This is a genomic window from Streptomyces flaveolus (genome assembly GCF_044765825.1).
Lineage (GTDB): Bacteria > Actinomycetota > Actinomycetes > Streptomycetales > Streptomycetaceae > Streptomyces > Streptomyces flaveolus.
Genome location: NZ_JBIWKU010000009.1, coordinates 109208 through 164245, shown reverse-complemented (window position 1 = coordinate 164245; position 55038 = coordinate 109208). Strand labels below are relative to the sequence as shown.

The window sequence follows — 55038 nt, the reverse complement described above, 5'->3', positions numbered from 1 at the left end:
TCTGCTGGAGGAGCTTGAAATCAGCGCGATAGGCGTCCCTAGAACTTCAACAAAGTGACAGGCTGATCAGTCGGCTGACCCGAACGAGGCCAGGAATCAGGTTCCAGCGATCGTTCGGCCTGGCATCGGTTCTGCGAGCGCGGCTCGCCAGGGCGGCGCTCCGAAGGGGTCGGCGAAGTACTGTGTTTCGTGCACCACGTGCTGGTCAGCGAATTCCATGATGCTTACCGAGTACGAAGGCACACCGTCGTAGGTGATCACGCATTCGCTCACCCACAGATTGGCGTGGCCGGTGATCCGCTGGACGGTGAAGTGTCGGTCGGCCGGGTGTCCGCCGCGTTGCGCCGAAATGGTCGCGCGGCCCCGGAACCGCTCACCTGACTGCGGGTAGTCCAGGATGGCGTCCGTGGCGTAGATGGCGTGCTCGACATCGGTGTTCGCGCGTTCCGAGGCCCGCCAATGCTCCTCGATCGCGGCCCTGGTCCGGGAGTCCTCATCCATAGCACCGCCCTTCCGTAGCGGTGACAGCCTAGGCGCCCCGGGCCACAGCCGGCCTCCGGTCGGGCAGACATGGGGTGCGAAGTCCTCCCTTTGGGCGGATCCCAGGCGACAGCCGTCCACCGTGGCAACGGCTTCGAGAGATCGTCACCCGGCTCACCCCACCTTCGATCCATTCTGTTAGGAGCTTTAAGAAGGCGCGGGTCGAGCACCTCTACGCGATCGCCGACGGCGAGGTCATACCCGAGGGCGACGAGCCCGAAGTCATCCTCTGCATTGACGAGTTCGGGCCGCTCAATCTGATGCCTCACCCTGGCCGGCAGTGGGCCGGACGCGGCGGCAAGCAGAAGGACCCTGACCGTGAGCCACGTCGCAGACGGCGGGCGGCTTACAACCGCTACGACGGAGTGCGGCACCTGTTCGCCGCCTACGACCTGGGCAAGGACAAGCTCTACGGCCACATCAAGCCGGTCAAGAAGCGCACCCAGTTCTTGGAGTTCTGCCGCTACTTGCGCACCCTCTACCCGCCATCAGTGCGGATCGCGATCGTCTGCGACAACTCCTCCCCGCACCTGACCACGAAGAGGTGTCAGCGAGTCGGCGACTGGGCCGCCGAGAACAACGTCGAGGTCGCCTACACCCCGACCAACAGCTCCTGGCTCAACCGCATCGAGGCCCAGTTCAGCGCCGTGCGCTACTTCGCCCTCGACGGAACCGACCACGCCACCCACAAAGAATAGGGCAGCATGATCCGCGGCTACATCATCTGGCGGAACAAGAACGCCGCCGACAAGTGCCTCACTGCCCTCGTCCACAGGGTGAACGCCGCCTGACCCGCGCCGCCAGCGTCTGTCTCGGGTCGTCAGGTCCGGGTCGGTGGCGCACTCATCGCTGCCGTCAGGAACGTGATCGCCCATCGCCGGGCTGCCTCGCCCGCTACCGGGGACGTGCAGCCTGGGGAGGGAGGTACCAGTGGGCGTCAACGGCGATCTCCTGAAGGGCGAAGACGGCGGAGACCGGGAGCAGCGTGCTCTCGGTCTCCGCGGCGGCGCCGTCAAGGGCGGACTGCAGCTCCTCACCGGCCATGCGCAGCCCGTGTGCGCGGGTGAGCGCCAGCAGGTCGCCGACGACGGCATTCCACAGGGCGAACCTGCCGGTCCCCTTCTCGAAGCAGGCCGTGACATGCCGCCCCAGGTGCACGTGCAGTCGCCGCTCGCGTTGACGCAGGCACCATGTCAGGAACCTGGTGTCTCGAAGGTCACTGCTGGCCGCGGGGGTTTCGGTCACCGGCCGGTAGCCCGATCTCATGTCGTTGTCGCCCTCGGAGGTGACGACGAGATGGCTGAAGGCGATGTAGTCGGCGATGCGGTTGCGGCTGAACATCCCCTGCGCGCCACACCGCTCCCGGCAGACCAGCACCACCTGCTCGGCGGCCCGGCTGGCGTTGACCTTCGTCGCGGCGACGAGCCGCTCGACCGCCGAGGTGGCCTGACCGGAGCAGGCGTCCAGCTCCCGACGGGCCCTGGCGACCAGCAAGGACATGGCGTATGTCCGCGCCAGGGCGCCGACCAGCGCGTGGCGGTGGGCCTGGTGCTCGATGAGCGGCACCGACATCTTCCCGAGCGCGAAGGTCATCCGCTGTGTGCTGTACCTGCCGGCGATCGTCACCGCGGCCCTGGCACACGCCATGTGGGCGCCGGTGAGGCCGAGTTTCCCCGGCACCACTCGCTTCATGGCATCCAGGAAGCGAGCGGTGCGGCCCGAGACTGCTGTGGAAGGTCCCGTCCGCCGCCAGACGGGAGTGGCTACCCAGCATGATGGCTTCGCGGGGGAGACGCACCCGGTACCGGCGCGCCACGATGCTCACGGCCTGTCAGGAACTGACATGTACACCCCTTTCATCCCGTTGAGGCGTCGCCCTGGTCGGTGATGGCCAGTCTGATGACGCGGAGGATCTCCTCCTGTCGTGCGGTGAGGTACTCGACGCGGTGGTTGGCCATACCCGTCGCGAGGGCCGCAGTGGGCACCCGACCTCGCGGCGAGGTGCCCACTGCCCGTATCACGGGGAGATCAGACGGGCGTGACTGCGAGGGTGGCGATGCCGGGAATCTGCGTGACGCCGCTGCCGAGGAGGCAGTCGGTGATGTTCAGTGCGGGGTAGACGACGGTCACGTTGAGCACCTTGCCCTCGAAGAGGCCCGAGGTGATGGTGCCGGTGTCGGTGGCGATGGTGGTGCCAGTGGTCCGGCTGACGACGGCGAGGGTCTGGGCGGTGCTGGTGCGGCCGCCGTTCCAGTGGATCGTGACCTCGACCGGCAGCGCGGGAGGGGACACGAGGCAGCTGAGGGGTGCGTTGAAGGTGACGGAGCTGGTGGCGGAGGTGATCGGCCCGCCGTGCGGTCCGACGGTGGCGTCCACGCAGGTGGTGTAGCTCTGGTTGGAAGTGACCTGCGTGGGGCGGGTGGTCAGCGTCAGGCCGGGGGAGTACTGCTGCAATGCGCTTCCGGCGCAGGTGACCACGGGAGCGGGGTCCGCGGACGCCGGGGTGGCGGCAGTGCCTGCGAGTCCCAGTGCCAGGGCGGCGCCGAGGACGGCGACCCTTCTGTGAGCGGTCGCGAAATTGCGGAGTCTGCGCATCGTGAAGACCCTTTCTCGATCTTGAGTGTGTGAGAGTGGAACGGACTGCACCGCTTTCAGGACCGTTGCCTCCGTGATTCGTCGTCCCGGAGGCGTTAAGCATCAGACCGGGGCGATGACCAGTGTGTTCACCAGACTGTTGGTGGCGCTGAGGCCGGTCGTATCGCAAGCACGGACGTCGAGGTTGGGCCCGATAGTCTTCTGGGGGCAGACTTGCCCCTTCTCCAGACCGTCGGTCACCGCGTCGACGGAGGTGATGTCACGATGCCGTCCGCGGCCCTGACGGCGACGGTAACCGGGTCGCTGACGGTGCTGTACTGGCCGCCGTTCCAGCGGTAGGTCACGGTGTAGGACGGCAGGGACAGCGCGGGTCTGCGCCGAGAAACTGGTCGACGTATCGACGCTGAACTGCTGGAGCCGCTGCTGGCACCGCTGGACAGGGAGACGTGGCTGAAGTTCTCGCTTGGTCAGGTGCTCAGGCTTGACGGTGCTGGTCAGCGGAGGCGTGAACCGAGCGTTCGGTTGCCGGTGTGGCACGTGATGTCCACCAGGCGGCGCAGGCGGCGGCCGGGACGGCTACGGCGCCGGCGAGTCCGAGCGTCAGGCTCGCGCCCATGACAGGCTTTTCTGCGGATAGCCGGGGGACGTGAGGTCTGGGCATGGTGTCGGCCCCTCCTGAATCAGGCGCCTTATGACCCGGGCTACACACGCTCCCACCGCACTTCTAGTTCGTACATGGCACATCCGTGTCAGCGCGCAGGGAGCTTCTACGGGCGTGAAAGCTGTTCGCGCGCCCCATTGCGCGCCCAGGGTTCCCGACGGGGCGCGACGTCGATAGCGCCAGGTGAAGCCTCTACGGATCCAGATGAGGGCTGCCCGAGGGGACGGACGGGCTGTCCTGGCCCGCCCTGGGCCTGTGGTGGGGAACTCTGCCTCCTGTTCAACGGCCCGGCGCGCTCCCGGTCACTGGCCCCGCATCGGCGGTTCACGCTGACGTCCGCAGTGGGGCGCGGGCGTCACCGCGGCCGCCGTCCCGGTCTCCCTCGCCGCGCGCTCCGCACGGGCTAGGTGCAGGGCCGCGGCGTGGGAGACGTCGGCCCGATGGTGGCGCTGGGTGCGGGCCTGCTTGGGGCCTGCTGGTCGTCGGCCACGTGCTCCGGCTCGGGGAACGCCCGGTGGCTGAGCGTCTGCATCGCGGCGGTCTGCCGTCCACCGCCTCCACGATCGACGGGTGTCCTGCAGGTGGCGGCGCCCCCGGTCACAGCTGAGAAGCGTCGGCACCGGTGGCATCGCGCAGACGCAGCGAGCCGCCACATGACGAGCGTCGGCCTTCCCCGCCGTCCGTAGCCGCTCGCCGTCCGAAGCGTTGGGTTCGGCGCTGAGCCGGACGTTCCTGGTGCTGTACTAACGGTGCCCGGGGGGCGTGCCGCACGCGGCCCCTCGAGTGTGCAGCTACCACGCCTTGCTGACATGACGTCCTTGTCGTGCGACGTTCACACCCCGTGTGCTGCCCGTGCTCCTCCGCAGATGACACGCTCCCTACCCAAGACCTGCTACTTCCAGCAGCGTTGGGCTTGTCCTCACCACCTTGGATGAAGGGAGCGAGCATGCTTGCGTTACGCCGCACCGCACTCGCCCTGGCCGTCGGCGCCGCTGCCAGTCTCCTGGCCGCCGGTCAGGCTCTGGCCACCGCCGGCAAGGCCAACTACACCGACCTCCTCGGTGGCAGCCAGCAGGTCACTGACCCGGAACGAGGCATCTAGCCCGCACCACGACCACGCACTCCCGAACGGCCGGGTACCGAATCAACGATCCGAGCTGTCCGCATCAGCAGCGTGTACCGACGGGAGTGAAGGGTGAGGCCCTCCGGGTCGCCCGCTGCCGTCACTCAGATCCTGCTCCGCTGGAACGAGCGCGCACTGTGCATGGCGCAACCTCGGGGAAGTCTGCGAGGGGTCCCCGGCTGTCTGGCGAAGCGGCCTTTCAACGTCGGCTGGTCAGGTGTCTGGCCACGGCGTGGGAGCCCTCGAGTCGCGGTCGTCTCTGACTCGTCCGTACATCGGCGCACGCCTATCGGAAAGGCAAAGACATGCTCCGCTTCATGCGAGTGCCCACTCGCTCCAGATCACGAATCTCCGCTGTCGCAGCCGTAGTTGCTTTCCTGGCCGCGCTGCTCTCAGCCACGGCGCCGGCCAGCGCCGCCACCAGCGGGTTACTGGACGTCACGTGCACGCCGCCCAGCAGCATCACCACCAGTTACAACCCACCGCTGACCAACACACCCACCAGCACCGTCAGGACGGTCTCCGCTCAGTACGGGCCGTGCGTCTCCCTGTCCCAGCCCGGTCTGACGTCCGGGACATCCTTCAATGTTTCGGCCCCCAGGGATCGCACCTGCAGCGAACTACTGGGATCCGGTCCCCTCACGTTCACCATCACCTGGAACACCGGACAGACCAGCACTGTGTCAGCCAACTCCACGACCACAGTCGTCGGTGCACTGCTGATCACCACCCAGACCGGCACGGTGACCAGCGGGCTGTTCAGCGGTGACACCGTCGTCCAGACCTCCCAATCCCCCGCGCTGGCCATCACCACCTGCGAACTCGGCCTCGGCAACGTCCCCAGTACCTACGGCCTGCTCACCCTGGAGATGACCTCCGTGTGACCGTAAGCCACAGTGGCCCTGTCTGTGGCATCCAGAGACAGGGCCACGACTCCCTTGGCCCCCGCTGCCGACTGCTCGACGACGCGTACGCCAGTAACGGCGCCGCCGCAGCAACTCGGTCCGCAACCTCGGCCTCGGCGGCCGAACGGCGGTCGCCGGCACCAGCTGCCTTTCATTCTCGCTCGTCGACGAGCTTCAACAGGCACGGAGATAAAGGAGGCAGGGTCCCTTCTTCGTCGCACTTTCTACGGCGAAGATTCGCCTGCAAGCAGTCAAGCTTTCGAAGTCCCGTCGCAACGGATCGCTCCCAAGTCTGTATACGCGACTGCTTCTGTGGGACAACGCGCAAAAGGCCAGAAGGCTCACCAAGGGCCGAATCTGCACAGCCCGGAGTGCTCCACTCTGATCATTCCTGCCAGGGCACCGCTCGATGCGGCTCACTCTCTGGCCGCGCTGACCGCAGCGGTCGCCCTTCCCGCCGGTTCGGCCCAGGCCGCACCATCCGCCGCTCATAGCGGTCCAGGAGGTCCACGTAGGCCCGCGGCAGACGCCAGCTCTCCCCGGACCACACCAGCAGCTGAAGGGGCCGGGTGAGGGCGATGTTCTGCCTGTTCCGGCGGGCGCTGCTGGAGGCGACGAACAGTGAGGTCGGCGGAGTATCAAAGGCTGAGTCAAGGGCCTCTGCTGGGCCGGGGGCGCGGCCAGGTGTCGGTGTCGGCGGCCTCTTCGAGGAGGTTCATGGCGTGGTTGTGGAAGCGGCGTTCCACGTCGCGGCAGGGGGCGTTGAAAAAGGCCCGTTGCGCTTCGGTGAGATCGCAGTTCAGCAGGCCCATAGTCACGAACACGGCTTCGACTCCGTGACAGCCGTTGTCCTTGAGGAACTGCTGGAGCGCGTCCTTGTCGCCGGTTGCCTCCCAAAGAGGTCGGGCGGTTTCCCGCATGGCAGCGATGCGCGCTGAGTGTTCTGCGTTGAAGGCCACTGGACCCGCCTTTCTGGTGTGGCCCGCAGGCTATCGCCGGGTCGGCGGGCGCGCTGGCCTGCGCAAGGACGCCGCAACTGCCGGGTCGCTATGCCCGTCACCATCTCCGTCCCAGTCGACAGTGGTGGTGATGCTGCGGTTGCCCCCTGCCGAGTAGCAGCGTCGGTGTGTTGAGCGGTGCTCCAGCGGCTGCTCGGGGTCCGCGTCCAGCAGTCTCGTGCGGTGCCGCGCCAGACCTGCCGGCAGCGCGACACGTACTGCGCCAGCTCGGCGCCCTACCGTGCCAACGCGGGACAGGACCAGTCCGCCGTGGCGCCGAGTTCAGCTCAGCGCGGGAGTCGGAGCACGGTGCCGGAGCCGGCGGCACGACCGTGGTGACGGAACGCGAAAGCCTGCGCTTCCTCCATGGCGACGGACTGTTCTAGGGTGACGGTCACTTCAGCACGATGGAGGGGCCGCACCACATCGACTCCGTGCAGTGCGACGGTTCCCCACACTGTGGCGCTGCGGGTGTGGAAACGAAGACGATCACCGGACGTCACGTCCGTACCGCCCTGTTCCTCCGGCAGGAGGGCGATGTCGGCAGTGAAGCAGGCGTGGGCGCTGATGGACCCCGGCGCCGCGAGCACCTGGCCCCTCTCCACCGCATCCGCTGGGAGGCCCTGCAGCAGTATCCCCACATGCATATCCGCGCGCGCCTCGTCGATACGGATGCGACTGGCGTCGATGCCCGCCACGCTAGCGGTCACGCCGCCCTTCAGGCCGACGATCTCCACCTCGTCCCCCGTGCGCACCCGCCCACGTTCGATCCGACCCGTCAGCATGACAATCCGGCCCTGCTGCAGGCTGAAAACGTCCTCGACGGACATCAGGAATGACTTTCCCACCGCACTGATCAATGCCTGACCCACAGATCCACCCTCAGGCCCAACGTCACACCACCAAGGCTTGAGGCTAACAACGCTCGATGCTCAGACAGAGCCCGACGTCAGGCCCCCGCCCGGCTGTCGCGCCGCGCTCCTCGTCTCCCCCCCACTCCGAGCCACACCAGGTCCGCCGCGCTCGGCCGCCGCGCTCAGCCGGCCCGGGAGGTGCTCGACCTGCGCACCGCTCTGACGTGGACACGGCCGCCCCCTCCTCGCAGTGAGCGCTCGGTCGGAACGTGCGCAGCTTGGTGCTGCGCGGTGGAGTGTCGGCATCGGCTGAAGGGGCTGCTCCGCGCCCCCATGTGCGGTCGAGCCCACGGCCGCCCGGCCACCCTCGGGCGACCCGGCATTCTCCGGGACCCCGGTGCCTGGACGCGCCCGCCACTGAGCAGAGGGCCCCCGGTGCCTGCCTTCCCACACCTTCAGATGTAAGCGCACGACCCGTCTTGTGGCCGTGTCTGTCCACCACATCGGCCGGTCGCGTCCCGGCATGAGCACCGACTTCGAGGCGGACTGCCCGTGCCGAAGGCCCCGTGCGGTTCGTCGTGTACGAGCAGGCCAGTGAAGCCTGCGATCAGCACCCCTGGTCAGCTGCGAAGACCATGCCCGAGGGGCAGGCTGCGCAGACCGGCGCGAATCACAGCCGACGGGTGTCGAGCCGTCCTCGCTGGGGCCGATCGGATGCCGGCCTGGTCATGACCGGACGTGGAGGAGGGTCTTTCGGCGTATCCCGTGTTGATCTTGCTGCGCCGTGGAGGTCGGCGCGTCGCTCGTAGCGGACGCGGAGTCGTTTGAACTGGACCGGGGCTACGACTTCGACAAGTACCGTCGCCTGCTGTGGAAGCGTGGCATCAAACCACTGATCGCACGACGTGGCATCGCCCACGGCTCCGGTCTCGGCAAGGTCTGCTGGGCGGTCGAACGCACCTTCGCACAGCGGCGCCCAGGCGGCTCCGCTTCCCGGGTGCCGGAACGGCGGGGCGGCCAGCGACACCTGTGAGCGAAAGCGGTCTCCCCATGACAAGTTCACCAGTCGGCGGTGAAGAGTCATGCCGGTAACGCTGAGGCCGCTGCCGCATTCCCGGACACCGAGCCTTCGATGAAGTCACAGGACTCGGGAGCTGTGAAGCGGCGTGTATGCCATCCACGAGGACCGTGCGCCCAGCCGCCCACGCGGAGTTGAGGGAGAGCGCCTTCCGAAGCGACTCGACTCAGGCCCGCCTTGAGGGCGTTGTCTCATGAATTAAGCAACTGCTGTTGCTAACAGCCGGAGGAGGTGCTTAGTGTGGCGCGCGCAACTTGAATCCTTTCAATCGAGGTGAGCAATGATCCGACCCTCACTCCGGACTTACCGGATGCCGCCTGGACGTAGAGCGCTGGCAGCGGCTGCCGTGCTCGCGCTGTCAGCGCTCCTCGTTCCGGCCGCCGCCTCGGGCGGTCCGGTCAGTGCAGCGTCCCGCGCCGTGCTTGACGCCACTGCGGCATCGACAGCCGCCTCGACCGAGACCCCGGCCCTGACTGAGTCCACCTTCGCCGACCCGCCGACTAGCGTGAAGCCGATGTATCGCTGGTGGATGCCTTTGGCTCACACCGATGACGACGAACTCCGTGCAGAGGTTCGTGACATGTACGAGCACGGTGCCGGGGGGTTCGAGATCTCGCCCTTCGTCATCGCCGGCCCGGGCAACCAGGACAACGCATCGCTGGCCACCTATGGCTGGGGTACACCACGGTGGGCTCACAAGATGGAGGTCATCACCGGCGAGGCCGCCAAGTATGGGATGAAAGTCGATCAGAACCTCGGTTTCCAGTACCCGCCCACGGTCCCCACACTGAACAGCTTCAACCAGCCGGAGGCTGAGCAGCAGGTCATCTACGGCCGCGAGTTCAACGACCCGGGCACAACTCGCTCCGGGCCCCTTCCCGCCCCGACCGTGGCACCGCCGCAGGTGTCGCTGCAGCTGTGCCGGCCGGCCCATGCAGGCGACAAGACGCTGCACGTCAGCAGCGTCCGGCTCGCCACGGGCCAGGCGCCCACCGGCCAGCAGACCGGCGTCGGCGGCGTCGCCGTCGGCGACCAGGTGACCGTGGGCAGCGGAGCCGCCGCCGAAGTCGTCACTGTCACTGCTCTGGGCAGTCGTCTTGACGCGTGCGGCACCGCGTCGGTATCGGCGCTGGCCGGCCCGCACGCCTTGGGCGACTCGGTGACCGACACGGCGCGAACCACACGCATCCGCACCGTCGTGGCCCAGTGTGCTGACGCGTGCACCGCCTCGACCCCCGCACCTGTGGGTCTGGACCCGGCCTCGGTCGTGGATGTGACTGCGAAGGTCGTCGACGGCAGGCTCGACTACCGCTTCCCGGCCGGCAACGGACACCCCTGGGTCGTCATCGACTTCCTGCAGTCTCCGTCCGGCTTCCTCGCGCAACGAGGCGGGCAGTCCTACACCCAGCCGGACTATGTGGTGGACCACCTGAGCGCCGGGGGCGCGCGGATCCAGGGCGACTACTGGGACGAGAACGTTCTCACCGATCCCGTGCTTCGTAACCTGAAGCGGACCGGGCGTGACAACGCCGTTTTCGAGGACTCTCTCGAGCTGGGTACCTCGCAGAAGTGGACCTGGAACTTCCTGGAGAAGTTCAAGTCGCTTCGCGGTTACGACCTCACGGCCATGCTGCCCGCGATAGCCGGCACCGGCACCAATGGCACCAACACGCCCGCATTCGAGCTGACCGGGGTCGGCGCCAAGGCCCGGGAGGACTACCGCAAGACGCTCAGCGACCTCTATGTCAACGGCTACGTCGCGACGATGCAGCGTTGGGCGAAGGGCCACGGCCTGGAGTTCCGTGCACAGATGTATGGACAGCCGATCTCCATGGCCCAGGCTGCTTCAGTGGCGGGCGTGCCTGAGACCGAGCTGCACGAGGGCGAGGCGGCGCAGGATCACCGCACGATCAACGCCGGCGTCCGCTACGCGGGCAGGAACCTGATGTCCGCCGAATGCTGCTTCGTGTTCCTGGGCAACTACCGCTCCAGCCTGGCCGGCCCCACCGTCGGAGGCAACCTCGGAGCCCCTGTTCCCAACCCGCTCCCGGTGGGCGGTGCGCAGTCGCAGGGTCTGCTCGACAGCGTCTACCAGACGTACGCCGGCGGTGTGAACCAGCTGATCTGGCACGGCTACCCCTACCGTGACGCCCCGCAGGACACGACGGCCGACAATGCGATCGGACGCGACGGCGGGACCTGGCCGGGCTACGAGCCCTGGGACCTGCGGGGCAACGGACCCAACACCAGCGAGGCCTTCGGCGTGCGCCAGCCGAGCTGGAGCGACTACACCGCCGTCAACGAGCAGCTCGCCCGCACTCAGCTGGTCCTGCGACAGGGTGTCTCGTCCGTCGACCTCGGCGTCTACTACGAAGACCTGGGGCAACGCACCTCCGGGACGCATCAGTTCTCGAAGGTCTCGGCGACGCCCGCCGCCGGCTACACCAACGACTACGTGGCACCCGAGTTCCTCGACAACCTGCCCGCCTACAGAGCCTTGGTGCTCCTCAACCAGAGCACGATAACGGTCGACGGCGCGAAGGATCTACTGAAGGTGGCACGCGGCGGCATGCCCGTCTTCATCGTGGGACCCGCTCCCGCCACCACCACAGGCAACGACGCGACGGCAGCGCAACTCCACACCATCGTCACCGACCTCCTGGCGCAGCCCAGCGTCCACCAGGTCGCCGACGAATCGCAGCTCCCCACGGCACTGCGCGAGGCCGGCATCCGTCCGGCGGTCGCGCCCTCCACACCCACGCACGGCATCAACTACGTCCGACGGGTCACCGACGGAATCAGCTATGACTTCGTCCACAACAGCACCGGCCAGGACGTCGACCTGAAGCTGAGCCTGTCCGGGCGAGGCACGCCGTACCTGATGGACACCTGGTCCGGCAGGATCAGGCCCATCGGCCAGTACACCACCGACGGGTCGGGCGTGACCGTCTCCGTTCGGATCGCCGCCTACGACAAGGTGATCACCGCACTCGCCGAGCCGGGCCACGAGCCCGTCGCGCCCGGCCCTCGGCACGTCATTGCTAGCAGCTCCGGCGAGGTCATCACGAACGGCACGAAGCTGAACCTGCGTGCCACCCGGGACGGGGACTACACGACGTCGCTGTCGGACGGCCGCCGCGACACCGTCTCCGTGCGGGGTCTGACTGCTCCGACGGGTCTTGACACCTGGTCCTTGCAGGCCGAGGTGTGGAGTCCCGGCGCCAAGGAGTACGACACGGTCAAGACAACGCTCGATCCGGTCACCGTGAAGGCCAGGAGCGACGGGACGCTGCCCTCCTGGCTGGACATCACCGACCCTGACCTCACCAGGGAGTCCGGAATCGGCACCTACACCACGACGTTCGACCTTCCCTCGTCGTGGAAGCGCGGTCAGGACGGCGCCTATCTGGATCTGGGCGACGTACTCAACAGCGCTCGAGTGACCATCAACGGTCATAACGTGGTCGTCGATCAGTCCGATCGTGGGTGGATCGACCTCGGCAAGCACCCCACACCCGGCAAGAACACCCTCGTGGTGCGGGTGGCGACCACGCTCATCAACGCCAAGCGCAGCAAGTCGGGTGACAAGAACTACCAGTCCTCCGCCTACCAGAGCACGGGGCTGATGGGGCCGATCGTGCTCACGCCGTACCGCGACACCGCACTGCGATAGACCGCCACTCCAGCGCCCAATACGTAGGCAACGACCAGCACCACGCGCAAGGCTCCGAAGAAGGTCCGCGCCGGGACACGGCCAAGATCGTCGTTACGATCGTGACGGCACCTGGCGGGGGCCGTCTCCCGGCGCATCCAGGTCAAGAGGTCAAGGGAGGAGTCGTCCGAACCAGCTTCGTCCCGCGGCCGTGCCACGGTGAAACCGTCCAAGCTCCGGCCCGGTGAGCACCGCATCCGGCGTTCTGCCTCGGCTCCTCCACGCTGAAACCATCAACGTCGAAGGCGGCCAAGCTCAAGGTCGTGAAGCACCTCTCAGAAGCTCTCCTGAGAGGCGGGGGCGTCGGAACCGTCGCGTTCCGGCGCCTCTTTGGCACTCACATCGACGACTGCCGAATCGCGGGCAGCCATACCGTGTCAACGAGTTCGACCAGGTCATCTTCGGTCGGAAGGGTACGGGTGACGGTGAACTCCCACATCAAGACGGCATGGCCGATGTTGAGTGCCAAGGCAGAAGGCTCTCCTTGGAGCTCCCCGCGGGCGCGCGCCTGCTGGACGAGCTCGCCGACGATCGCAACCAAGACCTCCCCGCCAAACAGGCTTGCCTGTGTAGCGGCATCGCCCTCGACCACGATGCCGCGCGACGCGCCGCCGAACGGACCGTGCAGAAACAGTGCCATTCCTCGCAGGAATGCCACCAAATCGCTTCGAAGATCGCCGTGGGACTCAAGGTTCTCCGACGCCGTCACCCGCCCGCGTTCCATCAAGGCCCGAGCCAACTCGACGCGGCCGCTCCACCGTCGGTAGATCACCGACTTCGCGGCGCCAGACCGCACGGCAACACCGTCGATGGTGAAGTTGTCCCAGCCGCACTCGGACAGCTCCGCCCAGGCGGCATCAAGAATCGCCTGCTCGAGTACGCGACCACGACGGCGAGACTGCTTTTTGACCTCCGCCTCTTCACCCACGTCGCCCATTGTGACACCCCGTGCCAGACGAAGGATTCCCCAGGTCTGCGGTCACGTAATTCCCCAGGTCGTCGCCCAGTGCGGGTTTAGGTGGGCGAGCATGACCATGCGCGGTTGGAGCTATCGCTATGTCGGGCCGGCCGAGTTGAGGAGTCTGGTCCGACCGGACGGCGAGGGTCAGAGCATGCGTTCGCCGGCGGACTTCGACGAGTGGATCTCGGCTCGGACGGTGGAGGAGTTGGCCGAGCCCTTCACCTTCGTTGTCGATCACGCTGGGGTCCTGCGTTTCGCGCCGCGTCGCAAAGAGCACGTGGTGTGTGCTGGTGGAGGAGCCGTACTGGGGGCTGGCGAGATCAGCTTCCGCGAGGAGTCCGGGCGGTGGGCGGTCGACGAAGTCAGCAATCAGTCGACCGGCTACTGCCCGGACGTCAGCTCGTGGTTGGCCGTCGTCGAGGCCCTGGACCAGGCCGGGATCGTTCGCCCGTCCGGCTTCACGCACGAGGTAGTGTTCCGACGCTGCCCCTCCTGCCGGCAGCTCGACATCGTGCGAGAGGAGGACTTCGTCTGCGTCTTTTGTGACGAGGCGCTGCCGCGCGAGTGGAACGTTGACCAGCCCGGACGCTAGGCGGTCGGCGGCCTGCCGGTCAGGCTCTTGGGCGTTTGCTCGGCCGGTAGCTGGGGTCGTTCATGATGACCTGGTGACTGGTGTTGATCAGCCGGTCCAGGAGAGACTCGGCGACGACGGGGTTGGGGAACAGCGGATACCAGTCGCTGGGAGCCCGGTTGCTGGTGAGGATCAAGGACCGGCCCTGCCTTTCACTGACCAGCTCGTAGAGGTCATCAGCCTGGGCTGCGGTGAGCTGCCGCATCGCGAAGTCGTCGAGGATGAGCACGTCGGGGCGGACCAGTTCGCGGGTGCGCTTGTCCCAGGTGCGGTCCGCGTGGCCGCCGGCGAGCTCGGCCAGGATGCGGCTGGTCTTGGCGAAGCGGACGTTGGCACCCTGGCGGACGGCCTGATGGCCCAGTGCCTGGGCGACGTGTGTCTTCCCGACGCCGACGGGTCCGAACAGAATGACGGACTGGCCGGAGTGGAGCCAGCGCAGGGCCGCGAGGTCACGGATCTGGGCGGCGGGCAGCTTCGGGGAGGCGTTGAAGTCGAAGCCGTCCAGGGTGGCCTGTTGTTCGAACTTCGCTCTGCGCAGGCGCCGTTCGCGGCCGAGCACGGCGACAAACTGCAGATCGTCAAGCTGAACATCGCCGAGAACCCGCTGACGACGCAACGGTTCCAGATCCAGGCCATCCCCACCCTGCACGTCTTCGCGCACGGTGAGACGGTCAAACAGATCAAAGGGGTCAAGCCCAAGGCTGCGCTCCTGCGCGACCTGGCCGAGTTCATCTGATCCCCAGGGGTGGGCGCCTGCCGCAGTTGCTCATCACTACCGAGCAGACTTCGATGGCACACGCTCAAGGCTCGCTGTCACGGGACAGTGGGCTGCCCTCTGACAGGTGATCTTGATCGGTTGCCAGGCGATATTGACCGTCGCGGTCGAACGCCTGTCGGTACGGTCAGCCCATGGAAGACCTGCCCGAGAGCGTGGACCGCCACATCCTGGACCATCGGATCGTTCTGGCGCTCAAGGCAATCATGGACGCGTCCGGCTGCACGCTCCACGAAGCGATCGACATCTTCGGGGTCCGGTACGAGGAGCTCCGCTGCGACCGGCCGGACGACTTTCAGGTGAGCCGCGAGGAGTACGGACGCAACGTCTACACCTGACCTGAGGTCTTCCCCGCCGGTCAGACTCATCTGGCAACCGGTCAAGATCACTTGTCAGAGGACATGGGCGAACGGAGAGACGCCACGGAGCCCGCCGACCTGGTCACCCGGCACGGCATCGACCCCGTGTACCTGGGCCCGGCCCCCGCCCCTCCTGCACACGCGCAGGCCCTCGCCCGCATCCAGGCGGTGCCGCCCCGCATCTGCACGGTGTGCAGCGAGCAGGCAGCAACCGCCCGTATCGCCCCCTTCCCGGATGCCGGGCCGCGCTGGGTGGAACTGTGCTGGGACCACGGCATGGCAGTACGACGGCGCACGCGCCTGCCGGAGACGCTGGACGGCATCACTGCGTACCTGCGGGCCGCGGCCCGTGAGTCCGGCCTCCCGGGAGCGGCGCGTCTGGCGTTCTGTTCTTCGTTCGAGGCAGCCGGGGCCGGCCGCCGAGACGAGGAACCGCGATGACCGCCCCTGTACCGCCGCCCACCGAGCCCGACGCCTCTGCACGCATTTGCCCCGGCGACCAGATCGGTCCGTGCGCCGCATGCCGCCGCCCCACCCACACATACGGGCGCGACGCCCGCTCGCCCTTGTGCGAGTACTGCGACGCGAAGGCCGTCGAGCGGTGGGGCAGGAAGCTGCACGTCAGCTGATCCGGCCGTCCAGCGCGCCGGTCGCCAGGGCCTCGCGGTAGACCTGGCCGCTCGGCCCGTCGGACTCCCGGTCGTCGAGCCAGTCGAAGAGCCGTCCGCCGTCTCGCCCCAGCTCCTGACCTGGCCGGTCGTCCGGCCCGGCGATGAACCCGTCGAGCGACGTCGACGTGTACAGCCGAATCGGGTGGGGCATCGTGGACTCCCTCGCTCCGCCACGCCTCCGGCCCGCGGCCCCTGCTCGGCCGACGGAGGTGCGTGTGCAGGGGAGGCTGCCGACGACCGGCGAACTCATCGCACCGGCACGCCGAGGAGGGTGTCACCGAAGGGCGCGAGGACTCGCTCAGCGCTCGAAGGCCGCCGTCGCCACGGGCACCGCGAGCAGCAGACTGAGCCCGACCAGCGGGAGCCGGTCCAGCCACAGGACGGCGGCGAACTCGCGCAGGGTCGCGGAGAGCCAGTACGCGGGGGAGGTCGGCGCGCCGATGACGTCGACGGGGACGCCGGCGCGGCGGGCCAGCAGGGTGGTGCGGTAGACGTGGAAGCCGCTGGTGACCACCGTGGCCCGGTGGCCGGGACCGGCGTGTTCCATGAGGGCCCCGCTGAAGCGGAGGTTCTGTCCGGTGTTGACGGAGTGGTCCTCCCGCACGATTCGGTCGGAGGACACTCCGCGGGCGCGCAGGTAGTCGGCCATGGCGTCCGCCTCGGAGACGACCTCGTCGTCGCCCTGCCCGCCCGAGACGACGAACGTCACAGGATTCGTGTCCGGTACGTCGGGCGCGTCGACCGCGAGGGCGCGCTCCAGCCTGCGCCGCAGCAACGGGCCGGGCTGGTCGCCGTCGAGCCCGGCGCCCAGGACGACGACATGGGTGGTCCCCGGAGGCGGGGTGCTGCGCCCCCGGACGATCACGTACCCGGTGAAGACGAGGAAGAGCAGCGAGAGGTACCCCGCGGCCGCGTTCACCGCGACCATGAGCCCACCCGCCACCTCGCCGCCGACCGTGTACAGGACGGCGTCGAGGCCGAGCACCGCCAGCATCGCGCAGCCGGCGGCGCCGGTGGCGAGCAAGGGCGTCTGCGGCCCGTAGCGCCGGACCAGGAGGACGGCGTCGACCAGCAGGAGCAGGCCCAGCGCGAGCGCCCCGAGCACGGCGAGGACGGCGAGCACGGTGGCGACGGTGTGGTGGCTCTGCGCGCTGCGGGCGGACACACCGAGTCCGGCAGACGTCACCGCGAGGCAGAACAGGACCGCGGTGGAGAACCGGTGCGGCGCCAGCACGGCATGCACGAGGCCACCCGCGGCGAACACCGCCGCGGCAAGGTACTCCGGGTACTCCGGCACGTCCCGCACCACTCCGCTCTCCCACCCGCGGGGCCCCGGGGCCCGTCCCCGCCCGCCTGTCGCCGCCTTCGCGTTCCCGGGCTCGCGCAGCGCGGCGGACCTGGTGCGGACGGTCGCCCGTCATCCTCGCAGACCGGCCGCGACGCGCCGCAGGCGGGCGTACGTTGCCGCCATCGACGGAGACCGGCATACGCGGGATACGCCGTCGCCCGGGACCGGCATACGCAGCGCCTCAGCGACGGCGTAGATGCCCAGCCGGCTGTCGCGGACCTTCCTGACCAGATCCGACAGGGCGCCGTACGGCGGGTCGATGCCTTCGCCGGACTGGGCCATGTACTGGGCGGCCACGAAGGCGGCGGAGAGACTGTTGCGATGGGGAGGGGCTGCAGCCGGACGACCGTGTGCAGGAGCGCGGCCGCGCGCCAGGCGGTGTCCGGGTCGGGCGCCTCCAGCGTCGGCATCCGGGTCTTGTCCCGGAACCGCGTAGCTGCCCGGCGCTCCGCCTGGTCCCGCTCCTGACATCTCCGGGGCGGGAGGGTGTCAGTTGCTGAGGTCGAACAGGCCCCACGCGGTGAATGGCTCAGCCTGGACGTAGTTCCTGCTTCCTCGGCTGACGACCCGTCGGCGGCGGGGAGCAGGGTCATTGGGCAGGGTGAGCACGCTGACCTCCGTTGGTTCGACAGAGGTTTCGGTGAGCTCTCCGTGGGCGAGTCGGTCTCGCTCCTCACCGTTGCCGCCGTAGAAGGTGACTCGCTCGCCGTGGACGGCCACCGCTTTGGCGCCCCGTACGCGGTTCGACCTCACCCTCACGGGCTGGCTGGTGCGGTCGGGGCGTATCTCTACGAGCGGGAGGTCCATGTAGGGGCACGCCCAGGCGGCGGAGCCCGACACGTTCAGGGCGTAGCAGTCGAAGAGACCGGGGATGCGGGCACCGTCCGACGTCCAGGCAAGCCGACCCGTGGCGCTCCAGCGGCGGATGCCGGCCGGGTTCTCGTCGAAGTGCCCGACGCATCAGTGACCGACAACGGCGGAATCTTCGGACCCGGACGACTCATACCCAACCAACGACTCGATGGACAGCAACGGTCAGCCGACCGCCTACCTCTTCCGGCGCCGGACCTGTGCAACGCACCTTGCCTACGCGGACTTCACCTAGCCGGCCATCGCACGCCGTACCCCCTCGGCCGCCCTCGCCCTGGGAAATCGCCTGTCACACTCATCTGCCTGCGGCGCCTCGCTCGCTGATGTGCCGCTGCAACAGCTTGACTGCCAGGTCATGGTCGTACTGAAGGGCGAGGTCCATGGGCATGTGCCCGTCCGCGTCCGGGAGTTGCGGGTCGGCACCGAAGGCCAGGAGCACCGCGGTAGTAAGCACGGTCAAGCCGCCGGTCGGCGGAGACCTCGTCGTACGCGACGGCCGAGGCGCGCGGGGTGCCGTCAGCATCAATCCACGTGAAGCCGTAGCTGCGCATGGTGATCGTCATACCGGCATCATCGCTGGTGGCACTGACCCCTGGGCCCGGGTGCGCCCGGCGGCGCCGCGGCACACACCTGGGAATGTGCTGTCTCCACCGGGCCAGCCGATGCTCGCCGAGGCCCGCTCCGAGCTGCCGCCCGAGCGGGCACTCCCTGGCGGGCTGGCCTTCGAACGGAAACCCGACGGCTACCGGGCGCTGCTCTTCGTCGGCTGCGGCTACGGCGGCGAATGCCGTGTCGTGCACTGAGTCTGCGATCAGGTTGTAGTCCCAGACGAGGTGCCATCCACTGTCGGTCTGGGTGATGCGGGCGATGTGTTCACCGTGGTCGTGGTGTCGGATGGTCATGGACTGGCCCTCCCACGGCGTAAAGACGGGGATGGTGACTCCGGCGGCGCTGTGGCTGGCCGCCGAGCCGTCTGATCTGAGTGGCTGGCCCGGCTTTTGCGGGCGCTCGTGCTGGTGGCGCCGAGGGGCCGGGGCCGGGCAGGCGACGGGGGATTACGCCTGCCCGGCTCCGGAGGCAACGGCGGCACAAACAGGGCGACTGCGGGCCTTGCCGTTCTGCGCCCCCATGCGGGGTGACGATCTCGGGGACCGCCAGGTGCGGGTGTCACCCGGATGCCCGGCGTGGCGTGCGGGAGGCTGCTTCGGGCCCGGACGCTGGCGTCGGCAACGATTCGCCCAACCGAGGAGGAAGACTCTTATGGGCATGCTGTCTGCCCGGCGCCGAATACCATGGGCCGCCGCCGTGGTCCTGGCCACCGCCACCGCCGGCCTGGCCACGACCGGGGCGTCCGCGCCCGCCGCCGCGTCCAGGGCCGGAGGAGAGGTGAAGCCGACCGTGGTCCTCGTACACGGGGCGTTTGCCGATGCCTCGGGCTGGAACGCCGTCGGCGAACGCCTCCTGGACCAGGGCTACAAGGTGGTGGCCCCGCCGAACCCGCTGCGCGGTCTGTCCAATGACGCCACCTACACCGCCTCCGTTCTCAGGAAGATCGACGGGCCGATCGTGCTCGCCGGCCACTCCTACGGCGGCGCGGTCATCACCCAGGCTGCGGCCGGGAACCCCAATGTCAAGGCCCTCGTCTACGTCTCCGCCTTCATGCCCGACGTCGGCGAGTCCCCCGCCGAGCTGTCCATGAAGTTCCCCGGCAGCGAACTCGGCCCGGCGCTCAACCCCGTCCCGTACACGGCCGGCACCGGCAGCGGCACCGACCTGTACATCAAGCCGGACATGTTCCACTCCGTCTTCGCTGCCGACCTGCCTGCTTCGCAGACCCGGCTGATGGCCGTCGAGCAGCGCCCGGTCTCCCAGGCTGGGTTCGGAGAGAAGGCCACCGCCGCCGCCTGGAAGACGATTCCCTCCTGGGCCATCGTCTCGAAGCAGGACAAGGCCATCGCCCCCGATCTCGAACGCTTCGAGGCCCGCCGGGCCAAGTCCCGCACCGTGGAGATCGACTCCTCTCATGTGTCGATGATGTCCCATCCGGACGTCGTCACCCGCCAGATCCGTGACGCCGCCACCAGCACCGCCACCGGCGGCAAGCCCGCGGCGCTCGCCGACACCGGCTCCCGCACCCAGCAGCTTGCCGGGGCCGGAGCCGTAGCGGCCTTGCTTGTCGCCACGGGCACCACCGTCACCCTCACTTCCCGCCGCCACACCCGGCCATAACGGCGGCGCCCCCGCACGAGCCACGTGGGCAAAGACGCGGGGGAGGGTGCCACAAGCCGGGCCGGCCGTGCGGCCCGCCCGGTAAGCCACTCCGTCCCCGGACATGCCGGACCCGGCGAGCCGCTCCCGTCGCCGTCGACGATGATCCGTTCGACGTGCTTCCTCGGTACGCCTAGGTGTCCCTCGCGTTCGCAGAACCGTTTGGCGGCCTGGTAGTTCATGGCCCATTTGTCGGCCTGCGTGCGGCGCGGCGACGGCTTTTCGTCCTCGCCGGCGGGCTCGATTCCGAGGACCTGTTCGCACAGCCACTGCTGGACGGTGGTGAGCTTGTCCCAGCCATACTGGACTGCCCGCACCCACCGGCCGAGCTCCTCGCCCTGGCGCACGACGTCGCCCGCCTCGGTGGGCAGCGCCTCACCAGCGTCCAGGTGTATCCGCACGTGGACCGTGGGCTGGGAGGGCGTCGGCGGGGGAGCGGACTCCGGCCAGTTCACCGAGATCCGCACCAGCACCGTCGGCGTCCAGGTCGGTGAGCTCCAGGTCGTCAACTGATCCCCCACGCGGGTCTGTGCCTGCCGTGGTCGGGCCTGTCGGCCCGGGTTCGGTGCCCGTGGTCGGGGCCGTGCAGGCGTTCCTGGAGTGCATCCAGTCGATGCGGTGGTCGGGGTCGGTGGTGGGGTGCCAGGCCTGCGGTGGCGGCCGGCTCGCTGGCTTTGATCATCACTGTTCCGTCAGGCCGCTGCTCCGGGGAGGCGTAGAGCATGACGACGAATTCGCTGTTGGGGGTTGAGGACGCGCCCGGTTTTCCTGAGCAGGTACTGCACGTCTTCTGCGTCGTGGATCAATGGCCGCCATGGCGGCTGTCGCCTGGATGGCGGTGTGACCCTGGGATGTGGAGATCGTTTGCAATGCATGATCAAACCAGCCACGTTTGCCGTCTCGGGCGCCCTGCTCGTTGGTGCCCTCTTCATGTCAGCGACACCTGTTCAGGCGGCTGATGCCGATCCCGAGCCTGCTCGGGCAACTGCTCCCCTCCCGACGGCACCGGTGAGCACCTGCCCGAGCGGCCTCTTGGGCATTCTTCTTGGCTGCGGCCGGTAGAGGGAGCAGGGGATAGACCGATGGAGGCGGGTCCGCGGCCGGTGTGGCTGCGGGCCCGTGGGCCTGCCGTGGTCGGGCCTGTGGTTGGCCGGGTGTGGGGTTGGTCAGGAGCCGGGCGGGGCGTGGTGCTTCCCCCACTGGGGGCCGAACAGCTCCACGAGACGGTCAGCGGTCCGGGTCATGCCGTCGCGGCGCAGCATGGCGTCGGTGCGGGACGGGTTCCGCAGGTACCCGGAGATCAGGTTGTCCACGATCACGGCCATCTGGTCGGCTGCACCGTGCCGTGGGGCGTGTGCCCCGAGTACGGCGGCACCCTCGAGTCCCGCGCGTCCGGCACGGGCGGCTTCGACTCCTGGTGCACGGACTTCACGTGCTTCAACGTCTGGCCGTACGACCGGCTGGATGCGGCCTGCACCGAGCCGGCCACTCACACCGTTCAGGCCGACAACGGCGACCGCTATGTGGTCTGCGACGGTCACGCCTTGACGGCCAGCGCCCAGATCACCGACGGCCAGGTCCTGCCCGGACTGCCGGCCTGAAATCCTGGGAGGAGCAGTCGAGCCGCAGATCGGCCCTGACCTCGACGTCGTACCGTGCGTTGGGGAACGGTTCCAGCCCCGGCACGGCCGGCGCGGGCACCAGTGGCGCCCCTGGGTCGTTGCTCGGCGCCCCGAGCCCCGACGGCAGCGGCCGCCGGCTCCGGCCCTCCAACGCGGTCAGGCACACGTTCGTAGCGATGTGGTACAGCCACGTACGGACCGAGGCCCGCGCCGGGTCTTACCGCTCGCGCGCCTACCAGGCACGCAGCAGTGTCTCCTGCACCAGATCCTCGGCCTCGTGCGCCGAGCCCAGCATGCGGTGGCAGAACGCCGTCAGTTCACCCCGGTGGGGCTCGAAGTCCACGCGGTCATCATGCGGCACGCGCGACTCACAGCAGGTGTGTCGGGCCCTGGTAGAGGTCGCCCGCGTTGCGGGAGAGCGCCGCGATCAAGCTGCCGTAGTCGCTGACGGGGACGCCCCGACCGACGTAGACATCGACCTTGCCCTCCTTGTCGATGCCGAAGTGCTTGCGGCGGAACGCCTGGTCGGCCGCGCGCTCGGGTAGGACCGTCGCGGACACGGTGACCGTCGTCCCCGACCGTTTGAGGCGTACGGCGGCCAGGTCGGCCGGGGGCCGGGCGGGCTCCTGGTCCCGTTGCGCGTCGGCGGTCCTTCGTGCGTCCTGCACCGCCCAGGAGACCGGCGCCGCTGGAGGCGGCGGTCAGCCGGCGGTGCGCTCCGTGCCGGGGGCCGTGTCCGTGTCGTCCTGGTCCTGGTCGTGCTCGTACGGGGCGCGGGCTTCGGTCATGGCGCGTTGCCGGGCGTGTTCGCCGCCGCCGTGCTCGCGGGTCGGCCGTGTGGCCATGCCGTGTCGGTACGCCGGCTGCTCCGAGTTCGGCGAGGACGACAGTGGCCGCGCGCTCCCGCTGCGCGCGGCCGGGGGCTCCGCCCTGGTTGTCCCGGTCTTCGCCCGGACGCCGTCCAGCGGCCTGGATCATCCGGCTGTGGAACCGGGCGCCTTCCGAGCCCGTGTGCACGCGACCCCGGGGGGTCTGTTGCTGTTGGGGTTCTTCCTCGGCGGGTTCGGGTTGCTGGTGCGGCGGGTTACTTGTCGCGTCCGAAGCGTGCTGCCAGTGCGGTGCCGCTGGGTGTGCCGTTCAGCATGCGGCGCAGTCCGTGGGTCATGGCCTGCTGTTCTTCCGGGGTGAGGCAGTCGGTGACCATGGCGTCGGTGCGGGTGTCGATGGCACGCAGTGTGGGGAGCAGTTCCTCTCCGCGCGGGGAGAGTCGCAGGTAGACGACCCGGCGGTCGACCTGGCCGGGTTCGCGGTCGACGAGGCCTCGTTTGGTGAGGGTGTCGACGATGCGGCTGGGACTGCCGCTCTCGCAGACGATCAGGCGGCCCACCTCGGCGAGTGTGAGGGGGGCGCGCTCGGCGAGTACGAGGAGGATTTCGGCCTGGGCGGGGGTCAGGTTGAGGGGGCGGAGCTGTCCGGTCATCTGCCGGGCTCCCTCGCGCTGGGCCGCCAGGAGCAGGTAGCGCAGTTCCGAGTCGTTCCGGGGCGGCTCGGGCGTCGTGCCGGGTGGCGTCTCCGTGGTGACGGGGGAGTGGGGCATGGCGGCTCTCCTGGGTGTCGAGCCGGCTGCGGCTGCCGCAGCCGGGACGGGGGGCATCGTTTCTCGATGATGCAGCATCCATGGCGTGTCATTCAATGCTACGTCATCGATATATGTCGCTTCAGGCTTTTCCGGAGTCCCGCTTGTCACTTTGGATGACTCCGAGAATGTTGTTGCAACAACGATGCTGCGACATGCATGATGAAGCATCGGTGTTACGCCATCGATGTCGGAGCATCGATGTCGGTGTCGTTGCATCGCTTCTTGACCCCGGTGCACGACCTCAGCGCAAGCCCACGTCAAGCAAAGGAAGCAAGATGACCGCGCAGATCCTTGAAGGCAATCCCGTTGCTCTCGACGCCCCGATCGTTCTCGACGACGCCGCGGCGGCCGTGGCGGCCATTGCGAGGGGTGAGCTCGTCGTCGTGGTGGACGACGAGGACAGGGAGAACGAAGGAGACCTCATCGTGGCGGCGGAGTACGCCGACGCCGCGGCCATCAACTACATGATCACCCACGGGCGTGGCCTGGTCTGCGTCTCGGTGACCGAGGAGCGCGCCGCTCAGCTGGAGCTGCCCCCGATGGTCGAGCGCAACGAGGACCACCACGGCACCGCGTTCACCGTCAGCGTCGACGGCGGCCCGGAGCACGGGGTGACCACCGGGATATCCGCCCCGGACCGCGCCAAGACGATCGAGCTGATGTTGAAGGGCTCCAGCGGCGATCTGCGCCGGCCGGGGCACATCTTCCCGCTCGTGGCCCGCCCGGGCGGTGTCCTGGAGCGGCCCGGTCACACCGAGGCGGCGGTCGACCTCGCCCGCTTCGCGGGGCTGGTGCCCGCCGGCGTCATCGTGGAGATCATCCGCGAGGACGGGACGATGGCGCGCCTGCCCCAGCTGGCCAAGTTCGCCCGGCGCGAGGGTCTGGTGCTCACCAGCATCGAGAAGCTGCGCGAGTACGCCGCTGCCCGCAGCGAGCGGGAGCAGTGAGCTGCAGTTCCCGGTGGATGGCCGGTGCGTCGACCGCGCTGACACGTCCCGCGGTCACGCACCGGTTCCTCGCCGGCGTAGAAGGAGTGCGGCACCTGCCGGCCGACACACCGTTCGTCCTGGTCGCCAACCACAGCAGCTTCGCCGACCACCTCGTCCTCGACGCCGTACTCGACGCTCTGCGGGACACCCCCACGTCCTACCTCACCAAGGCGGAGGCCTTCGTCCACCCCGTGCGCCGCCGGTGGACCCAGGGCATGGGGGGCATCCCGGTGGACAGGGACCGGCCCGGCAAGGAACTGCTGGCCGCGATCGACGGCGTCTTCGCCGACCGCGGCGCCCTGGTGGTCTATCCCGAGGGCACCCGCGGGCCGGGCTGGCCGCTGCTGCCCTTCAAGGACGGCGCCTTCCGCTTCGCGGTCCGGGCCGGCGTGCCCGTCATCCCCGTGGCGCTGTGGGGTGCCCAGCACGTCCTGCCCAAGGGCGCCTGGCGGCCCCGCCGGGCCCGGGTGCGGGTCGTCTTCGGCCCCGCACTGCCCGACGACACCGCACGGCCCAGGCCTCAGCGGGTCGCGGCACTGGTCGAAGGGGCGCGGCAGGCGCTGGAGCACCTGGTGGACACCGCACGCACCACCCCCGACCCTCGGCGGGCCCGGCAGGCGGCCGCCGAACTCGTCCAGCGGGCCGAGACGGTCGTGGAGACGATGCTCAGCCACACCGACCAGTTGCCCACCGCGCGGCGGATGCAGCAGGCGCGCCTGCTGCTCGACCTGGCCCGCGTCACCGATCCCGGCGGCGTCACCGGACTCGGCACCTCTCTCGGCGCCGACGCCCGCGTTCTGGAGGCCCGGCTGACCGGACTGCGCGCCTTGAACGCCCCCGCACCGCTGCGGCCCGCCGTGCTGCGCGGGGTGCGGCACACCGCACAGGAGGTACTGCGCACACACCCCGACCACCTGATGGCCCGTTACCTGCTGGGCCGCTGGCACCTGCTGATGCCCCGAGCCCTGGGCGGCCGCCGCCGCCAGGCGCTGGAGCACCTGCGGCACGCGGCCCGCTTGGGCGCCCACGACACCCGCTATCCCATGGCGTACGCCGAGGCGCTGATCGCCGTCGGCCGTGACGACGAGGCGGCGCCGCACCTGCGCCACATCCTCGCCGCGCCGGCCCCCGACGCCAGAACAGCGGACCGACGGCGCCGGGCCGAAGCCCACTACCAGCAGCTCGCCGGCGTCGGCGGCCCTTCGAATCCGAGGTCATGAGAGAACGATGAGCACATCAGCGTTCCTGCGGTGCGGTGAGACACTCGTGGTCTTCGACGGGCCCCGTCGCCTGTCCTGGCACGCTTCCGCACCCGGCGACTACATCCCCACGGCTCTGTGGCCGAGCCCCGCGCAGGCGGCCGAGGTCATGGACCATCTGTACAGCGGCGGTTGTCTCCTGGTCCTGATCGAGCAGGAGCGCATCTCGGTACCGATGTACGCCGAGGAGGCCGAGCGTCTTCCGCCCGACGTGGCCGCCCGGGCCACGCTGACCAGTGACGGTGTGGTGAGCGAGCTGCACGTGCCGGTCCTGGACTGGATGCCGGCCGCGCTGCGCGAACGCGGCCTGCGCTTTTTGGAGAACAGCACGCGACTGCTGCGCGAGGAGCCCGACCTGCTGCTGCCGCATCTGATCGTCGAGGACCCCCCTCGCCACCTGGGGAACCTCAGGTTCGCCCGCCTGCGCCCGCCCCGCCCCTTCGCCGACGACCGCCTCGCGCCGGTCACCGACCACCTGTTCACCAGCGACCCCACCACCGACATCACCGCCACCGTCGATCCCGCCGCCACGCTGTGCCCGTCCGGCAGGGCGGCGGCGGTCCGTACCTGGGAGACCACGCCATGACCCTTCCGACTTCACCGGCCCCGCCCTCGGCAACCCCGCTGACGGGACGGGTAGTGCTCCTCACCGGGGCGGGACGGGGTCTTGGCCTGCTGGCCGCGCAGACGCTCCTGGAACAGGGAGCCACGGTGGTCGCCAATCACCGCTCCCCCTCGGAGGGACTGGAACGTCTGGCGGGCAAGTACCGCGACCGGCTCCGGCTCGTCCCCGGTGACGTGGCCACCGACGACACGGCCGCGCTGCTGGCCTCTGAGGCCCGCAGGTTCGGCCGGCTCGACGTCCTCGTCCACAACGCCGCGATCACCCGCGACCAGCCTCTGGTGCGGATGTCGGTCGAGGACTGGGACGAGGTGCAGCGGGTCAACCTGCGCGGTGCCTTCCTCACCACCAAGTACGCGGTGAAGAGCATGATGCGGGCACGCTACGGCCGCATCGTCTACATCTCGTCGATCACCGCGCTCACCGGCAACGCGGGGCAGGCCGCCTACGCCTCCTCCAAGGCCGGCCTGCACGGCCTGGCCATGACCGTCTCGCAGGAGTACGCCTCCTACAACATCCGCACCGCCACCCTGGCCCCCGGGATCCTCGACACCGGCCTGGGCGCCGCCGTGGCCGCCCCGCAGCGGCGGCGCATGACCGACCGCTCCCTGCTGGGACTGGGCGAAGCCGCCCAGACGGCCGAGACCATCGCTTTCCTGGCCTCTCCGGCCGCCGACTACATCAATGCCACCGTCATCCGCACCGACGGAGGAATGAGGTACTGATGAATACCGCCGACGCACACATCCTGATCCCCGCCCCCCTGCGGACGGTACGGCAGATCCTGCTGGAGCCCACCGCCCTGGCCGAATGGAACCCCGCGTTCCTGTCGGTCGGGGGCCCCGAGGCCGCGACCACCGGCCGGCGCTACCCCCTCACGGCCCGCGGTGGTCTCACCGGCCACTGGGAGTACCGCAGCATCGGCGAGAACCACATCGAGGGCTGCTGGGAGGTTCCCGGCCTTGCCGAGACCAACAGCTGGCGCCTGCTGCCCCACGGCGACGGCACCCATGTCACGCACTCCTTCACCAACCGGGGAACCCTCGCCGCCCTGCTGCGCCCGGCGTTCGCCGGCGTCGCCGACCTGCGCCTGGGCCGCCTGTCCCAGCGGGCCCGGCAGCGCACCCTGGCCTCGGTGGCCTGACCATGCCGCCCGCCGCCCCGCCTGCTGCCCTGCCCGCCGCCCCGTCCGCCACCACGACGCCCGGTGACCACACGCAGCCGGACACCGCGCTCCTGCCCGCCGCCGCCCGTACCGACTGCTGGGCGCTGCCGGTGCCGCTGCACCTGGCCCGCCTGAACGGCGAGGCGGCCGAGGAGCACATCCTGCGCGGCCTCGACTGAAGAGACCGCCCCCCTTCGTGACGGGCCCGGAGACATCCCCCGCCCGGGCCCGTCACCATCCGCCCATCCCTCCGGCCGTCCTCGCCCACCGTCCCAGGGAGACGCATCGTGTCCGCACCCTCCGTGCTCCGGCCTGCCACGGGCCCGGCGTACGCCCGCATCACCGGCGTGGGCGGTTACCGGCCCTCTCGCGTGGTGTCGAACCAGGAGATCGCCCTCCGGATCGACTCCAGCGACGCGTGGATCCGCGAACGCTCCGGCATCACCGAACGGCGCTGGGCGGCCGAACAGGAGAGCGTCGCCCTCATGGGCGCCGCAGCCGCCGAGAAGGCCCTCGCGCACGCCGGAGTCACCGCGGACCAGGTCGGCTGCGTACTGGTGGCCACCTCCACCCACTTCCGCCAACTGCCCGCGCTGGCAGCCGACATCGCCCACCGGATCGGAACCGTACAGCCCGCGGCCTTCGACCTGTCCGCGGCGTGCGCGGGCTTCACCCACGCCCTGGCCGTCGCCCACGACCTGGTCCGCGGCGGCAGCGCCGGCCACGTCCTGGTGGTGGCGACCGAGCGGATGTCCGACCTGATCGACCACGACGACCGCGCCACCGCCTTCCTCTTCGGCGACGGGGCCGGAGCCGTCGTCGTCAGCCCCAGCGACACCCCGGCCATGGGTCCCGTGGTCTGGGGCTCCGACGGGGCGCAGGGCGGCGCCATCGACCAGAGCGCCTCCTGGCTCGAACTGCGCCACGGCCGCCCGCCGCGCTTTCCCGCTCTGACCATGCAGGGCCAGACGGTGTTCCGCTGGGCCGTCTACGAGATGGCCCGCGCAGCCCGTCGCGCCCTGGACGAGGCGGGCATGGACACCGCCGACCTCGAGGCGTTCATCCCGCACCAGGCGAACCTGCGCATCGTGGAGGCCCTCGCCGCCGCACTGCGCCTGCCCGCGCATGTGGCCGTCGCCCGCGACATCGTGCACACCGGCAACACCTCGGCGGCCTCCATCCCCTTGGCGATCGAGCACATGCTGGCGGCCGGAGCCGCCCGCAGCGGCGCGCTCGCCCTCACCATCGGCTTCGGTGCGGGCCTCTCCTACGCCGCCCAGGTGATCACGCTGCCCTGACGCCTGCCCCGTCCCCACGCACACCCTGAAATGCCTCCCCGCCCGTCCGACCCAGCACAGGAGTTGCCATGCATGTGACCACCGCGCAGCCGGACACCGACCTCCTCGCGTGCGGCGAGGAGGCCCTCGCCACCGACGCCGACCGGTCGGGCACGGCGCCCCAGGAGTTCACCACCGTGCTGGACATCATGGCCCGCATCTTCCAGGCCGTCTGACAGGCCGTCCGGCCAGGTCCTCCACGCCCTCGGAGCGCATCCGGGCGAGAGACCAGCCGAACCTCGCGATCCCCACCTCCAGGAGACCCACGATGACGCACGCCGGCCGCAAGGTGCTTGTCACCGGGCTCGGAGCCACCACGCCGCTGGGCGGCGACGCCGCCTCCACCTGGCAGTCCCTCCTGGCCGGGCGCTCCGGCGCCCGGGCCCTGACCGAGCCGTGGGCGAGCGACCTCACCGTACGCTTCGCCTGCCCGGCAGCGAGCGAACCCGCCCCGCACCTCGGCCACACCCTGGCCCGGCGGACGGACCGCTCGGCCCAGTTCGCGCTCGTCGCGGCCCGCGAGGCCTGGCAGGACGCCGGCCGGCCGGACGTGGACCCCACCCGGCTCGGTGTCGTCATCGCCTCGGGCCTGGGCGGCCTCACCTCGCTGCTGGCCTCACACGACGTGCTGCGGGAGCAGGGACCGCGCCGCGTCTCCCCGCACACCGTGCCGATGTTCATGCCGAACGGGCCGGCCGCGCACGTCGGCCTCGAACTGGGCGCGCGGGCCGGCGTCCACACGACGGCTTCCGCCTGTGCCTCGGGGGCCGAGGCGGTGGGGCACGCCATGGGGATGATCCGCTCCGGCCGGGCGGACGTCGTGGTCGCCGGAGGCACCGAGGCCCCCATCCATCCCCTGATCATGACGGCCTTCGCCAACATGAGGGCCATGTCGCGGCGCAACGACGACCCCGAGGCCGCCTCCCGCCCCTACGACCGCGACCGGGACGGCTTCGTGATGGGCGAGGGCGCCGGCATCCTCGTCCTGGAATCAGAGGAGCACGCCCGCTCCCGCGGCGCCCGCGTCTACGGCGAGGCGGCCGGCGTCGGCCTGACGTCCGACGCCCACCACATCGCCCAGCCCGAACCCGAGGGCCGTGACGTGACCCGCGCCGTGCGCGCGGCGCTCGCCGACGCCGGCAGCTCCCCGCAACAGGTCACGCACGTCAACGCCCACGCCACCTCCACGCCGCTGGGCGATCTCGCCGAACTCGCCGCCCTGCGCCAGGTGATGGGCTCCCACGCCGAACGGGTACCGATCTCTGCCACCAAGTCGATGACCGGGCACCTCCTGGGCGCGACCGGGGCGGTGGAGTCGGTGGCAGCGGTCCTGGCCCTGCACCACCGTCTCGCGCCGCCCACCATCAACGTCGGCGCCCTCGACGGGCGGGTCGACCTGGACGTCGTCCGCGACAAACCGCGCGAGCTGGCCCCCGGCCCCGCCGTCGTCCTCAACAACTCCTTCGGCTTCGGCGGCCACAACGTCTGTCTGGCCTTCCACAGCGCCGCCGACGCCACCCGTCAGCACTGAGCCGAACGGGCGACCGGGCCACGCCCGGCCGTGCTGTTTCAGGTCAACACAGGACTCGATTCTGTAAAACCACGATGCCGGCCCGGCGGCGAAAGCCCAGGCCATGCGCACAGCGACGGAAGAGGGCCCGCGGCGGCCCTGCGGCAGATTCAAGCCGTGTTGCGGAACCGTCCCCCCGGCGCACCAGGGCACGTTTTAGCGTGGCGATCGCGCTGTGGCGAACGACAGGCGTTGATCCTCCGCGGTACCGGCAACCGACGCAGTGAGTGACAGAGGGACGATGAAGGACGCCACCTTGAATCCCGCCGTTTCCCGCCTCGTCGAGGCCCACTCCTCGCCGCGCACCAGGCCATGTACGCCATGTTGCGGACAGGTCGGCACCCTGGGCCTGTCACAGCGCTCATGACACCGGCCGCCGTCCCGCCGGAGCATCACTACGTCCGGATCGTCGCGCGCATCACCGACCTGGCCGAACAGGGCTGCACCGCCCCCACCATCACCCGGGTGCTGCGGAACGAGGGCTACACCATGGCCCCCGGCCGCAGCGATGCCATCAGCCTGACCACGGTGCGCCGGCTGCTGCGCGAGAACGTCCCCCCGGCCCGCCGTCGGCCCGCCCCGGCTCCCGAGGAGAGCCTGGCGGCCGACGAGTGGTGGCTGAGGGACCTGGCCGCGGAACTCTCCATGCCGCACATCACCCTGTACGCCTGGGCCCGGCGGGGCTGGGTCACCGTGGCGCGCCAGGAGAGCCGTCCCCCGTACCGCCTCATCCTGCGTGCCGACCACGGCGAACTTGTGAGGCTCCGCGCCATGCGCCCGAGCGCCGGCGGGCGTGCGGCGGCACCCGGCCTCTCCAAGATCCTGCTCTGACGCGCTGCCGTTTTCCGCGCAGTCACAGCCACTGCTGAGGCTCCTGGCCGGTACGGCGACAGAAATTCGCCTTCAAAGATGTTGCGTCATCGATGTTGCATCACGCATGATGGGTCATCGATAACGCATCATCGTTGTCCCAACATCGAAATGTGCCTGTCTGGCTGCTGTCGTACGGCCCGCTCCCACAAGCGGTGGACGGACCCCCGGAACCCCAGGAGTAGAAGTGAAGAAAATCGCCCACCTCGCCGCTGCGCGGCCCAAAGCCGTGATCGCCGGCTGGCTGCTGCTGCTCGCCCTGGCCGTCCCCTTCGCCCTCCAGCTCGAAGGAGCCCTGAAGACCGGCGGCTTCTCCGACCCCCGCGGCGAGTCCGTCAAGGCCCAGCGCACCCTGGAACGTGCCTTCGAGGAAGCCCCCAACTCCCTGCTGGTCGTCCTGCACAGCAAGGACGGTGCCGTCCAGGACGCCATCGGACAGGCCCGCAAGGCGGTGCAGCGCGAAGGAGTGTCCACCGTCACCGACCGCACCACCCACCCCGAGTGGCTGTCCAAGGACGGCCGCACCACCTTCCTCCAGGTGGGCTTCACCAGCGACAACACCACCGTCCAGAACCTCGTGCCCGACCTCCAGGACGACGTGCGCGACGCCGTCGGCGACAAGGTCGAAGTCGACGTCACCGGCGCCCCCGCCCTGGACTACGCGCTGAACGTGCACTCCAAGGAGGACGTCACCCGCGCCGAGATGATCGCCTTCCCGGTGCTCTTCATCGTGCTGCTGCTGGTCTTCCGCTCCGTGGCCGCGATGGTCGTCCCCCTCCTCATGGCGGGCGTCACCCTGATGGCCACCCAGGCCATCGGCTACGGGATGACACAGTTCACCGACGTCAACAGCCTCTTCACCAACATCGTGAGCATGGTCGGCCTGGCCGTCGCCGTCGACTACTCGCTCTTCATCATCAAGCGCTTCCGCGAAGAACTGGCCGACGGCCACACCGTGCCCGACGCCTTGGACCGCACCATGCGCACCGTCGGCCACTCCGTGGTCTTCAGCGGCCTGGCCGTCGTGGTCGCCCTCTCGGCCCTCTTCATTCCCCGCGCCATGTCCTTCACCAGCATCGCGCTGGGCGGCGTGGCCGTCTCCCTGGTCGCCGTGGCCATTGCCGTGACACTGCTGCCCGCCGTGCTGAGCCTGCTGGGCCACCGCATCAACTGGGGCACCCTGCGCCGCCGCAAGAACACCACCGAGACGACCACCCCCGGCAAGGCCGGCAAGGACGCCCGCCCCGACAACCGCTTCACCCGCCGACCCGGCCTCGTCCTGGCCGCCCTCGCGGTCGCCTTCGCCGCACTCGCCGCCCCCGCCGCCCAGCTGACCCTGCGCGTCCCCGTCGCCAGCGCGGACATCCTGCCCGCCGACGACAGCGCCCGCACCGGCATGGAACGCATCAAGCAGGACATCGGCGTCCGCGAGATGTTCCCCATCCAGGTCGTGCTCAGCGCCGACCGTGACCAGTCCGACGCCCTCCTCAAGAGCGCCACCGACATCGCCTCCTACGCCCGGTCCGCACCCGGCGCCGACAAGGTCCAGTCCGTCGAGCCCTTCTCCCGGTCCCTGGACGACCCCGCCTCCCTGGACGCCACCGCCCGCACCGCACTCGACCAGCTGTGGACGCAGGACGGCAACAACCTGGTCACCCGCGTCATCATCACCCCCAGCGCCGACCCCGACAGCTCCTCGGCCCACCACCTGGTCGACGACCTGCGCGACCACCTCGACGACCGCACCCAGCCCGAGGTCACCGTCCAGCTTGCCGGCGCCACCCCCACCGGCTCCGACTTCGACGACCTCGTCCTGCGCTCGGCCCCCCTGGTCGTCCTCTCCGTCGCCCTGCTCAGCTTCCTGATCCTGCTCTACGCCTTCCGCTCGGTCCTGCTTCCGCTGCTCGCCCTGGCCTTCAACATCGCCGTCGTCGGCGCCAGCCTCGGCTTCCTCGCCCTGCTCACCGGCAACGCCGACCACTCCATCAACAGCGTCACCCCGCTCATGCTCTTCGCCGTGATGTTCGGCCTCAGCATGGACTACATGGTGATCATGATCTCCCGCATGCGGGAGACCTACCTGGGGGGTGCCTCCCACCGCGAGGCCGTCCTCGGTGGCCTCGCGCGAACCGCCGGCCTCGTCAACGGCGCCGCAGCGATCATGGTCGCGGTCTTCGCCTCCTTCACCAGCGCACAGATCAGCATCGTGCGGGAGCTCGGCATCAGCCTGGCCGCCGCGGTCATCCTGGACGCCGTCGTCATCCGCCGCCTGGTCATGCCCGCCACGCTGCTGCTGATCGGGGACCGTATCTGGGGCCGCCACCGCCGCACCGAACAGCAGCCCCCCGCCCCCGAGCAGCCCTCCGGCCCCGAGCCGGTCCCCGCGACGGCGGTCACCACGAGCCGGCACCCACAGCTGGCCGACCACACCACACGGTGACCCAACCCGCCCATCCCGACCTCCCCTCGTAGAACCCGCTGCGCCGATCGACTCACTTCCCCGAGCCGACAGCGCAGCGGTCAGTTCCGCCGCCCCACCCGAACCCGACGTGACAACCCGCCAGGACAGGGAGACCGACCCGGTGAGCACGACTCTGTACGACGCCATAACGGACCCCACTCCGCCGCCGCTGGAGCAGACGGGCGACGACGCGATCTTCCAGCGAAGCGCCCTGCTGATCGCCCGACGAGGCTGGTGCCAGGGACAGGGGCTGCTGTACATCGGGTCCCCCCATGACCCACAGGCAGCGAGCCTGGTCGGAGCCCTCGCCTGGGCGGCTACCGGAGACGCAGAGTCCTGCGGAGCCGAGGTGAGAGCCGCCCTGGCCGCGGTACGGGCTCGCCTGGACCCCCACAACAGCGCCCATTTCAGCGACTGGGAGCTGGTGTGCGCCTGGAACGACGCGCCGGCCCGCACCCGCTGGCAGACCATCGCCCTGCTCCAGTCCTGCCGCTACCCCACCCTGCCCTTGCCCCAAAGGGGCGACAGGCTGATGGGCCTGCTGGAGGAACCGGAGGCAGTCGCCCGGATGTGAGCGGAGCAGCTCCAGACGGAGGCCGACCGCATACCGTCCGAACTCACAGCGGCGAAAGAGGTGTTGGAACACCGGGCAGCCGTTCGGGCGCCGTCGATCTGCACCGACGTCCCGGCCCCCTTTCAGGAGACCGGCTCGAACCTCGAGTCCCAGTGAGGTCCGAGCCGTCGCACCCTCGCGGCACGGCGTGCTGGTGATCAAGACGGCGAACAGCGGCCGCAGCTCCTGCTGATGACCGACCGCCCCGGCGAGATGGCGGCGGGCTGCGATGTACGAGATTCCCGCCTTACCCGCGGCTGAGTGACGAACCAGCAGGTCACCACGCCGGTACCGGCGTGGCCCGGAGCCCGACATCCCCCTCTGCACACCCCCTGCGCTGGTCCCGGACCGGAAAGAAGAAAGGGAAGGGACGGGCGGGCGGCGGGGTGGCGTGCGGCCGGGGGATCGAGGCCGTCCTTCTGTTGCGCGTCGGCCCGGGCCTCCGCGCGCTGACCGGAAAACGGCCTGCCTGCGCCCTCAAGCGCGGCACGAGCATGGGCCGCCGTTCTAGAGGCGGGAGGCGATGACCCCGTGACTGCGACGGGTTCTGTCCGTTGGGCAGAGTGACACGCGTGCATCGGGGCCCTGCGGTTCTCGTTCTCGCCGGCGTGGGACTGGGAGCCGCAGGCGCTGGTATCCGCCCTGTCAGGGCAAGTAGCCCCCGGCCTACCCCTCGAAGGCCGGGGGCTCTCGACGTCGGGTGAAACCGGGGTGGCGATGCCCCCTCGTTACCTCGACCGTCCGCAGCCCCTCCTGCGAGAACCTGCATGCTTCGCCTCCACGCGCCGTTCAAGGTGCGCCACGTCAGGGCGTCTACCTGCGATGCAAGGACTGGCATCACCGGCTACTTCCGTATCGCCACATGGGCATTTCAGACTCCTGAACAGACATACCGCCGTCTCCAAGGAGAACGCACATGGCCAACGAAGACTCGATGGTCCAGACGCGCCTGGTGCCCTTCCTCGGGGTGCTGGTCGTCGGGGTCATCCTCATCTGGGCCGGGATCGAATCGGCCGACATAGGCGCGCTCTTGGCCTCCCTCACTCCGGTCTTCGTCACGGAGTGGATGCGTCGGCCTCAGGGGCATGCCCAGGTCGGCGAGGGCCTGCGTCAGCGTCTTGTGCGTGTGCTGGTCGCCCAGCCCGGCCGTGACGTCGCTCAGCAGTCGGCGAAGCGCCACTTGGTTCCCGTCCTTCGTCATCCGCCGATGATCGCAGTCAGGCGTGTGAGCAGTCACTGGTCCTGCCGGTCATTCACGCCGAGACACCGGCCGATGGCCGGCCTCCTCGCGTCAGGGCTCTGAAGTGGGGTCGTCTCTGGCGCGGGGCGCCCGACCGGCAGTCCCTTCCAGGTCCTCGAGGGTTGAACGGGGGCCGTCGACAACTTGGCGACGGCGCCAGATACGGCGCTCAATCACCGTTGTCGTGACTGAGCGCTGTCACGGGGTTGTGTGTCGTTGTGTCTCAACCGGTGGTGGGCTGCACGTCCGCGGCGGTCTCCTCAGTGGCGGCGAGGGAGGCGAGCAGGCGCAGTCCCTCTTCGGAGGGGGAGCCTGGTTCGGCGGCGTAGACGGTCATGTGGAGGCCGGGGTCGGCGGCCAGGTCGAGGGATTCGTAGGCGAGGGTGAGTTCGCCGACGGCGGGGTGGTAGAACCGCTTGGTTCCGGTGCCGTGCCGGCGGACGTTGTGCGCGCCCCAGCGGGTGCGGAATTCCTCGCTGCGGGTGGACAGTTCACCGACGAGGTCGTGCAGGTCCTTGTCGTACGGGGTGCGGCCGGCCTGTGCGTGGAGCATGGCGACGGCCATGTCGGCGAACAGGTCCCAGTCCGGGTAGAAGCGGCGCGAGGCGGGGTCGAGGAACTGGAAGTGCGCCAGGTTTTGCTGGTTGACCGGGTTCGTGAACAGATCCGTGTAGAAGGCTCGGGCCAGAGGGTTCGAGGCGAGGATGTCCATCCGGCCGTTGCATACGACTGCGGGCCCGGCGGTGATCGCGTCGAGCGTCCACTGAAGACTGCGGTGGGCCTGCGGTCGGCCCTTTGTGTGGCGGCGCCGGGGCCGGGTGAGAACGTCAGTGCCGTCGGCGGCATGCGCCAAGTTCAGCAGATGGGCGCGCTCGGCGTCATCGAGTTGCAGCACGCGGGCGACGGCCTCGAGGACGGCAGGGGAGACGCCGGCAAGATCGCCGCGCTCGAGCTTGGCGTAGTACTCGACGCTCATGTCGGCCAGCGCAGCGACCTCACTGCGGCGCAGCCCGGGCACACGCCGTCGGGATCCTGCAGGCAGTCCTGCCTGCTCGGGGCTGATCTTCGCTCGCCGCGAGGTGAGGAACTCGCGGACCTCCTCACGGTTGTCCATGCCTTCGACGGTACGACGCGGCCGACGTGAAAGGGATGCACTGCCAGTACACCCCTCACTGGTAACTCGCTGCGTGCGCGGAACGGCGGTTTCCTGGAGAGCAGGCAGCACCCCCTGAGCGGCGGACACGCCCCTGGGGGACGCCGCTGGCAACCGCAACAGCGCAGTTGCGCCCTGTGTCCGGTGCCTGCCTGACCTGGCCCGCGGCGACCGACGGCCGCCCGGACCACGCCCCCGTGAGTACCGCATGTAAGGAACCACTCTGATGCGCGGAGCAGTGATCCACGCCCCCGGCGACATCCGTTTCGAGACCCTCGACAACCCGAAGATCCTCAAGCCCACCGACGCGATCATCCGTACCGCCGTGACCTGCGTGTGCGGCTCGGACCTGTGGCCCTACCGGGGCGCCGAGCCGACCGAGCACGCCCACCCGATGGGCCACGAGTACGTCGGCTTCGTCGATGAGGTCGGCTCCGAGGTCACCTCCGTCAAGCCCGGCCAGTTCGTCGTCGGCTCGTTCGCGACCTCGGACAACACCTGCGCCAACTGCCGCAACGGCTTCCCGTCGAACTGCCTGAACCGCGAGTTCATGTCGACCTGCCAGGCCGAGTACGTGCGGATCCCCAACGCTCAGGGCACCCTCGTCGCTACGGACGGGGTGCCGGACGAGAAGTTCTGGCCCGGGCTCCTGGCGGTGTCCGACGTACTGGGCACCGGATGGTGGGCGGCGGACGCCGCAGAGGTCGGGCCCGGCTCGACGGCGGTCGTCGTCGGTGACGGCGCGGTCGGCCTGTGTGCCGTGATCGCGGCGAAGGAGATGGGCGCCGAGCGGATCATCGCGATGTCCCGGCACGCGTCCCGGCAGAAGCTGGCGCGCGAGTTCGGTGCCACCGACATCGTCGCCGAGCGTGGCGAGGAGGGCGTCGCCCGGATCAGGGAGCTGACCGGCGGGATCGGCGCGGACAGCGTGCTGGAGTGCGTCGGCACCGCCCAGGCCATGAGCCAGGCCCTGCACTCCGTACGACCCGGCGGCAGCGTCGGCTTCGTCGGCGTCCCGCACGACGTCTCCGTCGACGGCCAGGAACTCTTCTTCTCCCACGTCGGCCTGCGCGGCGGCCCCGCGCCCGTGCGCCGCTACCTGCCCGACCTCATCGACCGCGTCCTGACCGGCGCGATCGACCCCGGCAAGGTCTTCGACCTGACCCTCCCTCTGGACCAGGTCGCCGAGGGCTACAAGGCCATGGACGAGCGCCGCGCCATCAAGACCCTCCTCACCCCCTGACCCACCCGACCGAAGGCACCTTCATGCAGATCACCCGCAGCTCCGTCGACACCGTCAAGGGGCCCGCTGACTGGTTCACCGGCGACGTTTACATCGATGCCGTTGCCGCGGCTCCGCAGCCCTCCCGCGTCAGCGCCAACCTCGTGCACTTCATGCCCGGCGCCCGCACCCACTGGCACCGCCACCCGCTGAGCCAGACCGTCTTCGTCACCGAGGGCGTCGGCCTGTGCCAGCGGCGCGGCGGCCCGATCGAGGTCATCCGGCCCGGTGACCGCGTCCTGTTCGTGGCGGACGAGGAGCACTGGCACGGCGCTGCTCCTAACCGCCTCATGGTCCACCTGGCCATCAACGAGGCGGACGCCGACCACGACGTCGTGCACTGGCTGACCCCCGTCACCGACCAGGAGTACGCAGCCGCCCCCGCCGCCGCCTGACCCACCCCACCGCTTGGACAAGGACCTCCATCATGCGCGTCAACGCCTGCGCAGCCCCCGCCGCCGGCCAGCCGCTCGCTCCCACCACGATCGAGCGCCGCACGGTCGGTCCGAACGACGTCCTCATCGCCATCGAGTACGCCGGTATCTGCCACTCAGACATCCACACTGTCAACGGTGACTGGGGCCCTCAGCCCTTCCCCGTCGTCCCCGGCCACGAGATCGTCGGGACCGTCAAAGAAGTCGGCTCCGACGTCACCCGGCACCGGGCCGGCAACCGCGTCGGGGTCGGCTGCATGGTCAACTCCTGCGGCGAGTGCGCCGCCTGCCGCGGCGGCGACGAGCAGTACTGCGCCAACGGCACGGTCTTCACCTACGCGAGCGCCGACCGCGACGGCACCCACACCCAGGGCGGCTACTCCACCCACGTTGTCGTGGACGCCGACTTCGTCCTGTCCGTCCCCGAGAACCTGGACGCCGCAGCAGCCGCCCCGCTGCTGTGCGCGGGCATTACCACCTACGCGCCGCTGCGCCGCTGGGGCGCGGGCCCCGGCAAGCGGGTGGCGGTCGTCGGCCTGGGCGGTCTCGGCCACATGGCCGTCAAGATCGCTCACGCCATTGGCGCCGAGGTGACGGTGCTGTCGCAGTCACTGAAGAAGCAGGAAGACGGCCTGCGCCTGGGAGCCGACCACTACTACGCGACCTCCGACCCGGACACCTTCACCAGCCTCGCCGGTCGCTTCGACGTCATCATCAACACCGTCAGCGCCGACCTGGACACCAACGCCTACCTCGGCCTGCTGGCCATCGACGGCGCCATGGTCAACGTCGGCGCCGCCCCCGGACCGCTGACCGTGAACGGCTTCCTCCTGGGCGCCCGGCGCATCGTCACCGGTTCCATGATCGGCGTCGCCCTGACCCAGGAGATGCTCGACTTCTGCGCCGAGCACGGGATCGGCGCCGACATCGAAGTGATCCCCGCCGACCAGGTCAACGAGGCGTACGAGCGGGTGCTTGCCTCCGACGTCCGCTACCGCTTCGTCATCGACGCCGCCACCTTCGCCTGACCCCTCCCGACGGCGGAGCAGACACGGCCCCAGAGCTGCCGGGCCACCGCGCGGTGCAGCCGCCGCCGGCCCTCCACCGTTCACAGAGCGGGGCCTGCTCATCCGGCCGCGCCGCCACAGAAAGGACCTCTCACCCATGCAGTACACCCATCTCGGCCGCAGCGGTCTGCGAGTCAGCCGGCTCGCGCTGGGCACGATGAACTTCGGCGACGCGACCGACGAGGCCACCAGCTTCACGGTCATGGACGCCGCGGTGGAGGCGGGTATCAACCTGTTCGACACCGCGGACGTCTACGGAGGCCCGCAGTGGCCCGACATGCCGCAGGGCTACGGCCTGTCCGAGGAGATCATCGGCCGCTGGCTCGCCCAGGGCGGCGGACGCCGCGACAAGGTCGTGCTCGCCACGAAGCTATACCAGCCGATGGGCCTCGGTCCGAACGACAAGTACCTGTCCGCGTACAAGATCCGCCGCGCCGCCGAGGCCAGCCTGCGGCGCCTGCAGACCGACCACATCGACCTCTACCAGATGCACCACATCGACCGGTCGACCCCGTGGGAGGAGATCTGGCAGGCCATGGAGCAACTCGTCCGCGAGGGCAAGATCACCTACGTGGGCAGCAGCAACTTCGCCGGCTGGCAGATCGCCACCGCCCAGAGCGAGGCCCGCACCCGCCACTTCATGGGCCTGATCAGTGAGCAGTCCCTGTACAACCTCACCGCCCGCACCATCGAACTCGAGGTCATCCCCGCCCTGCGCCACTACGGCATCGGACTCCTCCCCTGGAGCCCGCTGGGCGGCGGACTGCTCGGCGGAGTCCTGAAGAAGATCGAGAACGGGCGCCGCGCGTCCGCGCAGATGCAGCAGACCATCGAGCGCCACCGGCCCCAGCTGGAGGCGTACGAGAAGCTGTGCGCCGAGATCGGCGCACAGCCCGCCGACGTGGCGCTGGCCTGGCTGCTGAACAACCCCGTCCTCACCTCCGTGATTACCGGCCCTCGCACCCCCGAACAGCTCGCGGCGGGCCAGAAGGCCCTCGACGTGCACCTGTCGGACGACGTCCTGAAGCGGCTGGACGAGATCTGGCCCAGCCCCGGTGGCGAAGCCCCCGAGGCATACGCCTGGTAGACCACAAAGAGACAGCCGTTTCCGCCAAGCTCGCAGGTTGGCGAGGACGGCTGTGGTCTTCGTGTGCGAGTCGGGCTGTTCAGCTGAGCTCGACCCCTGTTTCCTCGGCGAGCACCTGCCGGAGCCGGTCCTGGAACGCCTCGTCGTACACCGCCGGGTGGGGCTGCTGCCGCTGCCGGTGGTACCAGTACCTGCCCGTTGTCAGGGCCTGCGAGTCATCGCTGGCTGCGAGCCATGCCTGGGTCTGATGACCGAGCTCCAGATGGTCCGGCGCGCCCGGGCCTCCCATCTTCGTCGGCACCCAGCCCGGATCCACGGCATTGCTCGGTGTGCCGGGCCGCAGCCGCGCCACCATGGCCGCGAGGGCGGTCACGTACAGCTTGCTGTCCGCGTAGGAACCAGAGCTGAGCCCCATCCAGTCGATTCCCTGAAGGACGGGCCGTCCGCTGTAGTGCGAGCTGCTGCTCAGGTACACCAGCCGGCCGGGTGTAGGCATCAGGGCGGTGAGCAGGTACGGGGCGATGACGTTGACGGGCGTGACGGCCGGACCGCTCCACACACCGGCGTTGTGGATGACCGCATCGAGCGGTGCAGCCTCGTCGAGTGCGCTGGGCCATTGGCCCGTTCAGGGTTGCGGGCGTGCACCACCACCCGGTGGCCGCGGGACAGCAGGGCATCCGCTGCCGCACGTCCGAGCCCGTCGGCGGAACCCGTCACCAGGATCCGGCTCATGCCCGCACCCTCCTCCACATCGACGTCAGGAGCACGCGCTTCGCGCCTCCTGTGATCCCGACGCTCAGGCCGCGCCAGGGATGCACTGCCAGTACACCCCTCATCCGTAACTCGATCTCCCCGCGACGTGCCGGTTTCCTGGATAAGGCGGCATACGGAGACCCGCCCTTACCGCCCAGCCCACCCGCCCCGAGGAGACAGACCGTGTCCAGCGCCATCGCCCGTATGGCCCCCGCCCTGGCCCTCGTCCTGGCCCTGGCTGCGGCGGCGTGCATCACGAGCCGGCCCACGCCGTCGTCCGAGCCCTCCACCGCGCGCCACCCGCCACCGGGCAGCGAGGCAGCGTCCGAACCTTCCGACAGGAGCACCCCGATGAACCTCCGCCTGACAATCGACGGCCACCAGGTCGAGGCCACCCTCAACGACAGCGCCGCCGCCCGTGACCTGACAGAACTCCTGCCGGTCACCCTGGACATGGAGGACTTCCACCAGACCGAGCGGATCGCCTACCCGCCCCGCAAACTCGACACCACGGGCGCCCCCGCGGCCTCGAACCCGAAGGCGGGCGACCTCGCCTACTACGCGCCCTGGGGCAACCTGGCCTTCTTCTACCGCGACGGCGATCACTCCCCGAACCTGGTCATCCTCGGCCGCCTCAATGACCGCGGCGACATCGACCGGCTCGCCGCAGCGAAGCGCATCCGCATCGAAGCCTCCGCCTGACCGGGCCCCGCCTCCTCAAGCCCCGTGCCCTGCGCGTCTCGTCCGAAAGAGATCTCCCCGCATGCCCTCCACCTCCACGACCGCTCCCGGCAGAATGCCCGCCGTCGTCTGGGTGCTCGCCGCCGCCGCGTTCCTGATGGGAACCACCGAGTTCGTCATCGCCGGCCTGCTGCCGGACATGGCCGCCGGCCTCGACGTCAGCACCTCCCGCACCGGCCTCATGATCACCGTCTTCGCGATCGGCATGATCATCGGCGGGCCCGCCATGGCGCTGGCCACGCTGCGCGTGCCGCAGCGCATGACCGTCATCCTGTCCCTCGCGGTCTTCGCCGCCGGGCACGTCGTCGAAGCCGCCAGCAGCTCCTACACCGTCATCCTCGCCGCCCGCTTCGTGACCGCACTGGCCACGGGCGCGTTCTATGCGGTCGGCTTCGTCCTCGCGACCGCCGCCGCAGGGCCCGAGCGGTCGACCCGAGCCGTCGGGATGATCATGGGCGGGTTGACCCTGTCCAACGTCATCGGTGTGCCCCTCGGCTCGTTCGCGGGCCAGCTCATCGGCTGGCGCGGCCCCTTCTGGGCCCTCGCCGTCCTGGCAGCTCTCGCCGCAGCGGTCATCGGCCGCTTCCTGCCCGCCACCGGACAGAACGCACAGGTGTCGATGCGCGCCGAGATCAGCGCCCTGCGCAACACCCGGTTGTGGCTCGCGCTCATCGCAGCCGTCATGATCATGGGCGGTGTCCTGGCCGCCTACACCTACATCACCCCGCTGCTGACCGACCGCGCCGGCATCCCGGTGAACGCGGTCCCGCTGGTCCTGGTCGCATACGGAGTCGGCGCCGTGGCCGGCACCACCATTGGCGGACGCATGGGCGACCGGCGCCCTATGACCACCACGATCACCGGCGCCGCAGCCACCGCCCTGGCCCTCGCCCTGCTGATCCCGCTGTCCACCAGCGCGGCGCCCACCATCGTCCTGGTGGCCCTCATGGCGATGACCGGCTTCACCCTGAACCCCATCGTCACCTCCCTGGCCGTCCGCTTCGCCGGCGACGCCCCTACCCTCACTGCCGCGCTGACCACCTCCGTCTACGAGACCGGCGTCGCAGCCGGCTCGGCCATTGCCGGCGTGGCCCTCGGCTCCTCCCTCGGCCTGACCGGACCTGCTCTGGTCGGCGCCGTCTTCGCCGCCCTCACTCTGCTGCCCCTCATTGCGCTCGCCCTACGCGGCACCCGCACCGACGCACGCGTCGTCGCCCAGCAAGTCCCCACGGACCGTGCGGACGAGATCGTCCCGCAGGACGCCCCCGCCTAGTTCTGAACCACCCGGCTGCGCCAACGCGCCGCACCGCCTCACACCTGCTGCAAGGAAAGAACCCGCCCATGCCCTCCACCCCGTCCGCCTCGCGGACCGGCACGCTCCCGTTCGTCGTCTGGGTGCTCGCCGCCGGCACCTTCCTCATGGGGACGACCGAGTTCGTCGTCGCCGGGCTGCTGCCCGAGATCGCAGGTGACTTCGGCGTCAGCGTCTCCCACGCCGGACTCCTGATCACCGCATTCGCCCTCGGCATGATCATCGGCTCCCCGACGATGGCGATAGCCACCCTCCGACTGCCCCAGCGCCAGACCCTGATCCTGGCGCTCGCCGTGTTCAGCCTCGGTCACGTCGCCGCCGCCCTCAGCGGCTCCTTCACCATCGTCCTCGCCGCCCGCGTCGTCACCGCGCTGGCCACCGGCGCCTTCTGGGCCATCGGCATGGTCATCGCCAACGCCGCCGCCGGACCTGCCGCGGTGACCCGCGCCACCGGGCTCATGATCGGGGGACTGACCCTGGCCAACGTCATCGGCGTCCCCGCCGGATCTTTCGTCGGCCAGTACATCGGCTGGCGCGGCCCCATCTGGGCCCTGGCCATCCTGTCCGCCCTCGCCGCGGCCTTCATCGGCCGCTTCATCCCCGCCCAGGAACGCGGTGCGACCGTCTCCCTGCGCGGCGAGTTCAAAGCCCTGCGGCAGGGCCGCCTATGGCTCGCGCTGAGCTCCGCCATGCTGATCATGGGCGGGGTCATGGCCACGTACACCTACATCACCCCGCTGCTCACTGAGCGCGCCGGGATCCCGGAAGGCGCCGTCCCCTTCGTGCTCATCGCCTTCGGCGTCGGCGCGCTGGCCGGCACCACCACCGGCGGCCGCCTCGGCGAACGCCGCCCGATGGCCATCACCCTCACCGCGGCCGCGCTCACCGCGCTTGTCCTGCTCCTGCTGATCCCGCTGTCCACCGACGCGGTCACGGCCACCGCGCTCGTCCTGCTCATGGGCTGGACTGGCTTCACGGTCAACCCCGTGGTCACCGCTCTCGCCGTCCGCTTTGCCGGTGACGCCCCCACCCTCACCTCCGGCCTGACCACGTCCGCGTTCAACGTCGGCATCGCCGGCGGCTCGGCGGTCGCCGGCCTGGCCCTCGACTCCGCAGGACCGACCGGACCCCTTGTCGTTGGCGCCGTCATCGCGGCATGCACCGTGCTGCCCCTCACCGCCCTCGCCCTGCACACCCGGCCGCGCAGCTCGCGCATCGTCGCACAGCACACCCCCACCATCGAGCAGACCGAGGAGCTCACCCCCTCAAGGCACCAGTGACAGCCAAACTGGGCACGTGACCGAAGCTGCCATCGTGGCGCAGCTGTCGGGCGTGGTTGGCCCGCATCGGACTACCCGCCCATGACCGCCTGGCGAGCAGCCCCGTGTCGCCTGAGCACGCACCGCGCCGGCAGGTCGTCCTGGTGGAGCCCGCACTGAGCCAGCTGGCGAAGCTGACCGCGGCTGAGACGCACCGCCTGGACCGCGTCATCGTCGCCATCAGCGTCATGCCGCTTCGCAGCCGTGCGGCACGCCGTCCCTGCAGTAGGGGAGGGTGTGCCGCACGGTGCGGTGGCGGTGCTGGTGGGGTTCACCGGCACCGCCGGTGGGCTATCAGTGGCGGCCGTCGTGGCGGTTGCCGCCCCAGGACGTCTCGTCGATGAAGCGGCCGTGGTCGTTGCGGAGGGTGGCGGTGTCGGAGTGGTTGTCCCAGACGTAGTTGCGGCGGTCCTGGTAGAGGTCGGTGTCGGTGTCGCGGCCTCGGCCGGCGTGGACGCGGACGGTGGAGCGGCCGTCCAGGCGGTAGTGGTCGAAGGTGTAGCGGTGGCCGTCCTCGTCGCGCAGGGTCCAGCCGTCGAGGTTGACGGAGCGGCGGCTGTTGTTCGTGATCTCCACCCATTCCTTGTTCAGGGAGCGGTTGGAGCGGTCGTCCCGGCCCGGGGGGTTGTACTGGACGTCGCTGATCTCCACGTTCGGACGCTGCGCCCGGTGGTCGTGGTCGGCGGCGGTGGCCGGCACCGCGAGGGCCGCGGTCAGCGCGCCGACCGTGAGGGCGGCGGCGGTCAGGCGGCGGGCGGTGAGGGACTTCGACACAGGTTCCCCCTGCTGGTGCGGGCACCACTTGTTGGATGACCCGGGCAGCGTGGCTCGAACGAGAACACCAACAGCCTGTTGCGGTAGTGCCTCCGGCAAAGACACCGGCTTGCCCCTCCACAGCGGGAGAGCCTCGACGCCGTTCACATCGGACTCATTGGTCGCCTACGCAAGACGCTCGGCTGGGATTTCTCAGCCGAGCGTCTTGCGTAGACTGCTCGCGGCCCGATCAACATGGCCACACGGTGCGCGACGCCTCATCAGCCCGCCGGCGCTGGAGGGTCTTTTCCGTCTGTCTGCGGTCAGACCTTGGCGGCCGTGCGTGTCTTGATGGTGAGGGCGGCCGCGGTCATCATGAGCGCGCCGAAGAGTGCGGCGCAGGCGTACATGGTGAAGCCGATGTCGGCGTTGCCTGCCTCGATGAGGGCGCCGCCGATCCAGGGGCCGAAGATGGCGCCGAAGCGGCCCATGCCGGAGACCCAGCCGAGGGCGGTGGGGCGGTCCTCGTCGTTGTGGTGGGTGCCGACCGTTGCGTAGACCATGGTCTGGCCGGAGAAGAGCAGCAGTCCGGCGAAGAAGACCACCGCGTACAGGACGCCGACCGACATCTTGACGCCCATGAGGTAGACGAAGACGGCGGTCAGGACGAACCAGGCGATGACGACCTTGCGTGGGCCGATGCGGTCGGCGGTGCGGCCGGCGATCAGCATGCCGCAGATGCCGCCGACGTTCAGGAACGTCGAGAAGAGCAGTGAGTCGCCGGTGTCGTAACCGAGGTCGACCATGATCTTGGGCAGCCACTGGCCGACTCCGTAGACCAGGAGCAGACCCGCGAAGGAGGTCAGCCAGAAGCACAGGGTGGTGGACCACTGGCCGTGCCGGAACAGGTTCTTCAGAGCGTCCAGCTTGTCGCCGTGGTTCGCCTTGGGCTCGGCCAGTTCGGTGCCGTAGTCGGCGGCGAGCAGCTCGGCGTCGGCACGCCGGCCGCGGGTGAGCAGGTTGGTGGGCGACTCGGGCAGCAGCTTGAAGGCGACCGGGAGCAGGATCAGGGCGGGTATCGCGGAGGCCAGGAAGGCCCAGCGCCAGCCGTGGTCGTCGACCAGCCAGAGCGCGATCAGCGGGGCCAGGGCGCCACCGGTCTGGTGAGCGGTCATGATGACGCCGGTGGCGAGGGCGCGACGGCCGCGGCTGGTGAACTCCATGCCGTACGAGATCGCGATCGGCAGCAGTGCGCCGAGGCCGAAGCCGCACACGAACCGGAAGAAGCCGAACTGGCCCGAGGACTGCGACCATCCGGTGCCCAGCGTCGCAAGGGTGAAGATCACGACGCTGACGAAGACGGTGACGCGGCGGCCGATCCAGTTCGAGGCCATGCCGGCCAGGATCGTGCCGAGCAGCATGCCGAAGTTGGCGTAACTGCCGATCGTGCCCGCGGTGTCCGGGGTGAGGTCGAGGCTGTGGCCGCCGAGCATCTTCGGGAGCACGGAGCCGTAGATGAACGTGTCGATGCCGTCGAGGAGGACGAGTCCCCAGCACAGGGCGATGACGGCGGTGCGGCTGCGGCGGGCCGCTGTCCCGGTCGCCTGGGCGAGCGGGGAGGTGGCGGAGGAGGACATCGTTGTTTCCTCTCGTGCGGGACGTCAGGACAGGGCCCTGGTCCCTGGCTGCAAGGGCGGTGGGGCCGGTGCGGCTCGCGCGGCCGGTGGGGAGGACGGACGGAGCATGCCCCTGAGCTGCGGACTCCGCGCGGGGGGAGCCTCGAGCTCGCTGTGGCGTAGACGTTAAGAAGCCATTCCCGCTACGTCAACACTTTTGTTAACAATCTAAGCAACAATTCGGCCCCGGGGTCAGGCGGGCCGTCCCCCGGGACCGTAAGAGACAGATCAGATCAGGGCCGCACGGGCGGCGTGCCGTGCGTGTGGAAGGATTCGATGGTCTGCAGGCCCCATGCCTGACCCTTCCTGCGCTCCTTCTCGGTCCAGGTGATCAGCGGCCAGTCGGGGGCGAGGACGAGGCGGGTGAGCGGGTTGCAGAGTTCGATGCGGTTGCCGCCGGGCTCGTAGACGTAGAGGAAGAACGTCTGCTGGATGGCGTGCTTGTGCGGTCCCGTCTCGATGAAGACACCGGTGTCGATGGCGAGGTCGGCGGCGCGCAAGATGTCCTCGCGGGTGTCGGTCGCGAAGGCGATGTGGTGCAGCCGGCCCTCACTGCCGGTCCAGTCCTCCGTGTAGACGACGTCGTACGACTTGTTCGTAAAGGTCAGCCAGCGTGCCGCGATCTTGCCGGAGTCGAGCCGGATCTGCTCGGTGGGGCGGGCGCCGAGGAGTTGTCCCTGCCACTCGGCGTTGGCGAGGACGTCGGCGGCGAGGAAGTTGATGTGGTCCAGGCGGCGCACTCCCACGCCCCTGTTGGGCTTGGCCTGCGGCTGGTTCTTCAGCGCCGGCTGCAGCTCCTCCGGGGCTTGGTAGTGCTCACTCTCCCAGTACAGGGCGTGTTCGTGGCCGTCCGGGTCGGTGGTGACGTAGAGCCGGCCGAGACCGGGCTCGTCCTCGGCCCACTTTCCCGTGCCGCCCGCCGCCTCGATGGCCCGCACCCGGCGCTGGAGCGCCTCCTCGCTGGAGGTCCGCAGAGCGAGACGGCCGAGGCCGGGCTGGTCGCGGGCGGTGAGGACGAGGCTGTACTGCTCGTAGTCGTCGAAGGTCCGCAGGTAGACAGTGTCGCCGTCCTGTCCGTTGACGGTCAGGCCCAGGTAGTCGGTGAAGAAGCCGACGGAGGCGTCCAGGTCCGGGGTGAACAGCTGGGCGTGGCCGATGTGGGCGATGTCGCCGAGAGGCGGGGTCATGAGCGACCTCCTGTGGGTGGTACGGGGAAGACGGAGCCATCGAAGATCTTGCGAGCAGTGCGAACGACGGCGGTGCGACGTGCCCTCAGGCCGCCCTCGGGGACGCAATCGATGCTGCTCTCGATGTCCGTGAATCCGCTGGGATGCTCGATGCGCAGCCGATCGCCCTCATCAGGGAGGACGGCTATACCGTGCGCGACACTTCCATGGATCCGCAGCCCGGCCGCCACGCTCGCGGCGCCCAGGACGCCGATGGAGGTGTGGACGCGGGCGGGGATGAAGGTGCGGGTGCTGACGGCGCCGCCGTGGCGGGGCGCAAGGAGCAGGGTGAGCTTGGGGACGGTGGCTCCGGTGACGTCGCCGAGTCCCATCAGATGCCCGGCTGCCAGCCGGATCTCCTGGAGTCGGGCGGTCAGTTCCCGGTTGCTCTCCAGGTCCTTCGGGTCCTCCTGACCGGTGACCTCGAGGGCCTCAGCCGGGATCAGGACGGTCGGCATCCCGTTGTCGACGCACGTGACCTCGATGCCGGCGACCGTGTCGCGCGCTTTCCCCGTGGGCAGCAGCTCTGCCTTGCCCGGTGGGAACTCGATGACGACGGCAGCGGCGCTCCCGGGAACTCCGGAGATCTGCGTGTCGCCGCTGTAGTCGACGCGGCCGTCAGGGGTCGGGAACGTCGCCGTGGCGAAGTCATCGGAGTTCACCATGCGGATGCGCACGGACGTCTCGCTGCTGCCTGCTCGTACGAGTCCGCGCTCGACGGCGAACGGTCCGACCCCTGCGAGCAGGTTGCCGCAGTTCTGGCGCTCCGAGACCTCTGCTTCGTCAACGGCGACTTGGAGGAAGAGGTAGTCGACATCGGCCTTAGGGTCGGCCGACGGGGACACCACGGCGACCTTGCTCGTGAGCGGGTGGGCGCCGCCGAGGCCGTCGATCTGGCGCGGGTCCGGGCTGCCCATGACCCGCAACAACAGCTCGTCGCGGACTCTGTGTTCAGTGGGCAGGTCGTCGGCCAGGAAGTAGGCGCCCTTGGAGGTGCCGCCGCGCATCAGCATGCAGCGGACCTCCGCGGGGCCGGTCACGACTCGGCCTCCTCATGCGAGCGGTAGGTCACCCCGAGCCTCGTGAGCGTCTCCCGCAGCCCGTAGCGGTCCAGGCCCAGCTGCCCCTCCTGAAAGGCGGCGCGGGCCGCGGACTCCTTCCGCTCGCGGGCCTCGGACGCCTCGGCGGTGTCGCGGGCGCGCTCGCGCGGGACGACCACCACGCCGTCGTCGTCGGCGACGATTACGTCACCGGGGCGGATCACCTGGCCACCGATCACGATCGGTACGTTCACGCTGCCGCCGGTCGCCTTGACCGTGCCCTGCGGACTGACGGCGGCGGACCATGCGGGGAAGCCCATCGCGCGCAGTTCGGCCGTGTCGCGGATACCAGTGTTCAGGACGACGCCACGCACCCCACGACGGGCGAGGGCCGTGGCGAACAACTCGCCGAACAGGCCGTCCGCGCACGGCGAGGTGGTGGTGACGACGAGGATGTCGCCCTCACCGCACTGCTCGACCGCCGCGTGGATCATGAGGTTGTCGCCGGGCCAGCACAGCACCGTGACAGCGGTGCCCGCGACACGCACACCTTGCTGAATCGGCCGCAGATGCGTGCCGAGGAAACCGGTGCGGCCCATGGCCTCGCCGACGGTGGCCGTTCCATAGCCGGCGAGCAACTCGACCTCCTTCGTCTCGGCCTTGGGCGGGTTGGTGACGATCACGCCGGGCATCAGGCGAGCTCCTTCGCGATCTGCGGGTAGGGCCGCATGTACGCCTCGGCCATGGTCCGGTGCGCCAGCCCCAGGTTGGGGCCGGCGTTGCGCTTGAGCTGGACACCGCGGCGGACGGCCAGATCGGTGTAGTAGTCCCACAGGTGCTGCTGGGCGCCGAGGCACTCCATGGCCTTGCGCTTGGTCTCCCACACCTCGGTGATGTCGAGGAGGACCTCGGGCCTGAAGCCGCTCATCTCGGGCTGGTGCGGCTCGAAGTAGAAGACGGGCGGGGCTCCGATGATCTGGCCCTCGCCCGGATAGCCGATGGCCTGGGCGAGGACGCGGGCCTCCAGGGCCATGCGGTTGGCGGCCGGGTGGTCGCCGTTGTACGGGTCCTCGACCGGGTGGGTGAGCACGACGTCGGGCTGCGTCTCCCGGTAGACGGCAACGAGTTGGTCGGTCAGCCCGGCCGTGGCGACGAGCGGATAGTCTCCGGCGTCGAAGAAGCGGACCTCGGCGCCGAGCGTCGCGGCAGCGCGCTCGGCCTCCTCGCGGCGGATCGCTTTGATCTCTTCGAGCTTCTTCCCCTCCCGCCACGCCTTCGCCGACTCGCCGCGCTCGCCGAAGGTCAGGCACGCAATGGTGACTTTCTCGCCCCGCGAGGCGGCCAGGGCGATGGCGCCACCCGCCCGCCACACGAAGTCCCCGGCGTGCGCGGTGACGACGAGAGTCGATCGGGGCGGAGTGTCGGCGGGTGCGCCGTTGCCGTGGGTCATGCTGATTCTCCTTGGTGACAGTGCCGCGCCCGCCCCAGGAGCGTGTCTCAGTCGGCGCGCAGGGCGTCGATCACGCTGCTGAGGTGGGCGCGAACGGCCGTCTCGGCCGCTTGCGGATCCCTGGCCCTGATCGCTTTGATCAGGGCCAGGTGCTCACTCAGGGACTGCTGCGGACGGCCCGGCCGCAGCGCCAGCTGGAAACGGTGGCGCACCAGCTGGGCGTTGAGCCGCTCCAGGAGACCGACGGCCGTGTGCTGGCCGGACATGTCCCGGATCAGGGCATGGAGGTCATGGTTGAGTTCGGAGTAGGTGACCGGATCGCCGTCGGTGACCGCCTTGGACATGGCTTTGCCCAGGTCGGTCAGCTCGTCGAGCTGCGCGTCGGTGGCCTCGGTTGCCGCCTTGGCCGCGCACAGCCCTTCGAGCGCCATCCGGCACTCCGTGATCTCCACGGCTTCCTCGACCGTCACCACCCGCACCCGCGAACCGCGGTTGCGGATCCGCTCGACCAGCCCCTCGGACGTCAGATCCAGCAGAGCGGCACGCATGCTGGCACGCGTGACGCCGTAGCTCTCGGCAAGCTCGTTCTCCACCAGCCGTTGGGCCGGCGCCATCTCGCCCTGCAGGATCGCCTTCCTGAGCCGCTCGAGCGCGTACTGCTTGGCCTGCTCTCCGGAGCCTGGACGGGCTTCCTTCGGCATCTGCCCTCCCTGAGTGAGTGCCTGTCGACGCTAAATCTAGGCGAACAGAATTGTCAACGATTCTGTTCTCACTCCGGAGGGCGGGGTGGGTCACGGTTGGTGGCCGACCGTGTCGTCTTGCGGTGCAGGAAAAGGGAGCCGGTGCCCTTGGCGCCGCCGCCACGCTCGGTGGACCGCCGACGTCGGCGAGCAATACGTGTGTTGCGGATGTCCACCGTCGTGTCGGTGTCGTGTCGGTGTCGTGTCGGTGCCTGCGGTGGCCGGTTCCTGGCTCGTCCGCGTCCGAACAAGTTGTTTGCGATAATGCTAGGCATATTGTTAACAGTCTTGTAGCGTGCATCACGCCTTAATACCGAGGCATCCGCGAAGCATCTGGTGCTCGATGAGGGGGACCCATGCAGAGGTTGACCGCGCTCCACCGACGAGACGCACTCACCCACCGGCCGAGCGTGCGGGCGGAACGCCCCGTGACCCGCAAACGCCTCCGCAGAGGTATGGCGCTCGCGGGTTCCCTCCTCCTCACGTTCGTCGCAGTGCCGGCCTCTGTCGCGGCGGCCGCCCCTGCACAAAGCCGTGGCCATGCCGCAGACCCCCAGGACGCGGCGCTCGCTTTCGACTCCTCCGCCTACACGACGATCACCGTAACCGTCGACGGCCGTCCGATGGACGTGCGCTGGTACAAGGAGATCTGTTACGTCGCGAACCCGGTCGCCGCAGCGGCGCAGCAGCCCAGTGGTCCGGGCGGGGGCAGCACCACCATCCCCAACACCGCCTGCGGCTACCAGAGCATGAACGTGTTCGTCCCCGAGAGCGCCTTCGGCGACCAGCGGGCACCGATCTACTTCGCAGTGAACAATAGCGGCTGGATGGCCAGTTACATACGGGCGAGCGTGACCGCCGGCGCCTCCTACAACAGTGAGGCGAGCAACGTCGGCGCCGCCCTGAAGGCGGGTTACGTCTTCGTCGACATCGCCAACCGCAGCCGCGGACTGGTCGGTGCCGACGGCTCGTTCCCCGGCAAGGCACCCGCCGCCGTCGTCGACGCCAAGGCCGCCGTGCGCTACCTACGTCTCAACGACACCGCGATGCCCGGCAGCGCGGAGCGGATCGTCGTCAACGGCACCAGTGGCGGCGGCGCGCTGGCGTCGATCCTGGGCGCTTCCGGCAACAGCGGGGAGTACACCCCATACCTCGCCGCGATCGGCGCCGCCGGCATCGACGCCAAGGGGCGCAGCACCCTGCACGACGACGTCTTCGCCGTCAACGCATACTGCCCCATCACCGACCTCGGCAACGCCGACACGGCATACGAGTGGCTCTACAACGTCCTTGACACCCGCGACACCACCGGACAGAACCCCTCGCCCGAGGAAGCCGCAGAGATAGCGGCCCGGTTCGCGGCCTACGAGAAGAACCTCGGGCTGCGCAACCCCGACGGCTCCCGCCTCACCGCAGCAACCATGCTCGACACCATCAGGAAGGAGGTCATCCGCTCCGCCGAGACCTACCTGAAGGCGGACCCCGCCCACACCATCCCGCCTCTGGGCGGCATCTTCCAGATCACCGCAGGGGGCACCACCAAGTCATACGTCAATGACTGGATCGACGTTGACACCGCCACCCGCACGGTGCGCTCCGTCGACATGGCGAAGTATCTCGCCTTCGTCGCCACCCAAGCCGCACTCAAGACGACCCCTGCCTTCGACGCCGTGGGCGTCGACGGGAACACCACCAGCCGCACCGAGACCAACCTCTTCGGCCCGCCGACCGGAACGTACATGAACTACACCGAGTTCAGCTGGGACCACAACAACGTGCCCGGCGACGGCAGCGGTCTGGATGACACCGGGTTGACCTGGAAGCAGTACACCGCGCGGAAGGGCACTACCGTTGACGACCAGGTCCACCTCATCAACCCGATGGACTTCATCGGCACCGATGCCGCCACGGCGCCGCACTGGTACGTCCGCCACGGCACCCGCGACCGGGACACCGCCTTCACCGTCGCGGTCAACCTCGACCGCGCACTCGCCTCGGACCAGGAGGTCGAGGACCTGGACTACCGGCTCGCCTGGAACCAGCCGCATGCCGGAAACTACGACGTTCCCGAGGCCATGACCTGGATCGCCAGGGTCGTCCAAAAGGCCGGTGACCCGCTCGCATAAGGGACAGGACAGCCGGGGTGTCGAGCACGCCGATTTGCCGGGACAACACGGCCGCCCTGACCGGCACGCCGAAGACGGCGACACCGCACGGGCTGGGGTCGCCGGCGCTGGGGTCGAACAGCCCGAGGTGGAACCGTGCGGAGGGGAAAGAGCCGGAGAAGAAGTACCCCACCACGAAACGCTCCGCCTGCCCAGAGCTGGATCAGGTTGAGCGGGCACGGGGCTCGTGAAGGGTGAGGGACGACGTGATCGTCCTGCACGCGATGCGCTGGCCCGACGAGATTCGCGACCCGTCGTCGCTGATCCCGCCGTCGGTCGATGGGTCCGACGAGGAGACCGACCGGGCTCTTGCGCTGATGGACACCATGACTCGCGACGACCTCGACAGCGCCGAGTACCGCGACACGGGCCAGCTGGTCGACCTGATGGCCGCGCTGAACGAGTCCGTGGCCAAGGCCAAGGAGGCACACAGCGCCGGCAGGCACGCAGACGTGCACGAGATGCCGACCAAGCAGGTCGCGAAGACGGCGCCGGCCAAGAGGACTGTTTGGCCCGCCCACTCGTCAGGGGGCCGAGGGGCGGCAGGCCCAGCGGATGCGGGTCTGCGGACCTGTGCGAGTACCTCTACGGAATCAGCCGGGTCGTCACGTGTCACCGGGCGGTGAATCGCAGGAAGCCGTAACGGCGGCAGACTACTGAAAGCCGCACCCCGACTGGGTCTGCACCAGGCCGCCATCTGATCGCTGGCTTTCGCACCTGGCGTGCAGTGGGTCTGCAGGCGGCCGCACCGGATCAGTAGTCGGCGGGGCAGTACAGCGGCGCCGTGTCCGCGTCGGCCTTCGTGACCAGGCGGATGGGTGTGTGGTCGATCTTCTCCGCTGTCCTGTCGCGCAGCAGGGCGATGGTGTTGCGGACGGCCAATTCACCGGTGTTCCCGGCCGAGTTGGACACCGTCGCGGAGAAGCGTCCGTCCTTCAGCGCGGCGAGGGCTTCGTCCGTGCCATTGACCGTCACTATCCTGACCTTGTCGGCTCCGGCCGTGTCGAAGGCCTTGCGGGCTGCGAAGGCCATCTGCTCATTGGCGACGAAGGCGTAGTCCAGGTCGGGGTGGGCCCGGACCATGATGGCGGCGACCTTTCCGGC

At 69.5% G+C, this 55038-nt stretch carries 57 protein-coding genes and 6 pseudogenes (2 of these 63 only partly in view); 35 read left to right on the top strand and 28 right to left on the bottom strand.

All coding sequences use genetic code 11. The annotated features are described in order from the left end of the window. Positions 1 to 32, top strand: a pseudogene (locus ACIRG6_RS26285) (transposase) (its annotated part extends 341 nt beyond the left edge of the window); the annotation flags it as partial. A 64-nt stretch (positions 33 to 96) separates the two neighbouring features. On the opposite strand, the gene ACIRG6_RS26280 reads toward ACIRG6_RS26285, so the two are convergent. Then, a complete protein-coding gene (locus ACIRG6_RS26280) occupies positions 97 to 501 on the bottom strand; it encodes a nuclear transport factor 2 family protein (RefSeq protein WP_403324752.1) in 405 nt (134 codons plus the stop codon). A gap of 188 nt (positions 502 to 689) precedes the next feature. Between ACIRG6_RS26280 and ACIRG6_RS26275 the strand changes: the two are divergent. Then, a pseudogene (locus ACIRG6_RS26275) lies at positions 690 to 1331 on the top strand (transposase); the annotation flags it as partial. A 103-nt stretch (positions 1332 to 1434) separates the two neighbouring features. Here ACIRG6_RS26275 and ACIRG6_RS26270 read toward each other — a convergent pair. The 3 genes from ACIRG6_RS26270 to ACIRG6_RS26260 all read right to left on the bottom strand — a co-directional run bounded on the left by ACIRG6_RS26270 (position 1435) and on the right by ACIRG6_RS26260 (position 3135). Beyond that, entirely contained in the window at positions 1435 to 2232 is a 798-nt protein-coding gene (locus ACIRG6_RS26270) for an acyl-CoA dehydrogenase family protein (protein WP_403324751.1), read from the bottom strand. A gap of 164 nt (positions 2233 to 2396) precedes the next feature. Continuing rightward, positions 2397 to 2525 (bottom strand): hypothetical protein, encoded by a 129-nt coding sequence (locus ACIRG6_RS26265; RefSeq protein ID WP_403324750.1) that lies wholly within the window; start codon positions 2523 to 2525, stop codon positions 2397 to 2399. Positions 2526 to 2568: 43 nt separating this feature from the next. Continuing rightward, positions 2569 to 3135: a hypothetical protein gene (locus ACIRG6_RS26260; protein WP_403324749.1), complete on the bottom strand. Its 567-nt coding sequence runs from the start codon at positions 3133 to 3135 to the stop codon at positions 2569 to 2571. A 1607-nt stretch (positions 3136 to 4742) separates the two neighbouring features. On the opposite strand from ACIRG6_RS26260, the gene ACIRG6_RS26255 reads away from it, so the two are divergent. Both ACIRG6_RS26255 and ACIRG6_RS26250 read left to right on the top strand, forming a co-directional pair. Beyond that, positions 4743 to 4898: a hypothetical protein gene (locus ACIRG6_RS26255; RefSeq protein WP_403324748.1), complete on the top strand. Its 156-nt coding sequence runs from the start codon at positions 4743 to 4745 to the stop codon at positions 4896 to 4898. Positions 4899 to 5599: 701 nt separating this feature from the next. Further along, entirely contained in the window at positions 5600 to 5803 is a 204-nt protein-coding gene (locus tag ACIRG6_RS26250) for a hypothetical protein (RefSeq protein WP_403324747.1), read from the top strand. Between the two features lie 671 nt (positions 5804 to 6474). Here the strand turns inward: ACIRG6_RS26250 and ACIRG6_RS26245 are convergent. Together ACIRG6_RS26245 and ACIRG6_RS26240 are read right to left on the bottom strand one after the other, a co-directional pair. Continuing rightward, positions 6475 to 6783 carry a hypothetical protein gene (locus ACIRG6_RS26245; protein ID WP_403324746.1) on the bottom strand — a complete coding sequence of 103 codons (309 nt, stop codon included), beginning with the start codon at positions 6781 to 6783 and terminating at the stop codon, positions 6475 to 6477. Positions 6784 to 7109: 326 nt separating this feature from the next. Further along, positions 7110 to 7652: an EF-Tu/IF-2/RF-3 family GTPase gene (locus ACIRG6_RS26240; RefSeq protein ID WP_403324745.1), complete on the bottom strand. Its 543-nt coding sequence runs from the start codon at positions 7650 to 7652 to the stop codon at positions 7110 to 7112. Between the two features lie 856 nt (positions 7653 to 8508). Here ACIRG6_RS26240 and ACIRG6_RS26235 point away from each other — a divergent pair. Both ACIRG6_RS26235 and ACIRG6_RS26230 read left to right on the top strand, forming a co-directional pair. Then, a pseudogene (locus ACIRG6_RS26235) lies at positions 8509 to 8643 on the top strand (IS5/IS1182 family transposase); the annotation flags it as partial. A 529-nt stretch (positions 8644 to 9172) separates the two neighbouring features. Beyond that, entirely contained in the window at positions 9173 to 12427 is a 3255-nt protein-coding gene (locus ACIRG6_RS26230) for a glycosyl hydrolase (RefSeq protein WP_403324744.1), read from the top strand. A gap of 376 nt (positions 12428 to 12803) precedes the next feature. Here ACIRG6_RS26230 and ACIRG6_RS26225 read toward each other — a convergent pair whose 3' ends face one another. Further along, positions 12804 to 13394, bottom strand: a complete 591-nt coding sequence (locus ACIRG6_RS26225) for a TetR/AcrR family transcriptional regulator (RefSeq protein WP_403324743.1) — start codon at positions 13392 to 13394, stop codon at positions 12804 to 12806. A gap of 100 nt (positions 13395 to 13494) precedes the next feature. On the opposite strand from ACIRG6_RS26225, the gene ACIRG6_RS26220 reads away from it, so the two are divergent. After that, positions 13495 to 14019 carry a hypothetical protein gene (locus tag ACIRG6_RS26220; RefSeq protein ID WP_403324742.1) on the top strand — a complete coding sequence of 175 codons (525 nt, stop codon included), beginning with the start codon at positions 13495 to 13497 and terminating at the stop codon, positions 14017 to 14019. A 19-nt stretch (positions 14020 to 14038) separates the two neighbouring features. Here the strand turns inward: ACIRG6_RS26220 and istB are convergent, their stop codons facing one another. Further along, entirely contained in the window at positions 14039 to 14617 is a 579-nt protein-coding gene (gene istB, locus ACIRG6_RS26215) for an IS21-like element helper ATPase IstB (protein ID WP_403324741.1), read from the bottom strand. Here istB and ACIRG6_RS26210 point away from each other — a divergent pair. From ACIRG6_RS26210 to ACIRG6_RS26200, 3 genes are all read left to right on the top strand, one after another. Continuing rightward, on the top strand, positions 14573 to 14794 hold the full coding sequence (locus tag ACIRG6_RS26210; RefSeq protein ID WP_403324740.1) for a thioredoxin family protein: 222 nt from the start codon (positions 14573 to 14575) through the stop codon (positions 14792 to 14794). The genes istB and ACIRG6_RS26210 overlap by 45 nt on opposite strands. A gap of 173 nt (positions 14795 to 14967) precedes the next feature. Further along, positions 14968 to 15171 (top strand): hypothetical protein, encoded by a 204-nt coding sequence (locus ACIRG6_RS26205; RefSeq protein WP_225637173.1) that lies wholly within the window; start codon positions 14968 to 14970, stop codon positions 15169 to 15171. Positions 15172 to 15234: 63 nt separating this feature from the next. Continuing rightward, positions 15235 to 15633: a hypothetical protein gene (locus ACIRG6_RS26200; RefSeq protein ID WP_403324739.1), complete on the top strand. Its 399-nt coding sequence runs from the start codon at positions 15235 to 15237 to the stop codon at positions 15631 to 15633. Between the two features lie 198 nt (positions 15634 to 15831). Here ACIRG6_RS26200 and ACIRG6_RS26195 read toward each other — a convergent pair. The 4 genes and pseudogenes from ACIRG6_RS26195 to ACIRG6_RS26180 all read right to left on the bottom strand — a co-directional run. After that, positions 15832 to 16014: pseudogene (locus ACIRG6_RS26195) on the bottom strand (dihydrofolate reductase family protein); the annotation flags it as partial. A 147-nt stretch (positions 16015 to 16161) separates the two neighbouring features. Beyond that, positions 16162 to 17160, bottom strand: a complete 999-nt coding sequence (locus ACIRG6_RS26190) for a YdcF family protein (protein ID WP_403324738.1) — start codon at positions 17158 to 17160, stop codon at positions 16162 to 16164. Between the two features lie 222 nt (positions 17161 to 17382). Next, a pseudogene (locus ACIRG6_RS26185) lies at positions 17383 to 17636 on the bottom strand (toxin Doc); the annotation flags it as partial. Between the two features lie 740 nt (positions 17637 to 18376). Then, positions 18377 to 18541: a hypothetical protein gene (locus ACIRG6_RS26180; protein WP_403324737.1), complete on the bottom strand. Its 165-nt coding sequence runs from the start codon at positions 18539 to 18541 to the stop codon at positions 18377 to 18379. A gap of 178 nt (positions 18542 to 18719) precedes the next feature. Here ACIRG6_RS26180 and ACIRG6_RS26175 point away from each other — a divergent pair, with 178 nt between their 5' ends. Beyond that, entirely contained in the window at positions 18720 to 18884 is a 165-nt protein-coding gene (locus tag ACIRG6_RS26175) for a DNA ligase-like domain-containing protein (RefSeq protein WP_403324736.1), read from the top strand. Positions 18885 to 19341: 457 nt separating this feature from the next. Next, positions 19342 to 20310 carry an alpha/beta hydrolase gene (locus ACIRG6_RS26170; protein WP_403324735.1) on the top strand — a complete coding sequence of 323 codons (969 nt, stop codon included), beginning with the start codon at positions 19342 to 19344 and terminating at the stop codon, positions 20308 to 20310. A 1205-nt stretch (positions 20311 to 21515) separates the two neighbouring features. Here the strand turns inward: ACIRG6_RS26170 and ACIRG6_RS26165 are convergent. Beyond that, positions 21516 to 21674, bottom strand: coding sequence for a hypothetical protein (locus ACIRG6_RS26165; protein WP_403324734.1), 159 nt, complete (start codon positions 21672 to 21674; stop codon positions 21516 to 21518). Between the two features lie 27 nt (positions 21675 to 21701). Between ACIRG6_RS26165 and ACIRG6_RS26160 the strand changes: the two genes are divergently transcribed. After that, positions 21702 to 21950 (top strand): hypothetical protein, encoded by a 249-nt coding sequence (locus tag ACIRG6_RS26160; protein ID WP_403324733.1) that lies wholly within the window; start codon positions 21702 to 21704, stop codon positions 21948 to 21950. 19 nt (positions 21951 to 21969) lie between these two features. Here the strand turns inward: ACIRG6_RS26160 and ACIRG6_RS26155 are convergent. From ACIRG6_RS26155 to ACIRG6_RS26140, 4 genes and pseudogenes are all read right to left on the bottom strand, one after another. Then, positions 21970 to 22314: pseudogene (locus ACIRG6_RS26155) on the bottom strand (sigma factor); the annotation flags it as partial. 25 nt (positions 22315 to 22339) lie between these two features. After that, a complete protein-coding gene (locus ACIRG6_RS26150; protein WP_403324732.1) occupies positions 22340 to 22639 on the bottom strand; it encodes a hypothetical protein in 300 nt (99 codons plus the stop codon). A 33-nt stretch (positions 22640 to 22672) separates the two neighbouring features. Continuing rightward, the gene (locus ACIRG6_RS26145) at positions 22673 to 22816 is read right to left on the bottom strand and encodes a hypothetical protein (RefSeq protein ID WP_364822279.1); all 144 of its coding nucleotides are present in this window, start codon (positions 22814 to 22816) and stop codon (positions 22673 to 22675) included. Between the two features lie 239 nt (positions 22817 to 23055). Continuing rightward, positions 23056 to 23568, bottom strand: coding sequence for a MarR family winged helix-turn-helix transcriptional regulator (locus tag ACIRG6_RS26140; protein ID WP_403324731.1), 513 nt, complete (start codon positions 23566 to 23568; stop codon positions 23056 to 23058). Positions 23569 to 23885: 317 nt separating this feature from the next. Between ACIRG6_RS26140 and ribB the strand changes: the two genes are divergently transcribed. The 13 genes from ribB to ACIRG6_RS26075 all read left to right on the top strand — a co-directional run bounded on the left by ribB (position 23886) and on the right by ACIRG6_RS26075 (position 35799). Then, a complete protein-coding gene (gene ribB, locus ACIRG6_RS26135; protein ID WP_403324730.1) occupies positions 23886 to 24557 on the top strand; it encodes a 3,4-dihydroxy-2-butanone-4-phosphate synthase in 672 nt (223 codons plus the stop codon). Beyond that, the gene (locus ACIRG6_RS26130; RefSeq protein WP_403324729.1) at positions 24554 to 25819 is read left to right on the top strand and encodes a 1-acyl-sn-glycerol-3-phosphate acyltransferase; all 1266 of its coding nucleotides are present in this window, start codon (positions 24554 to 24556) and stop codon (positions 25817 to 25819) included. Before ribB ends, ACIRG6_RS26130 begins: the two co-directional genes overlap by 4 nt. A gap of 7 nt (positions 25820 to 25826) precedes the next feature. Then, positions 25827 to 26444, top strand: coding sequence for a hypothetical protein (locus tag ACIRG6_RS26125; RefSeq protein WP_403324728.1), 618 nt, complete (start codon positions 25827 to 25829; stop codon positions 26442 to 26444). Beyond that, on the top strand, positions 26441 to 27205 hold the full coding sequence (locus ACIRG6_RS26120) for an SDR family oxidoreductase (RefSeq protein WP_364683064.1): 765 nt from the start codon (positions 26441 to 26443) through the stop codon (positions 27203 to 27205). Before ACIRG6_RS26125 ends, ACIRG6_RS26120 begins: the two co-directional genes overlap by 4 nt. After that, positions 27205 to 27624, top strand: coding sequence for an SRPBCC family protein (locus ACIRG6_RS26115; RefSeq protein WP_403324727.1), 420 nt, complete (start codon positions 27205 to 27207; stop codon positions 27622 to 27624). The genes ACIRG6_RS26120 and ACIRG6_RS26115 overlap by 1 nt, the downstream gene beginning before the upstream one ends. Positions 27625 to 27626: 2 nt before the next feature. After that, positions 27627 to 27824, top strand: coding sequence for a hypothetical protein (locus ACIRG6_RS26110; protein ID WP_403324726.1), 198 nt, complete (start codon positions 27627 to 27629; stop codon positions 27822 to 27824). Positions 27825 to 27932: 108 nt separating this feature from the next. After that, positions 27933 to 28943 carry a beta-ketoacyl-ACP synthase III gene (locus tag ACIRG6_RS26105; protein ID WP_364683068.1) on the top strand — a complete coding sequence of 337 codons (1011 nt, stop codon included), beginning with the start codon at positions 27933 to 27935 and terminating at the stop codon, positions 28941 to 28943. 68 nt (positions 28944 to 29011) lie between these two features. Beyond that, positions 29012 to 29158, top strand: coding sequence for a hypothetical protein (locus ACIRG6_RS26100; protein ID WP_403324725.1), 147 nt, complete (start codon positions 29012 to 29014; stop codon positions 29156 to 29158). 92 nt (positions 29159 to 29250) lie between these two features. Continuing rightward, positions 29251 to 30513 (top strand): beta-ketoacyl-ACP synthase II, encoded by a 1263-nt coding sequence (fabF, locus tag ACIRG6_RS26095; RefSeq protein ID WP_403324724.1) that lies wholly within the window; start codon positions 29251 to 29253, stop codon positions 30511 to 30513. A gap of 402 nt (positions 30514 to 30915) precedes the next feature. Further along, on the top strand, positions 30916 to 31383 hold the full coding sequence (locus ACIRG6_RS26090) for a hypothetical protein (RefSeq protein WP_318219423.1): 468 nt from the start codon (positions 30916 to 30918) through the stop codon (positions 31381 to 31383). Between the two features lie 226 nt (positions 31384 to 31609). Then, on the top strand, positions 31610 to 33862 hold the full coding sequence (locus ACIRG6_RS26085; protein ID WP_403324723.1) for an MMPL family transporter: 2253 nt from the start codon (positions 31610 to 31612) through the stop codon (positions 33860 to 33862). Positions 33863 to 34004: 142 nt separating this feature from the next. Beyond that, complete coding sequence (locus tag ACIRG6_RS26080; protein ID WP_403324722.1) at positions 34005 to 34457, top strand: DUF6197 family protein; 453 nt, start codon at positions 34005 to 34007, stop codon at positions 34455 to 34457. Between the two features lie 955 nt (positions 34458 to 35412). Then, positions 35413 to 35799 (top strand): hypothetical protein, encoded by a 387-nt coding sequence (locus ACIRG6_RS26075; protein WP_365021049.1) that lies wholly within the window; start codon positions 35413 to 35415, stop codon positions 35797 to 35799. Positions 35800 to 35959: 160 nt separating this feature from the next. Here the strand turns inward: ACIRG6_RS26075 and ACIRG6_RS26070 are convergent, their stop codons facing one another. Continuing rightward, complete coding sequence (locus ACIRG6_RS26070) at positions 35960 to 36850, bottom strand: helix-turn-helix transcriptional regulator (RefSeq protein WP_365021046.1); 891 nt, start codon at positions 36848 to 36850, stop codon at positions 35960 to 35962. A gap of 265 nt (positions 36851 to 37115) precedes the next feature. Between ACIRG6_RS26070 and ACIRG6_RS26065 the strand changes: the two genes are divergently transcribed. The 4 genes from ACIRG6_RS26065 to ACIRG6_RS26050 all read left to right on the top strand — a co-directional run bounded on the left by ACIRG6_RS26065 (position 37116) and on the right by ACIRG6_RS26050 (position 40759). Beyond that, the gene (locus ACIRG6_RS26065) at positions 37116 to 38132 is read left to right on the top strand and encodes a zinc-dependent alcohol dehydrogenase family protein (RefSeq protein ID WP_364822249.1); all 1017 of its coding nucleotides are present in this window, start codon (positions 37116 to 37118) and stop codon (positions 38130 to 38132) included. Positions 38133 to 38155: 23 nt separating this feature from the next. After that, entirely contained in the window at positions 38156 to 38566 is a 411-nt protein-coding gene (locus ACIRG6_RS26060; RefSeq protein WP_364683082.1) for a (R)-mandelonitrile lyase, read from the top strand. Between the two features lie 29 nt (positions 38567 to 38595). After that, positions 38596 to 39633, top strand: coding sequence for an NAD(P)-dependent alcohol dehydrogenase (locus ACIRG6_RS26055; RefSeq protein ID WP_403324862.1), 1038 nt, complete (start codon positions 38596 to 38598; stop codon positions 39631 to 39633). A 136-nt stretch (positions 39634 to 39769) separates the two neighbouring features. Beyond that, complete coding sequence (locus ACIRG6_RS26050) at positions 39770 to 40759, top strand: aldo/keto reductase (RefSeq protein WP_403324721.1); 990 nt, start codon at positions 39770 to 39772, stop codon at positions 40757 to 40759. Positions 40760 to 40838: 79 nt separating this feature from the next. Here the strand turns inward: ACIRG6_RS26050 and ACIRG6_RS26045 are convergent, their stop codons facing one another. Further along, complete coding sequence (locus ACIRG6_RS26045) at positions 40839 to 41318, bottom strand: Rossmann-fold NAD(P)-binding domain-containing protein (protein ID WP_403324720.1); 480 nt, start codon at positions 41316 to 41318, stop codon at positions 40839 to 40841. Then, positions 41255 to 41491 (bottom strand): SDR family NAD(P)-dependent oxidoreductase, encoded by a 237-nt coding sequence (locus ACIRG6_RS26040; RefSeq protein WP_403324719.1) that lies wholly within the window; start codon positions 41489 to 41491, stop codon positions 41255 to 41257. The genes ACIRG6_RS26045 and ACIRG6_RS26040 overlap by 64 nt, the downstream gene beginning before the upstream one ends. A gap of 204 nt (positions 41492 to 41695) precedes the next feature. Here ACIRG6_RS26040 and ACIRG6_RS26035 point away from each other — a divergent pair, with 204 nt between their 5' ends. From ACIRG6_RS26035 to ACIRG6_RS26025, 3 genes are all read left to right on the top strand, one after another. After that, the gene (locus ACIRG6_RS26035; protein ID WP_403324718.1) at positions 41696 to 42214 is read left to right on the top strand and encodes a cyclophilin-like fold protein; all 519 of its coding nucleotides are present in this window, start codon (positions 41696 to 41698) and stop codon (positions 42212 to 42214) included. Between the two features lie 61 nt (positions 42215 to 42275). Continuing rightward, positions 42276 to 43526: an MFS transporter gene (locus ACIRG6_RS26030; protein ID WP_365021041.1), complete on the top strand. Its 1251-nt coding sequence runs from the start codon at positions 42276 to 42278 to the stop codon at positions 43524 to 43526. A 68-nt stretch (positions 43527 to 43594) separates the two neighbouring features. After that, positions 43595 to 44845, top strand: a complete 1251-nt coding sequence (locus ACIRG6_RS26025; RefSeq protein ID WP_403324717.1) for an MFS transporter — start codon at positions 43595 to 43597, stop codon at positions 44843 to 44845. Between the two features lie 333 nt (positions 44846 to 45178). Here the strand turns inward: ACIRG6_RS26025 and ACIRG6_RS26020 are convergent, their stop codons facing one another. The 7 genes from ACIRG6_RS26020 to ACIRG6_RS25990 form a co-directional block, all read right to left on the bottom strand. Beyond that, on the bottom strand, positions 45179 to 45658 hold the full coding sequence (locus ACIRG6_RS26020; RefSeq protein ID WP_403324716.1) for a lamin tail domain-containing protein: 480 nt from the start codon (positions 45656 to 45658) through the stop codon (positions 45179 to 45181). Positions 45659 to 45960: 302 nt separating this feature from the next. Next, entirely contained in the window at positions 45961 to 47274 is a 1314-nt protein-coding gene (locus ACIRG6_RS26015; RefSeq protein ID WP_364683097.1) for an MFS transporter, read from the bottom strand. Between the two features lie 272 nt (positions 47275 to 47546). Beyond that, a complete protein-coding gene (locus ACIRG6_RS26010) occupies positions 47547 to 48500 on the bottom strand; it encodes a catechol 2,3-dioxygenase (RefSeq protein ID WP_364683099.1) in 954 nt (317 codons plus the stop codon). Continuing rightward, positions 48497 to 49579, bottom strand: a complete 1083-nt coding sequence (locus ACIRG6_RS26005; RefSeq protein WP_403324715.1) for a 4-oxalomesaconate tautomerase — start codon at positions 49577 to 49579, stop codon at positions 48497 to 48499. The genes ACIRG6_RS26010 and ACIRG6_RS26005 overlap by 4 nt, the downstream gene beginning before the upstream one ends. Continuing rightward, the gene (locus ACIRG6_RS26000) at positions 49576 to 50271 is read right to left on the bottom strand and encodes a 4-carboxy-4-hydroxy-2-oxoadipate aldolase/oxaloacetate decarboxylase (RefSeq protein ID WP_364683103.1); all 696 of its coding nucleotides are present in this window, start codon (positions 50269 to 50271) and stop codon (positions 49576 to 49578) included. Before ACIRG6_RS26000 ends, ACIRG6_RS26005 begins: the two co-directional genes overlap by 4 nt. Next, complete coding sequence (locus tag ACIRG6_RS25995; RefSeq protein ID WP_364683105.1) at positions 50271 to 51029, bottom strand: PIG-L deacetylase family protein; 759 nt, start codon at positions 51027 to 51029, stop codon at positions 50271 to 50273. The genes ACIRG6_RS26000 and ACIRG6_RS25995 overlap by 1 nt, the downstream gene beginning before the upstream one ends. A gap of 47 nt (positions 51030 to 51076) precedes the next feature. Then, positions 51077 to 51730: a GntR family transcriptional regulator gene (locus ACIRG6_RS25990; protein ID WP_364683107.1), complete on the bottom strand. Its 654-nt coding sequence runs from the start codon at positions 51728 to 51730 to the stop codon at positions 51077 to 51079. Between the two features lie 533 nt (positions 51731 to 52263). Between ACIRG6_RS25990 and ACIRG6_RS25985 the strand changes: the two genes are divergently transcribed. Both ACIRG6_RS25985 and ACIRG6_RS25980 read left to right on the top strand, forming a co-directional pair. Next, the gene (locus ACIRG6_RS25985) at positions 52264 to 53895 is read left to right on the top strand and encodes a subtype B tannase (protein ID WP_403324714.1); all 1632 of its coding nucleotides are present in this window, start codon (positions 52264 to 52266) and stop codon (positions 53893 to 53895) included. Between the two features lie 245 nt (positions 53896 to 54140). Beyond that, complete coding sequence (locus ACIRG6_RS25980; protein ID WP_364683111.1) at positions 54141 to 54560, top strand: hypothetical protein; 420 nt, start codon at positions 54141 to 54143, stop codon at positions 54558 to 54560. A gap of 127 nt (positions 54561 to 54687) precedes the next feature. On the opposite strand, the gene ACIRG6_RS25975 is transcribed toward ACIRG6_RS25980, so the two are convergent. Further along, positions 54688 to 55038 carry the 3' portion of a sugar ABC transporter substrate-binding protein gene (locus ACIRG6_RS25975; protein WP_403324713.1) on the bottom strand. It continues 612 nt past the right edge of the window, so only the last 351 of its 963 coding nucleotides appear in the window; its start codon lies off the right edge, out of view; it ends in the stop codon at positions 54688 to 54690.

Excerpts from the sequence above, each read along its gene's own strand:
- ACIRG6_RS26125 (WP_403324728.1), top strand. The coding sequence starts at position 25,827 with ATGAGCACATCAGCGTTCCTGCGGTGCGGTGAGACACTCGTGGTCTTC.
- ACIRG6_RS26220 (WP_403324742.1), top strand. The coding sequence starts at position 13,495 with ATGACCATGCGCGGTTGGAGCTATCGCTATGTCGGGCCGGCCGAGTTG.
- ACIRG6_RS26090 (WP_318219423.1), top strand. The coding sequence starts at position 30,916 with ATGACACCGGCCGCCGTCCCGCCGGAGCATCACTACGTCCGGATCGTC.
- ACIRG6_RS26000 (WP_364683103.1), bottom strand. The coding sequence starts at position 50,271 with ATGCCCGGCGTGATCGTCACCAACCCGCCCAAGGCCGAGACGAAGGAG.
- ACIRG6_RS26110 (WP_403324726.1), top strand. The coding sequence starts at position 27,627 with ATGCCGCCCGCCGCCCCGCCTGCTGCCCTGCCCGCCGCCCCGTCCGCC.
- ribB (WP_403324730.1), top strand. The coding sequence starts at position 23,886 with ATGACCGCGCAGATCCTTGAAGGCAATCCCGTTGCTCTCGACGCCCCG.
- ACIRG6_RS26170 (WP_403324735.1), top strand. The coding sequence starts at position 19,342 with ATGGGCATGCTGTCTGCCCGGCGCCGAATACCATGGGCCGCCGCCGTG.
- ACIRG6_RS26165 (WP_403324734.1), bottom strand. The coding sequence starts at position 21,674 with ATGGCCGTGATCGTGGACAACCTGATCTCCGGGTACCTGCGGAACCCG.
- ACIRG6_RS26075 (WP_365021049.1), top strand. The coding sequence starts at position 35,413 with ATGGCCAACGAAGACTCGATGGTCCAGACGCGCCTGGTGCCCTTCCTC.
- ACIRG6_RS26255 (WP_403324748.1), top strand. The coding sequence starts at position 4,743 with ATGCTTGCGTTACGCCGCACCGCACTCGCCCTGGCCGTCGGCGCCGCT.
- ACIRG6_RS26270 (WP_403324751.1), bottom strand. The coding sequence starts at position 2,232 with ATGAAGCGAGTGGTGCCGGGGAAACTCGGCCTCACCGGCGCCCACATG.
- ACIRG6_RS26280 (WP_403324752.1), bottom strand. The coding sequence starts at position 501 with ATGGATGAGGACTCCCGGACCAGGGCCGCGATCGAGGAGCATTGGCGG.
- ACIRG6_RS26100 (WP_403324725.1), top strand. The coding sequence starts at position 29,012 with ATGCATGTGACCACCGCGCAGCCGGACACCGACCTCCTCGCGTGCGGC.
- fabF (WP_403324724.1), top strand. The coding sequence starts at position 29,251 with ATGACGCACGCCGGCCGCAAGGTGCTTGTCACCGGGCTCGGAGCCACC.
- ACIRG6_RS26260 (WP_403324749.1), bottom strand. The coding sequence starts at position 3,135 with ATGCGCAGACTCCGCAATTTCGCGACCGCTCACAGAAGGGTCGCCGTC.
- ACIRG6_RS25995 (WP_364683105.1), bottom strand. The coding sequence starts at position 51,029 with ATGACCCACGGCAACGGCGCACCCGCCGACACTCCGCCCCGATCGACT.
- ACIRG6_RS26140 (WP_403324731.1), bottom strand. The coding sequence starts at position 23,568 with ATGCCCCACTCCCCCGTCACCACGGAGACGCCACCCGGCACGACGCCC.
- ACIRG6_RS26065 (WP_364822249.1), top strand. The coding sequence starts at position 37,116 with ATGCGCGGAGCAGTGATCCACGCCCCCGGCGACATCCGTTTCGAGACC.
- ACIRG6_RS26060 (WP_364683082.1), top strand. The coding sequence starts at position 38,156 with ATGCAGATCACCCGCAGCTCCGTCGACACCGTCAAGGGGCCCGCTGAC.
- ACIRG6_RS26205 (WP_225637173.1), top strand. The coding sequence starts at position 14,968 with ATGGAAGACCTGCCCGAGAGCGTGGACCGCCACATCCTGGACCATCGG.
- ACIRG6_RS26115 (WP_403324727.1), top strand. The coding sequence starts at position 27,205 with ATGAATACCGCCGACGCACACATCCTGATCCCCGCCCCCCTGCGGACG.
- ACIRG6_RS26015 (WP_364683097.1), bottom strand. The coding sequence starts at position 47,274 with ATGTCCTCCTCCGCCACCTCCCCGCTCGCCCAGGCGACCGGGACAGCG.
- ACIRG6_RS26070 (WP_365021046.1), bottom strand. The coding sequence starts at position 36,850 with ATGGACAACCGTGAGGAGGTCCGCGAGTTCCTCACCTCGCGGCGAGCG.
- ACIRG6_RS26145 (WP_364822279.1), bottom strand. The coding sequence starts at position 22,816 with ATGGCCACACGGCCGACCCGCGAGCACGGCGGCGGCGAACACGCCCGG.
- ACIRG6_RS26240 (WP_403324745.1), bottom strand. The coding sequence starts at position 7,652 with ATGTCCGTCGAGGACGTTTTCAGCCTGCAGCAGGGCCGGATTGTCATG.
- ACIRG6_RS26030 (WP_365021041.1), top strand. The coding sequence starts at position 42,276 with ATGCCCTCCACCTCCACGACCGCTCCCGGCAGAATGCCCGCCGTCGTC.
- ACIRG6_RS26050 (WP_403324721.1), top strand. The coding sequence starts at position 39,770 with ATGCAGTACACCCATCTCGGCCGCAGCGGTCTGCGAGTCAGCCGGCTC.
- ACIRG6_RS26010 (WP_364683099.1), bottom strand. The coding sequence starts at position 48,500 with ATGACCCCGCCTCTCGGCGACATCGCCCACATCGGCCACGCCCAGCTG.
- ACIRG6_RS26200 (WP_403324739.1), top strand. The coding sequence starts at position 15,235 with ATGGGCGAACGGAGAGACGCCACGGAGCCCGCCGACCTGGTCACCCGG.
- ACIRG6_RS26040 (WP_403324719.1), bottom strand. The coding sequence starts at position 41,491 with ATGAGCCGGATCCTGGTGACGGGTTCCGCCGACGGGCTCGGACGTGCG.
- ACIRG6_RS26025 (WP_403324717.1), top strand. The coding sequence starts at position 43,595 with ATGCCCTCCACCCCGTCCGCCTCGCGGACCGGCACGCTCCCGTTCGTC.
- ACIRG6_RS26120 (WP_364683064.1), top strand. The coding sequence starts at position 26,441 with ATGACCCTTCCGACTTCACCGGCCCCGCCCTCGGCAACCCCGCTGACG.
- ACIRG6_RS25990 (WP_364683107.1), bottom strand. The coding sequence starts at position 51,730 with ATGCCGAAGGAAGCCCGTCCAGGCTCCGGAGAGCAGGCCAAGCAGTAC.